This window comes from Actinoplanes cyaneus (assembly GCF_016862095.1).
GTDB lineage: Bacteria > Actinomycetota > Actinomycetes > Mycobacteriales > Micromonosporaceae > Actinoplanes > Actinoplanes cyaneus.
The window spans coordinates 1-56,854 of the sequence record NZ_BOMH01000044.1 but is presented as its reverse complement, the minus strand read 5'-3'; the positions used below and the strand labels follow the sequence as shown (position 1 = coordinate 56,854).

Annotated in this window: 47 protein-coding genes (1 of these 47 cut by a window edge); 19 read left to right on the top strand and 28 right to left on the bottom strand. The window is 71.7% G+C overall.

Translation table 11 applies throughout. From position 1 onward, the window contains the following. Both cimA and Acy02nite_RS29765 read right to left on the bottom strand, forming a co-directional pair. Nucleotides 1-1,050: the 5' portion of a citramalate synthase gene (gene cimA, locus Acy02nite_RS29770; RefSeq protein ID WP_203746838.1), read on the bottom strand. Its footprint begins 525 nt before the window's first position; 1,050 of the gene's 1,575 nt are visible here — the first part of the coding sequence; it begins with the start codon at nucleotides 1,048-1,050; the stop codon falls past the left edge of the window. A 228-nt stretch (nucleotides 1,051-1,278) separates the two neighbouring features. Then, nucleotides 1,279-1,773: a hypothetical protein gene (locus tag Acy02nite_RS29765; RefSeq protein WP_203746836.1), complete on the bottom strand. Its 495-nt coding sequence runs from the start codon at nucleotides 1,771-1,773 to the stop codon at nucleotides 1,279-1,281. On the opposite strand from Acy02nite_RS29765, the gene Acy02nite_RS29760 reads away from it, so the two are divergent. Further along, nucleotides 1,759-1,899, top strand: a complete 141-nt coding sequence (locus Acy02nite_RS29760; protein WP_203746834.1) for a hypothetical protein — start codon at nucleotides 1,759-1,761, stop codon at nucleotides 1,897-1,899. The genes Acy02nite_RS29765 and Acy02nite_RS29760 overlap by 15 nt on opposite strands. Before the next feature lie 52 nt (nucleotides 1,900-1,951). Beyond that, complete coding sequence (locus Acy02nite_RS29755) at nucleotides 1,952-2,695, top strand: tyrosine-protein phosphatase (RefSeq protein WP_203746832.1); 744 nt, start codon at nucleotides 1,952-1,954, stop codon at nucleotides 2,693-2,695. Nucleotides 2,696-2,786: 91 nt separating this feature from the next. Here Acy02nite_RS29755 and Acy02nite_RS29750 read toward each other — a convergent pair whose 3' ends face one another. From Acy02nite_RS29750 to Acy02nite_RS29740, 3 genes are all read right to left on the bottom strand, one after another. Next, nucleotides 2,787-3,671, bottom strand: coding sequence for a hypothetical protein (locus Acy02nite_RS29750; RefSeq protein ID WP_203746830.1), 885 nt, complete (start codon nucleotides 3,669-3,671; stop codon nucleotides 2,787-2,789). A 188-nt stretch (nucleotides 3,672-3,859) separates the two neighbouring features. Beyond that, nucleotides 3,860-4,957, bottom strand: coding sequence for a branched-chain amino acid aminotransferase (locus Acy02nite_RS29745; RefSeq protein WP_203746828.1), 1,098 nt, complete (start codon nucleotides 4,955-4,957; stop codon nucleotides 3,860-3,862). A 177-nt stretch (nucleotides 4,958-5,134) separates the two neighbouring features. Then, entirely contained in the window at nucleotides 5,135-6,166 is a 1,032-nt protein-coding gene (locus Acy02nite_RS29740) for a 3-isopropylmalate dehydrogenase (protein ID WP_203746826.1), read from the bottom strand. A 370-nt stretch (nucleotides 6,167-6,536) separates the two neighbouring features. Here Acy02nite_RS29740 and Acy02nite_RS29735 point away from each other — a divergent pair, with 370 nt between their 5' ends. Next, on the top strand, nucleotides 6,537-6,875 hold the full coding sequence (locus Acy02nite_RS29735) for a hypothetical protein (protein WP_425548259.1): 339 nt from the start codon (nucleotides 6,537-6,539) through the stop codon (nucleotides 6,873-6,875). A 156-nt stretch (nucleotides 6,876-7,031) separates the two neighbouring features. Here the strand turns inward: Acy02nite_RS29735 and serA are convergent, their stop codons facing one another. The 5 genes from serA to Acy02nite_RS29710 form a co-directional block, all read right to left on the bottom strand. Beyond that, nucleotides 7,032-8,606 carry a phosphoglycerate dehydrogenase gene (gene serA / locus Acy02nite_RS29730; protein WP_203746811.1) on the bottom strand — a complete coding sequence of 525 codons (1,575 nt, stop codon included), beginning with the start codon at nucleotides 8,604-8,606 and terminating at the stop codon, nucleotides 7,032-7,034. 271 nt (nucleotides 8,607-8,877) lie between these two features. Further along, nucleotides 8,878-9,891, bottom strand: a complete 1,014-nt coding sequence (ilvC, locus tag Acy02nite_RS29725; protein WP_203746809.1) for a ketol-acid reductoisomerase — start codon at nucleotides 9,889-9,891, stop codon at nucleotides 8,878-8,880. Between the two features lie 30 nt (nucleotides 9,892-9,921). Beyond that, on the bottom strand, nucleotides 9,922-10,440 hold the full coding sequence (ilvN, locus tag Acy02nite_RS29720) for an acetolactate synthase small subunit (protein ID WP_122980997.1): 519 nt from the start codon (nucleotides 10,438-10,440) through the stop codon (nucleotides 9,922-9,924). Then, nucleotides 10,437-12,266, bottom strand: a complete 1,830-nt coding sequence (locus tag Acy02nite_RS29715) for an acetolactate synthase large subunit (RefSeq protein WP_203746808.1) — start codon at nucleotides 12,264-12,266, stop codon at nucleotides 10,437-10,439. Before Acy02nite_RS29715 ends, ilvN begins: the two co-directional genes overlap by 4 nt. Before the next feature lie 141 nt (nucleotides 12,267-12,407). Next, nucleotides 12,408-14,798 (bottom strand): putative bifunctional diguanylate cyclase/phosphodiesterase, encoded by a 2,391-nt coding sequence (locus tag Acy02nite_RS29710; protein ID WP_425548257.1) that lies wholly within the window; start codon nucleotides 14,796-14,798, stop codon nucleotides 12,408-12,410. Between the two features lie 89 nt (nucleotides 14,799-14,887). On the opposite strand from Acy02nite_RS29710, the gene ilvD reads away from it, so the two are divergent. Beyond that, nucleotides 14,888-16,735 (top strand): dihydroxy-acid dehydratase, encoded by a 1,848-nt coding sequence (gene ilvD / locus Acy02nite_RS29705; RefSeq protein ID WP_203746807.1) that lies wholly within the window; start codon nucleotides 14,888-14,890, stop codon nucleotides 16,733-16,735. 85 nt (nucleotides 16,736-16,820) lie between these two features. Here the strand turns inward: ilvD and Acy02nite_RS29700 are convergent, their stop codons facing one another. Beyond that, complete coding sequence (locus Acy02nite_RS29700) at nucleotides 16,821-17,432, bottom strand: HIT family protein (RefSeq protein WP_203746806.1); 612 nt, start codon at nucleotides 17,430-17,432, stop codon at nucleotides 16,821-16,823. A 193-nt stretch (nucleotides 17,433-17,625) separates the two neighbouring features. On the opposite strand from Acy02nite_RS29700, the gene Acy02nite_RS29695 reads away from it, so the two are divergent. Beyond that, the gene (locus Acy02nite_RS29695) at nucleotides 17,626-18,642 is read left to right on the top strand and encodes a LacI family DNA-binding transcriptional regulator (protein WP_203746805.1); all 1,017 of its coding nucleotides are present in this window, start codon (nucleotides 17,626-17,628) and stop codon (nucleotides 18,640-18,642) included. A gap of 293 nt (nucleotides 18,643-18,935) precedes the next feature. On the opposite strand, the gene Acy02nite_RS29690 is transcribed toward Acy02nite_RS29695, so the two are convergent. Continuing rightward, nucleotides 18,936-21,560 (bottom strand): putative bifunctional diguanylate cyclase/phosphodiesterase, encoded by a 2,625-nt coding sequence (locus tag Acy02nite_RS29690; protein WP_203746803.1) that lies wholly within the window; start codon nucleotides 21,558-21,560, stop codon nucleotides 18,936-18,938. A gap of 186 nt (nucleotides 21,561-21,746) precedes the next feature. On the opposite strand from Acy02nite_RS29690, the gene Acy02nite_RS29685 reads away from it, so the two are divergent. The 3 genes from Acy02nite_RS29685 to Acy02nite_RS29675 all read left to right on the top strand — a co-directional run bounded on the left by Acy02nite_RS29685 (nucleotide 21,747) and on the right by Acy02nite_RS29675 (nucleotide 25,082). Beyond that, nucleotides 21,747-22,133: a PH domain-containing protein gene (locus Acy02nite_RS29685; protein WP_203746801.1), complete on the top strand. Its 387-nt coding sequence runs from the start codon at nucleotides 21,747-21,749 to the stop codon at nucleotides 22,131-22,133. A gap of 100 nt (nucleotides 22,134-22,233) precedes the next feature. Further along, entirely contained in the window at nucleotides 22,234-23,397 is a 1,164-nt protein-coding gene (locus tag Acy02nite_RS29680) for a PQQ-dependent sugar dehydrogenase (RefSeq protein WP_203746799.1), read from the top strand. A gap of 53 nt (nucleotides 23,398-23,450) precedes the next feature. Further along, on the top strand, nucleotides 23,451-25,082 hold the full coding sequence (locus Acy02nite_RS29675) for a metallophosphoesterase family protein (RefSeq protein WP_203746791.1): 1,632 nt from the start codon (nucleotides 23,451-23,453) through the stop codon (nucleotides 25,080-25,082). Nucleotides 25,083-25,098: 16 nt separating this feature from the next. On the opposite strand, the gene Acy02nite_RS29670 is transcribed toward Acy02nite_RS29675, so the two are convergent. Next, nucleotides 25,099-26,178, bottom strand: coding sequence for a tetratricopeptide repeat protein (locus tag Acy02nite_RS29670; RefSeq protein WP_203746789.1), 1,080 nt, complete (start codon nucleotides 26,176-26,178; stop codon nucleotides 25,099-25,101). A gap of 128 nt (nucleotides 26,179-26,306) precedes the next feature. Beyond that, complete coding sequence (gene gatB, locus Acy02nite_RS29665; protein ID WP_203746787.1) at nucleotides 26,307-27,806, bottom strand: Asp-tRNA(Asn)/Glu-tRNA(Gln) amidotransferase subunit GatB; 1,500 nt, start codon at nucleotides 27,804-27,806, stop codon at nucleotides 26,307-26,309. 143 nt (nucleotides 27,807-27,949) lie between these two features. Between gatB and Acy02nite_RS29660 the strand changes: the two genes are divergently transcribed. Further along, a complete protein-coding gene (locus tag Acy02nite_RS29660; protein WP_203746784.1) occupies nucleotides 27,950-29,404 on the top strand; it encodes a M1 family metallopeptidase in 1,455 nt (484 codons plus the stop codon). Between the two features lie 29 nt (nucleotides 29,405-29,433). Then, complete coding sequence (locus Acy02nite_RS29655; RefSeq protein WP_203746782.1) at nucleotides 29,434-30,804, top strand: M1 family metallopeptidase; 1,371 nt, start codon at nucleotides 29,434-29,436, stop codon at nucleotides 30,802-30,804. 105 nt (nucleotides 30,805-30,909) lie between these two features. Here the strand turns inward: Acy02nite_RS29655 and gatA are convergent, their stop codons facing one another. From gatA to Acy02nite_RS29610, 9 genes are all read right to left on the bottom strand, one after another. Continuing rightward, nucleotides 30,910-32,373, bottom strand: coding sequence for an Asp-tRNA(Asn)/Glu-tRNA(Gln) amidotransferase subunit GatA (gene gatA / locus Acy02nite_RS29650; protein WP_203746781.1), 1,464 nt, complete (start codon nucleotides 32,371-32,373; stop codon nucleotides 30,910-30,912). 2 nt (nucleotides 32,374-32,375) lie between these two features. Further along, a complete protein-coding gene (gatC, locus tag Acy02nite_RS29645; RefSeq protein WP_203746779.1) occupies nucleotides 32,376-32,675 on the bottom strand; it encodes an Asp-tRNA(Asn)/Glu-tRNA(Gln) amidotransferase subunit GatC in 300 nt (99 codons plus the stop codon). Nucleotides 32,676-32,721: 46 nt separating this feature from the next. After that, nucleotides 32,722-34,746: a putative bifunctional diguanylate cyclase/phosphodiesterase gene (locus Acy02nite_RS29640; RefSeq protein ID WP_203746777.1), complete on the bottom strand. Its 2,025-nt coding sequence runs from the start codon at nucleotides 34,744-34,746 to the stop codon at nucleotides 32,722-32,724. A 712-nt stretch (nucleotides 34,747-35,458) separates the two neighbouring features. Continuing rightward, nucleotides 35,459-37,921 (bottom strand): NAD-dependent DNA ligase LigA, encoded by a 2,463-nt coding sequence (gene ligA / locus Acy02nite_RS29635; RefSeq protein WP_203746775.1) that lies wholly within the window; start codon nucleotides 37,919-37,921, stop codon nucleotides 35,459-35,461. After that, a complete protein-coding gene (locus Acy02nite_RS29630; RefSeq protein WP_203746773.1) occupies nucleotides 37,863-38,858 on the bottom strand; it encodes a methionine synthase in 996 nt (331 codons plus the stop codon). Before Acy02nite_RS29630 ends, ligA begins: the two co-directional genes overlap by 59 nt. Further along, complete coding sequence (gene mnmA / locus Acy02nite_RS29625; protein WP_203746771.1) at nucleotides 38,851-39,939, bottom strand: tRNA 2-thiouridine(34) synthase MnmA; 1,089 nt, start codon at nucleotides 39,937-39,939, stop codon at nucleotides 38,851-38,853. The genes Acy02nite_RS29630 and mnmA overlap by 8 nt, the downstream gene beginning before the upstream one ends. Before the next feature lie 42 nt (nucleotides 39,940-39,981). After that, entirely contained in the window at nucleotides 39,982-41,157 is a 1,176-nt protein-coding gene (locus Acy02nite_RS29620; RefSeq protein WP_203746769.1) for a cysteine desulfurase family protein, read from the bottom strand. Between the two features lie 746 nt (nucleotides 41,158-41,903). Beyond that, complete coding sequence (locus Acy02nite_RS29615) at nucleotides 41,904-42,836, bottom strand: electron transfer flavoprotein subunit alpha/FixB family protein (RefSeq protein ID WP_203746767.1); 933 nt, start codon at nucleotides 42,834-42,836, stop codon at nucleotides 41,904-41,906. Between the two features lie 14 nt (nucleotides 42,837-42,850). Continuing rightward, entirely contained in the window at nucleotides 42,851-43,630 is a 780-nt protein-coding gene (locus Acy02nite_RS29610; protein ID WP_203746765.1) for an electron transfer flavoprotein subunit beta/FixA family protein, read from the bottom strand. A gap of 400 nt (nucleotides 43,631-44,030) precedes the next feature. Here Acy02nite_RS29610 and Acy02nite_RS29605 point away from each other — a divergent pair, with 400 nt between their 5' ends. The 3 genes from Acy02nite_RS29605 to Acy02nite_RS29595 are packed head-to-tail and all read left to right on the top strand — an operon-like array spanning nucleotide 44,031 to nucleotide 45,336. Further along, the gene (locus Acy02nite_RS29605; protein ID WP_203746763.1) at nucleotides 44,031-44,417 is read left to right on the top strand and encodes a YidH family protein; all 387 of its coding nucleotides are present in this window, start codon (nucleotides 44,031-44,033) and stop codon (nucleotides 44,415-44,417) included. Next, a complete protein-coding gene (locus Acy02nite_RS29600; RefSeq protein WP_203746761.1) occupies nucleotides 44,414-44,806 on the top strand; it encodes a DUF202 domain-containing protein in 393 nt (130 codons plus the stop codon). Before Acy02nite_RS29605 ends, Acy02nite_RS29600 begins: the two co-directional genes overlap by 4 nt. A gap of 38 nt (nucleotides 44,807-44,844) precedes the next feature. After that, nucleotides 44,845-45,336: a PLDc N-terminal domain-containing protein gene (locus Acy02nite_RS29595; RefSeq protein ID WP_203746759.1), complete on the top strand. Its 492-nt coding sequence runs from the start codon at nucleotides 44,845-44,847 to the stop codon at nucleotides 45,334-45,336. A gap of 112 nt (nucleotides 45,337-45,448) precedes the next feature. Here the strand turns inward: Acy02nite_RS29595 and Acy02nite_RS29590 are convergent, their stop codons facing one another. Together Acy02nite_RS29590 and Acy02nite_RS29585 are read right to left on the bottom strand one after the other, a co-directional pair. Next, nucleotides 45,449-47,374 carry an Hsp70 family protein gene (locus tag Acy02nite_RS29590; RefSeq protein WP_203746757.1) on the bottom strand — a complete coding sequence of 642 codons (1,926 nt, stop codon included), beginning with the start codon at nucleotides 47,372-47,374 and terminating at the stop codon, nucleotides 45,449-45,451. Between the two features lie 42 nt (nucleotides 47,375-47,416). Continuing rightward, nucleotides 47,417-48,190, bottom strand: coding sequence for an enoyl-CoA hydratase/isomerase family protein (locus Acy02nite_RS29585; protein ID WP_203746756.1), 774 nt, complete (start codon nucleotides 48,188-48,190; stop codon nucleotides 47,417-47,419). Nucleotides 48,191-48,266: 76 nt separating this feature from the next. On the opposite strand from Acy02nite_RS29585, the gene Acy02nite_RS29580 reads away from it, so the two are divergent. From Acy02nite_RS29580 to Acy02nite_RS29565, 4 genes are read left to right on the top strand one after another with little or no spacing between them, the layout of a single operon-like run. Beyond that, complete coding sequence (locus Acy02nite_RS29580) at nucleotides 48,267-48,728, top strand: DUF6232 family protein (RefSeq protein WP_203746754.1); 462 nt, start codon at nucleotides 48,267-48,269, stop codon at nucleotides 48,726-48,728. A gap of 26 nt (nucleotides 48,729-48,754) precedes the next feature. Then, nucleotides 48,755-49,108: a DoxX family protein gene (locus Acy02nite_RS29575; protein WP_203746752.1), complete on the top strand. Its 354-nt coding sequence runs from the start codon at nucleotides 48,755-48,757 to the stop codon at nucleotides 49,106-49,108. A gap of 43 nt (nucleotides 49,109-49,151) precedes the next feature. After that, nucleotides 49,152-49,694, top strand: a complete 543-nt coding sequence (locus Acy02nite_RS29570) for a PAS domain-containing protein (protein WP_203746750.1) — start codon at nucleotides 49,152-49,154, stop codon at nucleotides 49,692-49,694. Beyond that, entirely contained in the window at nucleotides 49,691-50,596 is a 906-nt protein-coding gene (locus tag Acy02nite_RS29565; RefSeq protein WP_203746741.1) for a methyl-accepting chemotaxis protein, read from the top strand. The genes Acy02nite_RS29570 and Acy02nite_RS29565 overlap by 4 nt, the downstream gene beginning before the upstream one ends. Before the next feature lie 67 nt (nucleotides 50,597-50,663). Here the strand turns inward: Acy02nite_RS29565 and Acy02nite_RS29560 are convergent, their stop codons facing one another. From Acy02nite_RS29560 to Acy02nite_RS29550, 3 genes are all read right to left on the bottom strand, one after another. Continuing rightward, nucleotides 50,664-51,554 (bottom strand): ribokinase, encoded by an 891-nt coding sequence (locus Acy02nite_RS29560; protein ID WP_203746739.1) that lies wholly within the window; start codon nucleotides 51,552-51,554, stop codon nucleotides 50,664-50,666. 1 nt (nucleotide 51,555) lies between these two features. Next, the gene (locus Acy02nite_RS29555; protein ID WP_203746737.1) at nucleotides 51,556-52,380 is read right to left on the bottom strand and encodes an ABC transporter ATP-binding protein; all 825 of its coding nucleotides are present in this window, start codon (nucleotides 52,378-52,380) and stop codon (nucleotides 51,556-51,558) included. A 186-nt stretch (nucleotides 52,381-52,566) separates the two neighbouring features. After that, nucleotides 52,567-53,745, bottom strand: coding sequence for an ROK family transcriptional regulator (locus Acy02nite_RS29550; RefSeq protein ID WP_203746735.1), 1,179 nt, complete (start codon nucleotides 53,743-53,745; stop codon nucleotides 52,567-52,569). Nucleotides 53,746-53,917: 172 nt separating this feature from the next. On the opposite strand from Acy02nite_RS29550, the gene Acy02nite_RS29545 reads away from it, so the two are divergent. Further along, nucleotides 53,918-55,399, top strand: a complete 1,482-nt coding sequence (locus Acy02nite_RS29545; RefSeq protein WP_203746733.1) for a glycoside hydrolase family 3 protein — start codon at nucleotides 53,918-53,920, stop codon at nucleotides 55,397-55,399. A 597-nt stretch (nucleotides 55,400-55,996) separates the two neighbouring features. Continuing rightward, nucleotides 55,997-56,605 carry a type IV toxin-antitoxin system AbiEi family antitoxin domain-containing protein gene (locus tag Acy02nite_RS29540; protein WP_203746731.1) on the top strand — a complete coding sequence of 203 codons (609 nt, stop codon included), beginning with the start codon at nucleotides 55,997-55,999 and terminating at the stop codon, nucleotides 56,603-56,605. The last annotated feature ends 249 nt before the right edge of the window (nucleotides 56,606-56,854 follow it).

Here is a 56,854-nt window from a genome sequence, read left to right as displayed (position 1 = left end):
GATGCCGAGCTCACGGCTCTTGAGCTCGATGCTGGCCCGGCCGGCCATCTCGGTCACCAGGATCCGCATGTCGTTGCCGACAACCGACGGGTCGACGTGGTTGTAGAGCAGCGGATCCACCTTGATCGCGCTCGCGTGCAGGCCCGCCTTGTGGGCGAACGCCGCGGCCCCGACATAGGCCTGGTGGGTGTCGGGGGCGATGTTGGCGATCTCGGCGAGCGCGGTCGAGACCCGCGTCGCCTTCTCCAGGCATCCGTCCGGTAGGACCTTCAGCCCGAGCTTGAGTTGCAGGTTGCTGACCACGGCGAACAGGTCGGCGTTGCCGGGGCGCTCGCCGTATCCGTTCGCGGTGCACTGGAAGTGCTTCACCCCGGCCTCGACCGCGGCGATCGTGTTCGCGACCGCGCAGGCGGTGTCGTTCTGACAGTGGATGCCGAGCCGGTCGGCGCTCACCCCGGCCCGCTCGACGACCTCGGTGACCGCCTTCGTGATCATCGAGGGGAGCATGCCGCCGTTGGTGTCGCACATGACCACGCGCTCGGCGCCGGCGTCGATCGCGGTGCGCACCACGGACGCGGTGTACTCCGGGTCGAAGCGGAAGCCGTCGAAGAAGTGCTCACAGTCCACGAACGCGCGGCGCCCGTTGGCGACCAGGTGCTCGACGGTGTCCCGGACCATCGCCAGGTTCTCCTCCGGCGTGGTGCGCAGCGCCCGCTCCACATGCCGGACATCCGACTTGGCCACCACGCAGACCACCGGCGTCCCGGCGTCCAGCAGCGCTTTGACCTGCGCGTCGGCGGTCACGTCGACACCGGCCTTGCGGGTCGCGCCGAACGCCACCAGGACCGCGTTCTTCAATTCCAGCTCGGTCTTCGCCCGTTCGAAGAACTCGGTGTCCTTGGGCATGGCGCCCGGCCAGCCACCCTCGATGAAGCCGACGCCGAACTCGTCGAGCAGCCGCGCGACGGCGAGTTTGTCGGCGACCGTGTAGCTGATTCCCTCGCGCTGCCCGCCGTCGCGCAGCGTCGTGTCGAACACCTGGTAGTTCATCGGGGAGGTCCTTTCAGTCGGTCACCCACACCACAACAAAAAGACCCCCCGCGGATGCGGGAGGTCTGCGCGTCGGCGAAGTCGTCAGCCGGCGCGCTAGGTGCGAATAATCAGCACGAGGTGGGTCACGGTTCGTAGCATGCCACGCACACACACCGTGAGACGGAAAAACCCACAACCTGGGACGGCGCGGCGGCCGGGCCGGCGGTCAGCCGGCCCGGCCGTTCCTCATCGCGCGTCGCCCAGGGGCGGTCCCGGAACGCTGCTCACCAGCGCCGCCAGCAAAGCCTTCGTGAAATCCCCGTCGGGCTCCGGCGCCACCAGGGTGAGCAACGACATGCCCGGCCCGGCCAGCACCATCGGGTAGGGATCGAACCGGAAACCAGTGCGCTCGTACGGATCCTGGTGCGCCATCACCTCGGTGGTGAGCCGGGTGAGCGGCCGGTAATACAGGGCGAACGGCCCCTCGCCCCGACGGTCCGGCGCGTATCCCCGGTCGTCCCACCCCGACTCCATCGCGGTGTCGCGGGCGACCAGCACCTCACCGGTGCCCGCCGGCACCTGAGCCGCCCGCTCGGGCCAGGAGCCGAAACCGTTCACGGCCTCCGCTCCGGCAGCGACCCGCATCTGCGGCCATCGGGCAGCCCAGCCGTCGAGGAAACCCCGCACCACCGGGCCGGCGTCGCCCGCGACGACCAGGACCAGGTCATGTCCGCTGATCATGACGGGCTCCATCCTGAGGTAGGACCGAAGTACGACGAGTTGGATCGCGGGATCGAGATGCCACCGGGCACCGACGTGGTCGCCCCGCGCGGCGTGGTCTGGTCCCCCGACGGCGACCGCCTCTGAGACAGCCGACCTCCGGGGTCGAGCAATCGACCCCGGAAGATAGGTTGGGCGGGTGGTTGCTGAACAGTACTCGCGAAACCTCGGCTTCTCCGCGACCTACAACTTCCGCGACGTCGGTGGTTACACCGGCCTCGACGGGCGGACGGTGCGATGGCGGCGGCTCTTCCGGGCCGACTCGCTGCACCGGATCGACGAGGCCGACACCGCCGCCTTCACGGCCCTGGGCGTCCGGACGGTCATCGACCTGCGACGCCCGTTCGAGATCGAGAAGTTCGGCCGCGTCCCCGAGCGCTACGGGCTCGACTACCGCAACCTGGTCATCAAGCACGTCGACTGGGACGAGATCGCGCACCCCGAGGGGACGGTCCACGAGCGCTGGCTCGCCGACAGGTACCTGAACTTCGCCGAGGACGGGCGCGAGGGCATCCTGGAGTCGCTGCGCCTGATCGCCGACCCGGACGCCGCGCCGGTGGTCGTGCACTGCATGGCCGGCAAGGACCGGACCGGCACGATCTGCGCGCTGACGTTGTCACTGCTCGGGGTCTCGGACGAGAACATCGCCGCGGATTACGCGCTCACCACCGGCGCGATGGCACGCCTCACGGATTACCTGCTGAAGACCGACCCCGATGCGGTACGGGGTAACGAGCACATGTTCGACTCACCGCCCGCCGCGATGCTGCTGTTCCTCGACGACCTGCGTGCCCTGCACGGCTCGGTCGAGGACTACGTCCGCGAGCTCGGCCTCACCGACGCCGAGCTCACCGCGATGCGCCGCCACCTGCTGGAGGACTGACCGGCCACCGACCGTCCGGCTCGGCGCCTCGCCGGGCGGGACCCGGTCTCATGGGTGGCGGCACCGTCCATGAGACCGGTCGTCCGGGGTGTTACCAGATCTCCATGTCGTCCAGCGTCTGAGCCGTCAGGGCCTGCTGGATCCAGCCGGTCAACCGGTCCGAATCGGTGCAGGCGATGATCTCCGCCCGGGCCGCCTCCGACAGGTCGATTCCCCGGGTTTCCAGGATGGTGAGGACCGCCTCGGCTTTGCCCTTCGCCTCGCCTTTGGCCTCGCCCTTGGCCTCCCCTGCGGAGAAGTAACGACGGGCGAATTCGCTCTGGTAGGTGCGACTTGCGGTAGCCATGAACTCCTCCAGGGACTTCCGGGCCGCCATCGGCAGCGCCACAAGCATGAGGTCAGTGTATAGAGCGGCACGGTCGGGATTGAGGGCGTCGAGCCCGGCGAACAGAGCCTCGAACAGTGCGTTCTGATCCGGATGGTTCGGGTGGGCGAGGGTGGACAACACTGCCAGCTCGGGCTGGCGGCGAGCCTGGCCGGCATCGGTGATGACCGGCACCTGTTCGGGACCGAGCGCCATCGGGATCGCGATCGATCCGGGTGGGCCGATGGCGATCGGTGCCGCCGCCCACTTGGCGACGACCCGGAGCGGGCAGACCACCAGCAACGCGACCGGACAGGCCAGCCGGGCATACAGAGTGGCTATGTAGGCCGGCCAGGAAAGGCGTTTACGGCGGTCGACGCCGAGCTGGACCTCGATGATGACCGCGAGCACGGCAGCGCCCGCCTGGGTGAGGGTGACGACCGCGTCGGCTCGGTACTCGGTGGGCGCGACATCGTTCAGATCGGCGGAGGACAGGCGCGCCTCGTCGAAGTCCGGCACCGGTATTCGCAATGTCTGATCGAGTAGGTCCGCAGCGAATGCCGGCCGATCCCGGAACATCTCGATGAGAGTTTCGTGCAGCTGCGTGGGCATGTCATTGACGCTAGCCAACTTGTCGCCCGAAAACTAGTCGCGCGACACGATGTCATGCGCGCCACAGGCGCGATCGGGGCGTTCGACGGCCGTACCGGGAGATGGGACGGAGCGGGAGTGGAGGTGGCAGAAAGCGAAAAGCCCACCGCAACCGCTGATCGGCGGTTGCGGTGGGCGGTGCAGCGGCGTCAGAAGACCCGGTGGACCCAGCCGAACGTGTCCTCGGCGCGGCCGCGCTGGATGTCGACGAGCTCCTTGCGGAGGCCCATCGTGACCTCGCCGGGGCCGCCGTCGGCGACGGTGAAGTCGCCGTCGAGGCTCTTGATCGTGCCGATCGGGGTGATCACCGCGGCGGTGCCGCAGGCGAACGCCTCGCGGACGCGACCGGAGGCGGCACCGTCGCGCCACTCCTGCAGGCTGATCGCGCGTTCCTCGACGCGGCGACCGGCCCGCTCGGCCAGCTTGATCACCGAGTCGCGGGTGATGCCGGGCAGGATCGTGCCGGTCAGCGGCGGGGTGACCAGGGAGCCGTCGTCGAGGACGAGGAAGACGTTCATGCCGCCGAGCTCGTCGATGTACTTGCGCTCCACCGCGTCGAGGTAGACGACCTGGTCACAGCCGTGCTCGATGGCCTCGGCCTGGGCGGAGAGGCCGGCCGCGTAGTTGCCGCCGCACTTGGCCGCGCCGGTGCCACCGGGGGCCGCGCGGGTGTAGTCCGGAGTGACCCAGACCGAGACCGGCTTGACGCCGCCGGAGAAGTACGGCCCGACCGGGGACGCGATGACCAGGTAGAGGTATTCCAGGGACGGGCGCACGCCGAGGAAGACCTCGCTGGCGTAGGCGAACGGCCGCAGGTAGAGGCTGCCGTCCTCGCCCCCGGGGATCCATTGCCGGTCGATCGAGATGATCTCGTGCAGCGACTTGAGGAAGATCTCCTCGGGCAGCGCCGGCATCGCCATCCGCTGGGCGGACTGGGCGAACCGGGCGGCGTTCGCCTCCGGGCGGAACATCGCGACGCCGCCGTCGGGCAGCGTGTACGCCTTCAGGCCCTCGAAGATCTCCTGCGCGTAGTGCAGCACGGCGCTGGCCGGATCCATCGGGATCGGTGCGCGGGCCTCGACGCGGGGCTCATACCACCCCTTACCGTCGGCGTAGCGCACGGTGACCATGTGGTCCGTGAAGACCCTGCCGAACCCGGGGTTGGCCAGCAGCGCGGCACGCTCGGCGTCCGTTACGGGAGCCGGATTCGGGCGGATCTCGAAGTCGAGGCTGTCACCACCGCTCATGGCAAAGGGACCTGCTTTCTGCGGAGAATAAGCATGCGAGGGGCACCCGTGGTGCGCCCATGAATCTACCCCGAACGGTCGTTAAAACAACGACCGCGAGGCTTCGCGAGACGAACCGATGCTCCGCTCAGGGGGCTACCGGACGGTAGCCGATCACACCGGTGACGTGGCCGTGGGTCAGACGGCTGCGGCGACCCGGTCGCCGACCTCGGCGGTACGCAGCGGCGCGCCCGGCGTGCGGGACGCGACCTCGGCCGCGACCGCCTCGGTTACTCGCGCGGCCTCGGCGTGCCGGCCCAGGTGCTCCAGCAGCAGCGCCGCGGAGAGGATGGCCGCGGCCGGGTCGGCGATGCCCTGGCCGGCGATGTCCGGCGCGGAGCCGTGCACCGGCTCGAACGTCGACGGGAACTTGCGCTCCGGGTTGACCGAGCCGCTGGCGGCCATGCCGATGCCACCGGTGACGGCGGCGGCGATGTCGGTGAGGATGTCGCCGAACAGGTTGTCGGTGACGACCACGTCGAAGCGCTGCGGGTTGCTGACCATGAACATGCTGGCCGCGTCGATGTGCTGGTATTCCGTGGTGACGCCGGGGAACTCGGCGGCGACCGCGGCGAACGTGCGGGACCACAGGTTGCCGGCGTGGGTGAGCACGTTGGTCTTGTGGACCAGGGTCACGTGCTTGCGGTCGCGGCGCTGGGCGCGGTCGAACGCGTCCCGGATGACCCGCTCGACGCCGTGCCGGGTGTTCAGGCTCTCCTCGGTGGCGATCTCGGCGGGGGTGTCCTTGTGCAGGACGCCGCCGGCGCCGACGTAGAGGCCCTCGGTGCCCTCCCGGACCACGACCATGTCGATCTCACCGGGCTTCACCCCGGCGAGCGGGCTGGTGGTGCCGGGCCAGAGCTTGGAGGGGCGCAGGTTCACATACTGATCGAAGTCGAACCGGAGCTTCAGCAGCAGGCCGCGCTCCAGGACGCCCGGCGGGACACTCGGGTCGCCGATCGCGCCCAGCAGGATCGCGTCGTGGCCGGCCAGCTCGGTCTGGACCGACGCGGGCAGGACCTCGCCGGTGCGGTTGTAGAGGCGGGCGCCCAGGTCGTACTCGTTGTAGTCGGCACCGGGCAGAACCGCGTCGATCACCTTGCGCGCCTGCGCGGTCACCTCGGTTCCGATGCCGTCGCCGGCCACCACCGCGATCCGCGCCACGCTCACGATTCGACTCCCCTGCCCCGTCCGGATGAACACCACACACCGTAACGCGGCTTCCCGAAAGCCGGAACGGCGGTCTCAGAATCTGAACCACTCGGGAAACGAACAGCCCCCGGATCGCGGCAAACGATCACGGGGGCTGCTGCGACGAGTACGCGTGGCTCGGTCCCGCCGAATTCTTGACCGCGCGACCCGCGACAGACTCCGTCACCCGAAGACGAGTCCACCCAAGGACGTGCGGCCGGGACCAACGCTAGCGATGCGGACTAAAGACGCGCAAGACGCATCCCCGCGTGTCGGCCCACGGGTTCGGCGACCGGAGCCCCTCTGATGGCACCATGCGCCGGTGAGTTTCGACCTAGTGGTGTGGGCGATGGACCCCGCGGCGGCCCCGGACCAGGTGCGCGCCGCCAATGCTCGGTGCGCCGAGGGCGTACACCCGCAACGCCCGGCCGACCCGCGCGTTGTCGCCTTCTATGATGCCCTGACCAGCAGTTATCCGGATCGTGGGCCGCGCGCGACGGCCCCCGGATCGCCCTGGGCCAGCTCGCCGCTGCACGCCGCGGCGGACCACATCCAGATGCGGCTGGACGAGAACTGCCCGGATGCGGTGCTGGAGACGATCGAGCGGCTGGCCGCCGAGCTGAACCTGGACCTTCTGGATCTTCAGGACGGCACGGTGTACCCGCCGCCGGTCCGGAGCGGCCGCTGACCCGATCCGGGGAAAACCGCCAAGAAGAAAATCCCCAGGATGATTACGGTACGGCGGTGGAGCTCCGCCGGCCCGGCTGAGCCGGACCGGCGGCAGGCGAACAGAACGGGTCCCGTGGTGAGCGCGGGTCCACCGCGGACGAGCGGATCGGCGCACTCAGTCGGCGCGCAGGTCCACGGCGGACGACAGGGACGAGCCGATGTCGCGGGCGACGCCGGCCAGCAGCTCGGGGTCGACCGAACCGTCCACGGTCAGCGTCATCAGCGCCTCCCCGCCGGCCGCGCGCCGGGCCACCTGCATGGCCGCGATGTTCACCCCGGCCAGGCCCAGCATCGTGCCGATCCGCCCGACCACGCCCGGCCGGTCCCGGTAGCGGAAGAACAGCAGCACCCCGTCGGCAGGCAGGTCCAGCTCGAACCCGTCGACCTCGACGAGTTTCCCCCCGGCCCCGGCCACCGCGAACGTGCGCCCGTCGGCGAGCGCGCCCCGGACCACGATGAGGCTCGCGTGCTCGCCGGCGTCCTCCGACGTCGCCAGCTCCACCGCGACGCCCCGCCCGGCGGCCAGCGCCGGCGCGTTCACGTAGGTGACCCGCTCCTCCACGACGGAGGTGAAGAGGCCTTTCGTGGTGGCCAGGCCGAGCACGCCGACGTCGTGGGTGGCGACCTCGCCGCGCACCTCGACGGTGATCCGGGCGGCGACCCCACCGGCGACCGCGGTGAACACCCGCCCGAGCTTCTCCGCCAACGGCAGCAGTGGCCGTACGTCCTCGTCCACCGCCCCGCCGGCGCGCACGTTCACCGCCTCGGGCACGAACTCGCCGCGCAGCGCCAGCCGCACGCTGCGCGCCACGGCGAGGCCGGCCTTGTCCTGCGCCTCGACCGTCGACGCGCCCAGGTGCGGGGTGACCGTCACGGTGTCGAAGGCGAACAGCGGTGACGAGGTCAGCGGCTCGGTCTCGAACACGTCCAGTCCGGCGCCCGCGACCCGGCCGTCGGCGATCGCCTCGGCCAGCGCGCGTTCGTCGACCAGGCCGCCGCGAGCCGCGTTCACGATCCGTACCCCCGGCTTGACGGTTGCCAGCTCCTTCTCGCCGATCAGGCCGATCGTCTCCGGCGTGCGGGGCAGGTGCACCGAGATGAAGTCACTCTCCCGGACGAGGTCGTCCAGGGTGACCAGCCGGACGCCGAGTTGCGCGGCGCGGGCCGGCTGCACGTACGGGTCGTACGCGATCACCTCGGTCCCGAAGGCGGCCATCCGCTGGGCCACCAGCACCCCGATCCGGCCCAGACCGACCACACCGACGGTCTTGCCGTGCACTTCGACACCGGTGTACGCCGAGCGCCGCCACTTCCCGGCCTTGAGTGCCGCGCTGGCGCTGGCGGTGTGCCGTGCCGTGGTCAGCAGCAGCGCCACCGCCTGCTCCGCGGCCGAGATGATGTTGCTGGTGGGCGCGTTGACCACTAGCACCCCGCGGGCGGTGGCGGCGGGGATGTCGACGTTGTCGAGCCCCACCCCGGCCCGCGCCACGACGCGCAGGTGTGGTGCGGACTCCAGGGCCTCGGCGTCGATCCGGGTGGCGCTCCGGACGATCACCGCCTCGGCCTCGTTCAGGGCGTTCAGCAGCGCGGGCCGGTCCGTGCCGTCCACCGTACGGACGTCGAAGTCCGTGGTGAGCACCTCGATCGCGGCGGGCGCCAACTCCTCGGTTACCAGGACGACAGAAGTCATGGACCCTCCATCCAGGTTCGTCACATTGACGGACACAAATGGTACGGAGCGTCGGCGACGGCGGTTCAGTTCACTCACGGAATCGAGGGTTTCCGGAACCAACAGCGGACAGTGAAGGGGCCGGTGATCGCTTTGGACGCGCCAGCGGCCAGATCACCGGCCCCGGCCCGCGCGGGAGCATGCGGCCTGGGCCCCGCTGGGCCGGCGTATATAAGAATCTGGGTATGCAAAAGCGCCCGGCCACGATCGGCCGGGCGCTTTCTTCGCGAGATCAGGCGGTTTCGGTGATGGGGCGGTCGACCCAGCTCATCATGCCGCGCAGCTTCTTGCCGGTGACCTCGATCGGGTGCTCGGCGCCCTGCTCACGGTACTTCTTGAGCTCGGGGCCGCCGGCCTCGTCGTCGGCGATCAGGCGGCGGGTGAACTCGCCGGTCTGGATGTCGGAGAGGATGCGCTTCATCTCCTGCTTGGTCTCCGCGTTGATCACGCGCGGGCCGGAGACGTAGTCGCCGAACTCGGCGGTGTCCGAGACGCTGTACCGCATCCGGGAGATGCCGCCCTCGTACATCAGGTCGACGATCAGCTTCAGCTCGTGCAGGCACTCGAAGTAGGCGATCTCCGGGGCGTAACCCGCCTCGGTGAGCACCTCGAAACCGGTCTGGACCAGGGCCGCGGTGCCGCCGCAGAGCACGGCCTGCTCGCCGAACAGGTCGGTCTCGGTCTCCTCCTTGAACGTCGTCTTGATGACGCCGGCGCGGGTGCCACCGATCGCCTTCGCGTACGACAGGGCGAGCGCCTGGCCGTTGCCGTCCGGGTCCTGCTCGACGGCGATCAGCGCGGGCACGCCCTTGCCGTCCACGTACTGCCGGCGCACCAGGTGGCCCGGGCCCTTCGGGGCGACCATCGCGACGGTCACGTCGGCCGGCGGCTTGATCAGCTCGAAGCGGATGTTCAGGCCGTGGCCGAAGAACAGCGCCTTGCCCGCGGACAGGCTCGGGGCGATCGACTCGGCGTAGATCTTGCGCTGCGCGGTGTCCGGCGCGAGCACCATGATCACGTCGGCCCAGGCGGACGCCTCGGCCGGGGTCTTCACGGTCAGGCCCTGCTCCTCGGCCTTCGGACGGCTCTTGGAACCCTCCTGCAGACCGACCACGACCTCGACGCCCGAGTCACGCAGCGACAGCGAGTGGGCGTGGCCCTGGCTGCCGTAGCCGATGACGGCGACCTTCTTGCCCTGGATGATCGACAGGTCAGCGTCGTCGTCGTAAAACACTTCGGCGGTCATGAAATCCTTCTTCTCTGTGTTCGGGGAAATCTAGGCGGCACGGAGCGCGGGGCCCGTGGTGATGGAGCGGGAGCCGCGGCCGATCGCCACGAGACCCGACTGGACCATCTCCTTGATGCCGTACGGCTCGAGGTCGCGCAGCAACGCATCCAGTTTGTCGGGATTACCGGTGGCCTCGATCGTCAGGGTGTCCGGAGCGACGTCGATCACCCGCGCCCGGAACAGCTCGACGGTCTCCAGCACCTGGCCACGCTGCGCCCGGTCAGCACGCACCTTGACCAGCAGGAGCTCACGCTGGACCGACTGCGCCGGGTCCAGCTCCACGATCTTCAGCACGTTCACCAGCTTGTTGAGCTGCTTGGTGACCTGCTCCAGCGGGGACGACTCGGCGTCCACCACGATCGTGATGCGGCTGACGTCCGGGTTCTCCGTCTCGCCGACCGCCAGGGAGTCGATGTTGAAGCTGCGCCGGGAGAACAGGCCGCTCACCCGGGCGAGCACGCCGGGCTTGTTCTCGACCAGCACGGACAGCGTGTGTTTGGTGGTCACAGGTCGTCCTCTTCGAAGGTCGGGCGCACGTCCCGGGCGAACATGATCTCGTCGTTGCTGGTGCCGGCCGCGACCATCGGCCACACCATGGCGTCCTTGCCGACCGTGAAGTCGATGACCACCGGCGCGTCGTTGATCTCCATGGCCTGCTTGATGACCTTGTCGACGTCGTCCTTCGACTCGCAGCGCAGGCCGATGCAGCCCAGCGCCTCGGCCAGCTTCACGAAGTCCGGGATCCGGTGCTTGTGCGTGCCCAGCTCGGTGTTGGAGTAGCGCCCGTCGTAGAACAGGGTCTGCCACTGGCGGACCATGCCCAGGTTGCCGTTGTTGATCACGGCGATCTTGACCGGGATGCCCTCCAGCGCGCAGGTGGCCAGCTCCTGGTTGGTCATCTGGAAGCAGCCGTCGCCGTCGATCGCCCAGACCTGGGTGTCCGGCCGGCCGACCTTGGCGCCCATCGCGGCCGGAACCGCGTAGCCCATGGTCCCGGCGCCGCCGGAGTTGAGCCAGGTGCCCGGCTTCTCGTACTTGATGAACTGCGAGGCCCACATCTGGTGCTGCCCGACCCCGGCGCAGTAGATCGCGTCCGGGCCGACCAGCTCACCGATCCGCTCGATCACGTACTGCGGGGCGAGGGTGCCGTCGGTCGGCTCCTCGTAGCCCAGCGGGTACCGCTCGCGCAGGTCGTTGAGCGTGGTCCACCAGGCCGGGTACTGCTCGACCCCGCCGGAGGTGGCCGAGACCGCGGCGATCAGCTCGTCGATCACGTGCCGGGCGTCGCCGACGATCGGGACGTCCGCGTGCCGGTTCTTGCCGATCTCGGCCGGGTCGATGTCGGCGTGCACGATCTTCGCGTCCGGCGCGAACGAGTCCAGCTGGCCGGTGACCCGGTCGTCGAACCGCGCGCCGAGCGTCACCAGCAGGTCCGCCTTCTGCAGCGCGTAGACCGCCGGGACGGTGCCGTGCATACCGGGCATGCCCAGGTGCTGCGGGTGCGAGTCGGGGAACGCGCCGAGCGCCATCAGCGTGGTGACCACCGGCATGCCGGTCAGCTCGGCCAGCTTGCGCAGCCCGTCGGTGGCGCCGGCCTTCAGCACGCCGCCGCCCACGTACAGCACCGGGCGCTTGGCCGCGGCGATCAGCCGGGCCGCCTCGCGGATCTGCTTGCCGTGCGGGTGCAGGGTCGGGCGGTAACCCGGCAGGTCCAGGGTCGGCGGCCAGGCGAACGTGGTCTGCGCCTGCTGCACGTCCTTGGGGATGTCGACCAGGACCGGGCCGGGCCGCCCGGTGGCCGCCAGGTGGAACGCCTCCGCCATGATCCGCGGCAGCTCCTCGGGCGTCTGCACGAGGAAGTTGTGCTTGGTGATCGGCAGGGTGATGCCCTGGATGTCCGCCTCCTGGAAGGCGTCCGTGCCGATCGCCGCCCGCGACACCTGGCCGGTGATCGCGACGATCGGGACCGAGTCCATGTACGCGTCGGCGATCGCGGTGACCAGGTTCGTCGCACCCGGGCCACTGGTCGCCATGCACACCCCGACCTTGCCGGTGGCCTGGGCATACCCGGTCGCGGCGTGCCCCGCGCCCTGCTCGTGGCGGACCAGGATGTGCCGGACCGTGGAGTCGAACAGCGGGTCGTACGCCGGCAGGATCGTCCCGCCCGGAATGCCGAACACGACCTCCACGCCGAGCGCCTCAAGCGACCGGACGAGCGCGCCGGCGCCCGTGGTGGCTACCGGGGCGGTCGAGACCGGAGCGGTGTTCACGGCCGCCGCGACGGTGGCCGGAGTGGCTCGATGAGCTAGCGATTCAGGCGTGGGTCTAGTCATGACAGTTCAGACCTTTTCGGTTTGGCGTCCGACACTCGAGCAACAAAAAAGGCCCACGTGCGAATGCACGGGACCTAGCGCACCCTCCTCGGTGAGGAGTGGTGCGCTCAGATAAGTACTCGGGACGCGAAGCACATGCGGCTAACCTTGCCCCATCTCACGGCCTGAGTCAACTGATCCCACATTTTGATCAACGGCCGGCGGCGTGAACTCCGGATCGGTCGGCAGCAACGCTCTGAGCTGCCGCATTCCGGGACCGAGTCGCACCACCTGACTGCGGGCCGGCGCGTTCGCCGGCGGGCCCGTGCGTGCGGCCGGGAGTGGTCGCGGGCCCACCGGGCGCAACGATTCGAGGCGTGATTGGAAGTGCTCCGCGGGCACGCCCCAGCCGAAGAGCGAGCCCTGGCCGAGCCGGCAACCGGCCTCCTCGACCACCTCGCGCTGGGCCGGCGTGCCGATCCCCTCGGCGAGCACCTCCAGCCCGAGCCGGTGACCCAGCCGGACCACCACGTCGACCAGCGGCGCGGCGGTGCCGGTGCGGGACTCCGGCTCGGCCACCAGCGCGTGATCGATCTTGAGAATGTCCACCGGAAGAGTGCGCAGCTGGGTCAGCGACGAATAGCCGGCGCCGAAGTCGTCCAGCGCGATCCGCACCCCGGTCTCGCGCAACTCGGCGAGCCGCCGCACCAGCTCCTCCATGTCGGTGGCGACCGCGTGCTCGGTCACCTCCAGCACCAGCCGCTGCGGCGGGACCCCCAGCTCGGCCAGGATGTCGGCGACCTGCGCGGCGTAGTCGGCGTTGTGCAGCTCCTTGGGCGACAGGTTCACCGACATCCAGATGTCGTGACCGGCGGCCAGCCAGTCGGCGAGCTGGCGGCACGCGTTCTCCAGCACCCAGGCGCCGATGCGGTTGATCAGGCCGGACTCCTCGGCGACCGGGATGAACTCGTCCGGCCGGACCGGCCCCAGGTCCGGGTGGGTCCAGCGGAGCAGCGCCTCGGCGCCCACCGGCCGCATCGACGGCAGGGCCACCACCGGCTGGAACACCAGGCGCAGCTGGTCGCGGTCGATCGCGTGGCGCAGCTCGCCGGTCAGCGTGCCCCGGCGGCGCAGCAACTCGTCGTAACCGGCCTGGTACCGCTCGACCCGGTTCTTGCCGCGCTGCTTGGCGTACCGCAGCGCCAGGTCCGCGTCGTGCAGCAGCTCGCCGGTGGAGGCCACGCCGACGCTGGCGGAGAGGTAGATCTGGCCGCCGTCCACCTCGTAGGGCTCGCCCAGCACGGCGAGCAGCCGGTGCGCCGCGAGCACCGCCTCGTCCGCGTCACCGTGCATCAGGACCGCGAACTCGTCACCGCCCAGCCGGGCCGCCACGTCGCCGTCCAGCAGGTTGCGTGCCAGGCGGGCGCCGACCTCGGCCAGCACCGCGTCGCCCACGTCGTGCCCGCGCAGGTCGTTGACGGTCTTGAAGCCGTCCATGTCGATGCCGATCAGGGCGGTCGGCGGATCCTTCTCCTTCAGCGCCAGTTGCAGGCCACGGCGGTTGGCCAGGCCGGTCAGCGGGTCGGTGTGCGCCAGGTCACGGAAGTGCTTCTCCCGTTGCCGCAGCTGCACCGTGTAGCGCCGGACGTCGTCCAGGGCCAGGAACTGCCGGGCGACCAGGGCGAGGCCCTCCACGCTGATCCCGAAATACCCGTACGCGTCGAGGGTGCCGCCGCGGGCCAGGTGATAGCCGAGCGCGGCGACGACGAAGAGCATCGGGACCACCGCGTACGCCCCGCCGCGCTCCAGCACGTCGCCGGTCGCGCGGACCGGGCGGTCGGCGGCCCGCACCGCCCACGCCACCAGGATCAGCCCGGCACTGAGCAGCAGCACCGAGGTCAGCACCAGCTCGTCGGCCCGCCGGCAGATGCCGCTGGTCACCCCGGCCGAGGCGATCGCGGTGAGGCTCACCCCCAGGCCGATCCGCACGGTGTGCCGCCGCGGCCGGTGCGCGTGCAGTGCCAGCACGCCGGTCAGGCCCAGCGCGACCACGGCCAGCACGGCCGGGAGGATCACGGCGGCGCACTGGTACGGCGTGGCCTCGCCGAGCAGCCGGGTGGGGCGCGCCACCAGCACCCAGCCGACGAACCACACCGACGCCGCGATGACCAGCCCGTCCAGCACGTTGCGCAGCGCGGCGGCCGGCCCGCGGGCGGCGCCGGGCAGCGCGATCGTGCCGGCCAGCAGGGTGAGAGTGCCGGACGCCATCCCGATCGCCATCAGCGTGGCGAGCGTCCGGCTGCCGGACACGGCGTCGTGGTCCTGGTGGTGGTGCTCGGTGAGCAACACGGTGGCCAGGCCGGCCAGGGCGGCCGCGGTGACCAGCGCCCCACCGGCGGCGAGCAGCAGATGTGCCCGGCGGGCCGCGCCGGTGTGCCGGCGACCCGAGCGCCCCAGCAGCGCGACCGCCGGGACCGCGGCGAGCAGGCCGGCCAGCCCCGCCAGCTCCATACCGGACGGTGAGTGCACGCACACACTCTGCCGGATCTTCATCGATACCGGAAGGCTCCCCGCCCAGGAAGGCGTCCCGCGCTGTGGACGTCACTGGCGATCGACGCCCTGGCCGGTGGCACTATGGGGAAATGCCTGAGCTGCGCTCCCGGACTTCGACCCACGGTCGCACCATGGCCGGCGCGCGCGCCCTGTGGCGCGCCACCGGCATGACCGACAACGACTTCGGCAAGCCGATCGTCGCCATCGCCAACAGCTACACCCAGTTCGTACCGGGGCATGTGCACCTCAAGGACATGGGCGGTCTGGTCGCCGACGCGATCTTCGAGGCCGGCGGGATCGGGCGCGAGTTCAACACGATCGCGGTCGACGACGGCATCGCGATGGGCCACGGCGGCATGCTCTACTCGCTGCCCAGCCGCGAGCTGATCGCCGACGCCGTCGAATACATGGTGAACGCGCACTGTGCCGACGCCCTGGTCTGCATCTCCAACTGCGACAAGATCACCCCGGGCATGCTGATCGCCGCACTGCGGCTGAACATCCCGACGGTCTTCGTCTCCGGCGGCCCGATGGAGGCCGGCAAGACGGTCGCCATCGAGGGCATCGTCCACGAGAAGCTGGACCTGGTCGACGCCATGAGCGCGGCGGCCAACGACAACGTCACCGACGAGCAGCTCGACACGATCGAGCGGTCGGCCTGCCCGACCTGCGGCTCGTGCTCCGGCATGTTCACCGCCAACTCGATGAACTGCCTCACCGAGGCGATCGGGCTGTCGCTGCCGGGCAACGGCTCGACGCTGGCCACGCACGCGTCCCGCAAGGCGCTCTTCGAGGAGGCCGGGCGGCTGATCGTCGAGATCGCCAAGGACTACTACGAGAAGAACGACGAGTCGGTGCTGCCGCGCTCGATCGCGAACCTGAGCGCGTTCGAGAACGCTGTCGCCCTGGACGTCGCGATGGGCGGCTCCACCAACACGGTGCTGCACCTGCTGGCCGCGGCCCGCGAGGCCGGGCTCGACTTCAGCGTGTCGGACATCGACGCGATCTCGCGCCGGGTGCCGTGCCTGAGCAAGGTCGCGCCGAACAGCCCGAAGTACCACATGGAGGACGTGCACCGCGCCGGTGGCATCCCGGCCCTGCTGGGTGAGCTGCACCGCGGCGGCGCGCTTCGCACGGACGTCCGCTCGGTGCACTCGCCGTCCTTGGAGTCCTGGCTGGACAAGTGGGACATTCGGGGTGATTCGCCTAGCGAGCAGGCGCTGGAGCTGTTCCACGCGGCGCCCGGCGGCGTGCGGACGACCCAGGCGTTCTCCACCCAGAACCGCTGGGCCAAGCTCGACACCGACAGCGAGAGCGGCTGCATCCGGTCGTTCGAGCACGCGTACACGGTCGACGGCGGCCTCGCGATCCTCTTCGGCAACCTCGCGCCCGACGGCTGCGTCGTCAAGACCGCCGGCGTCGACGAGTCGATCTGGAAGTTCACCGGTCCCGCGCGGGTCTACGAGTCGCAGGACGACGCGGTCACCGGCATCCTCGGCAAGGAGGTCGTCGAGGGCGACGTCGTGGTCATCCGCTACGAGGGGCCGAAGGGTGGGCCGGGCATGCAGGAGATGCTCTACCCCACCTCGTTCCTGAAGGGCCGCGGCCTCGGCAAGGCGTGCGCGCTGATCACCGACGGGCGGTTCTCCGGCGGCACCAGCGGCCTGTCGATCGGCCACGTCTCCCCCGAGGCGGCCGGCGGCGGCCTGATCGCCCTGGTTGAGACCGGTGACGAGATCACCATCGACATCCCGGGCCGCAGCATCACGCTCAACGTCCACGACGACGTGCTGGCCCAGCGCCGGCACGAGCAGGAGCGGCGGCCGAAGCCGTACACGCCGGCCGACCGCCAGCGTCCGGTCTCCGCCGCTCTGCGCGCCTACGCCTCGATGGCCACCAGCGCCAGCGACGGCGCCTACCGCCGCGTCCCGGAGTAGGAGCCACCGCGACGATGCCGGCCAGGACTTCATGCCCTGGCCGGCATTCTCTTTCCCGCGTACGGCCGTGAGCCGCCCCGGCGCGTCAGGCGGGTGCGTTGCGACGGCCACCGTAGGAGGCGACCAGCGCTTCGGCGACCGTCGCCGCGTCCGCCGCGGCCACGTCCTCCGGGTAGACCGGGAGCAGATCGTCCCAGACCGGCAGCCACGAGCCCCAGAACTGACCCTGGCCCTCGGGACGCGCGAAGAACCACAGGTGCAGGTGCGCGCCCCCGTCGCCGAACCGGTAGACGTGCGCCCGCGCGACGTGCGGCAGCGCCTGCACGTGCCCGGTGAGGTGCTTGGTGAGCACGCCCAGCTCGGCGGCGAGCGCGTCGGGCAGGTCGGCCAGATCGTGGTGGTCACGCGGGAGCAGCATCAGGACCAGCGGCACCCCGCGCTCGGCGATCCGGATCAGCCGCCAGTGGTCGTCGAGCCAGATGCCCTCGTCACGCATGCCACAGGCGTCGCAGTCCGCACCGTTCTCGCCGTGGCGCGGCGGCTCCGGCAGGACCGGCGGGCGCAGCGGGGTGACCCGGAGCCCGTCCGGCTCGAACGGGCTGATGTCCCACATCGTCATCCGTGCCAGCGGCAGCCGCCGGTCGTCGTCGGTCGCAGCGAGCGCGTGCTCGTGGAATTCGTCGGGTCGCAGTGCCATGGCCGCAGGCTAGTCGCCGTGATCGATGAACCGCGTGACCCGGTCCGCCCCCGGCGTCCGTATCGAGCGCTTCTCCGGTGCACGTTTGATCTCCCGGTGACTTAACCGGTCAAGTACACTGCGGGTGCCGCTGGGGTTACGCCGGACCCACGCCCGATATGCTCACCGGCAAAGTCGCGACAGAGGGGACTGCGTGAAACGGCCCACGATCGCCGACATCGCCCGCCGTGCCGGTGTGTCCAAGGGCGCCGTCTCCTACGCGCTGAACGGTCAGCCCGGAGTCTCCGAGGCGACCCGCAAACGGATCCTCGCCATCGCGCAGGAGATCGGCTTCAACGCGAACAGCGCCGCCCGCGCCCTCTCCGGCGCTCGCGCCCGCGCCGTCGGCCTCACCCTCTGCCGCCCCGCCCGCATCCTCGGCATCGAGCCCTGGTTCATGGGCCTGATCAGCGGTTTCGAGGCCGAGCTCGGCGCGCAGTCGTACGCACTGACCCTGCAGGTGGTGGCCAGCCCCGAGCAGGAGGTCGAGGTCTACCGCCGCTGGTGGGGCGAGCGCCGCATCGACGGCGTGATCGTCACCGACCTGCGGCAGAACGACATCCGCATCCCCGTCCTGCAGCAGCTCCAACTGCCGGCCGTGGTGATCGGCGGCTCCGGCGAGCCCAGCCCGGTCACCCAGATCTGGTCCGACGACGGCGGCGCGATCACCGAGGCGGTGCGCTACCTCGTGGCGCTCGGCCACTCGAGGATCGCCCGGGTCAGCGGTGTTCCCGACCTGCTGCACACCCAGGTCCGGACGAAAGCGTTCAACGAGGTGTGCACGTCGCTCGGCCTGCACGACGCGGTCACCGTGCCCGCCGACTACACCGGCGAGGAGGGCAGCCGGGCCACCCGGCGCCTGCTGATCGGCGGTGACCGGCCGACCGCGATCATCTACGACAACGACGTGATGGCGGTCGCCGGGCTCGCCGTCGCGCAGGAGATGGGCCTGTCCGTGCCGGGCGACCTGTCGATCGTGGCCTGGGACGACTCGCCGCTGTGCAGCCTGGTGCACCCGCCACTGACCGCGCTGAGCCGCGACGTCTCCGGCTATGGCGCGCAGGCCGCGCGGGAGTTGCTCAACGCGGTCGACGGCAAGAAGGTCGGCAACGTCAAAGCCCAGACCGCGCACCTCACGCCCCGGGGAAGCACCGCGCCGCCGCGCAATTGAAGCGCGACGCACGCCACGGGAGCACGCCGCGAAACCGCGACGCACACCGCGAGAGCGCACTGCGGGAGCGCGCCCCATGCCGCGAAAGTGCGACGCTCGCTGCGGGCTGGGCCGGCGGCCGGGCGCGGGGTTCCGGCTGGTTCTCATGGGCGTTATCCGTCCCGGATAACGCCCATGAGAACCAGCCGGGTGGGTGAGGCGCGGCTGGGGAGGGACCAGCGGCGGCGTCGCGAGGGCATCCACGGGGCTTGGTCGTGTCGCCTGAGAACGAGCGCCGACAGCTTCGTACTGAATCAGGGGTTTCGGTCTGCTCTGTGGCTTTCGAGGTAGGCCTCGATGCGCTCGGCGGGGGCCGGGTGGGCGACGGCGATGCCCTGGCCGTAACGGCATCCGGCGGCCAGCGCGCGCTCGATGCTCTCCGGCGTCTCCAGGCCCTTCGCGACCAGGTCGAGGCCGATCCGGCGGGACAGGCCGACGACGACCTCCATCGTCGCCGCCTCGGACTCCTGCTGGGCCAGCGCCGCGGTGAGTTTGAGCATGTCGACCGGGAGGCGGCGCAGGTTCGCCAGTGAGCTCTGGCTGGAGCCGAAGTCGTCGAGGGCCGCGCGGACACCGAGTTTGCGCAGGCCGGAGAGGGCGGCGACGATCGCCGGCAGGTCCTCGGCGATCCACGTCTCGGCGACCTCGACGACCAGTCTGTCCGGGGCGACGCCGTAGCGCCGCAGGGTGCCGGCGACCTGTTCCGGGAAGCGGGCGGTGAGCAGCTCGCGCGGGCCGACGTTCACCGACACCCAGAACTCGCCGTCGTCGCCGGCCCAGTTCCGCAGGTGGCGGCAGGCCTCGTCGAGGGCCCAGTCGTTGAGCTCGGCGATGATGCTCTGCGCCGCGGCGATCGGCAGGAACTCCTCCGGCAGGATCGTGCCGAGGCCGGGGTGCCGCCAGCGCAGCAGCGCCTCGACGCCGGCCGGGCGGCCGTCGCGCAGGGCGGCCACCGGCTGGAAGACCAGATCCAGCTCACCGCGGCCGGCCGCGCCGGGCAGCTGACGTTCCAGCTCCATCCGGCGCTGGAGCAGCAGCTCGACATCCGGGTCGTACCACTCGACGGCGTCCCGGCCCAGCTGATGGGCGCGCTGGCGGGCCAGGTCGGCGTGGCGCAGCACCTCGTCCGGCCTGGTGGCGCCGGCCAGCTCGGCCAGGCCGACGCTGGTGTGCAGGCGGACCTGCGCCCCGGGCAGCTGGAACGGCTCGGCGAGGGCCGCCACGATGCGGGTGGCCAGCGCGTACGCCGGAACGGCCGACTGCGGCGTGAGCACCGCGAACTCGTCGCCGCCCAGGCGGGCCGGCACGTCGTCGGGGCCGGTCAGCGACCGCAGCCGGCGCGCCATCTCGGTCAGCACCGCGTCGCCCACCTCACGGCCGTGCGCGTCGTTGGCCTCGGCCAGCCCGTGCAGGTCGATCACGAGCAGGGTGCCGGGCGGCCCGGGGCGGCGGCGGAAGGCGAGCAGGTCACGCATGAGCGCCTGCCGGTTGGCCAGGCCGGTGAGCTGGTCGAGGTACGCCAGGCGGTGCAGGGTGCGCTCCAGGTGACGGCGCTCGCCGACGTCCCGCACGTGCACCACGAGCGCCGCCACCTCGGGCACCGCGCGCTGGTCGGAGATCGTCGACTCGGTGTCGCGCCAGAGCCTCGCGCCGTCCCGCAGCCTGGCACTGACCAGCACCGGCGGGCCGCCCTCGTGCTCACCGGCGAGCACCGAGCGGATCACCGCGAGCGCGTCGCCGGCGTCCTCGGGGTGGATCATCTCGCCGAACGCCCGGCCCAGCACCTGATCGTCACGCAGGCCGAACAGGCGGGCCGCGGCCGGGGACTGCCAGCGGACGGTGAGCCGCTCGTCGAGCACCAGAGTGAGGTCGGTGGCCCCGGCGACCAGCGAGCGGAAGTGCGCCTCGGTGACGCGCAGCCGCCCCGCGTACAGCCGGATGTCGCGGACCACCAGCAGCTCCCGCATGACCAGGACACTGATCATGATCACCGCGAAGACGACGCCCTCGGTGTCGAAGCCGGGCGAGGTCAGCAGGTGCCACACGGCGGCGACCACGCCGACCGCGGCCGGGACCGCCAGCAGCGGATAGCTCGCCAGGTAACGGTCCGGGTTGACCGGCGCGGCGGGCGGGACCGGCAGGCCCCGGCGGGAGCCGCCACCGGCCGCCGCGGCCAGGCCGGCCACCATCGGCAGCCCGAGCAGCGGCACGGCCGGGCCGCTCACGCCGAGCGCCAGCACCTCGGCCAGCGCCGCGAGCGAGGCGAGCACGAGCCCGGCCCCGTCCGCGCACCAGACCGCCGGCACCGGCCGCGGCCGCGCTCGCAGCACCACCACGGCGACGATCGAGACGCCGCCCGCGGCGATCAGCACCGCCGGCAGCGCGGCTCGGTGCGGCTGCCCGTCCGGCGGGATCAGATAGGCCGCGAAGCCCACACTGATGCCGAGGCACAGCCCGTCGAAGCCGCGCCGCAACCGGATCGGCCAGTTGCGCGCCGCGCCGGGCAGCAGCGAGGCGCCGAGCACGTAACACCCTGCCGCCGTGCCCAGGCCGGCGGTCAGCCAGAGCACCTCGCCGGGCGGGGACCACCACGGCACCAGCGCGGTGACGGCGGTGGCCAGCGCGCCCATCCCGACGAAGCCGGCGCCGCGGCAGGCCACGAAGGTGCCGTCGGTGTGGTGGATGTCGAGGGCGGAACGCACCAGGTACGCCGAGGCGCAGAGCGCGGCGGCGCCGGCGCCCAGTGCGAGCGCGACCGCGCCCGGCAGCAGGCCGGCGGCGCCGGCGAGCAGCATCAGGGCGGCCGTCGCGGAGACGGCGAGCAGGACGGCCCGGCCGGTGTTGCTGGGCCGGGCCGGCGCGAGGGGCGGCACGGCCACGACAGGTCCTCTGCGTTGGCGCCGGGGGGTCGGCCCCCGACGGACGGGGTGGAGCAGGAGGTCGTTGCACCCGGACAACGAGGAATCCCCGGTTCCGGTTACGGGCGGCCCCTGCGACGGATCGTCGACCATGGACGCCTCGAGGGTCAACCGGGGCTGTGGACAACCGGGTGGGAAGATGGGGACGTGAGCAGACGCCGCCCCCTTCTCCGCGTACGCAAGTCCGGCACCGCCCTGGTGGCCTCCGGGATCGCGTTCGTCGGCGCGATGCCGCTGGCCGGTGTCTCCCGGGCATGGCTGCCGGTGCTGTTGATCCCGCTCGTCGCGTTCATCTGGTCCTGGCGGGCCGGCACCGACGTGTTCTCCGACGAGGTGCGGGTGCGTGCCCTGATCGGCGGCACCCAAGTGCCGTGGAGCCGGATCACCGAGCTGGCGCCCGACGAGCGGGGCCGGGTCTCCGCGCTGCTGGACAACGGGAACGTGATCCGGCTGACCGGCGTCACCCGGGACAACCTGCCGCTGGTGCTGGCCGCGGTGGACAACTACCCGGCCGACGCCGCCGTGGAGCAGTGACCGCTTCCAAAAGGCTGTCTTCCAAGGGGCTGTCTTCCAAGGGGACTGTCAGACGCCGTGGTTACCCTGATCGGCGACGAAGCTAGGGGGTGGTTCAGCCGTGCGTTACCGCCGGAGCCGTGCCGCGGTCGCGACTCTCACCGTCGTGCTGGGGCTGACCGCGGGCTGCAGCTTCGGGCCGCCGGGGCCTGATCAGGCCGGCAGCGCGCCCAACCTGCCCGGCCCGTCGATCGCCGCCACCGCGAGCGCCGGGGCCGGCGACGAGCAGGAGATCGCGGTCACCGTGCTGGCCAAGGGCCTCGAGGTGCCGTGGGGCATCGCCTTCCTGCCGGACGGGTCGGCCCTGGTCACCGAGCGCGACACCGCGCGGATCCTGAAGGTCGGGCCGGAATCCGACGCGGACGGGTTGAAGGTCGCCGAGGCGGCCCGCCTCGCCGAGGTGCGCCCCTCCGGTGACGGCGGCCTGCTCGGCATCGCGGTCTCCCCGAAGTATGCGTCGGACAAGACGGTCTTCGTCTACTACTCGACCGCCTCCGACAACCGGATCGGCAAGCTGGTCCTCGGCGAGACCCTGGAGCCGATCCTCACCGGCATCCCGCGTTCCGCCCAGGAGAACGGCGGCGCGCTCGCCTTCGGCCCGGATGGCTTCCTTTACGCCGGCACCGGTGACGGCACCGCCACCGGCACGCAGGCGCAGGATCCGAAAAGTCTGGGCGGCAAGATCCTCCGGATGACCACGGACGGCAAGCCGGCCCCGGGCAACCCGGTGAAGACCTCGCTGGTCTGGTCCTCCGGTCATCGCAACGTACAGGGGCTGACCTGGGACAAGACGAAGCGCATGTTCGCCACGGAGAATTCTCAGCCCAAGTTCTCCGAGCTGAACGTGGTGCTCAAGGGCAAGGATTACGGCTGGCCCAAGGCCGACGGCAAGGCGGGCGACGCCGGGCTCGCCGACCCGCTCGTGGCCTGGCCGGCCGCCGAGTCGTCGTGTGGCGGGGTCGCCTCGTTCGAGACGACGGTCGCCACCGCCTGCCTGCTCGGCAAGCGGCTCTACCTGCTCAACGTGACCGGCAACGGCACCGTGCTGGGCACCCCGCAGGAGTTGCTCACCGACAAGTTCGGTCGGTTGCGTGCCCTGGTCGCCGCGCCGGACGGTTCACTCTGGGTCAGCACGTCGAACCAGGAGGACGCCGGCGAGCCGGACCCGGAGGACGACCGCCTGATCCGGCTCGTCTTCTCCGACGGCGGCGCGGGCCGCAGTTGATGAGACGCCCATGACTGTTTCACGGCGAGCCCGGCCGGGCAGGTTTGGCCCCGATGAGTGAGCCCATGGCAGCCTGGCGCCGGCGTGTGAGATCAACTGCCGACTTCTCCGTACGGGTGTGGAAGCACCGCTGGTTCCGCAACACCCGCGTCGCCGCGGCTGTCGGCCTGGTCAGCATCACGGCCGCGGTGATCGGCGTGATGCTGTTCGCGCACACCGAGATCAACGTGGGCCCGTTCAAGGCGGAGATGTCGCTGCGCCCCACCGTGGTCGGCGGCACCGAGGTGGACATCCCGCCGCTCGGCTCACTGCACCTGGACAGTCACCGCGGCACGCTGCACCTGAAGGTGGCGCTCGGCTCGCTCGACCAGAACCGGACTGAGGAGCTGATCGACAACCCGGCCGCGATCAGCTCGGCCGGCGACCGGGCGGTCGACGAGGTCGTCACCGGGGTGAGCCGGCTGGCCCTGCGCACTGTCGGGCTGGCGGTCCTCAGCGCGGTCCTGGCAGCCGCGCTGATCTTCCGCAACGTGCGGCGCACCGCGGCGGCCGGGCTGACCGCGCTGATCGCCGCGGCGGGCAGTATCGGGCTGGCCGCCGCCACCGTCCGGCCGACCGCGATCAGCGAGCCGCGCTACGAGGGTCTGCTGGTCAACGCCCCGGCCGTGGTCGGTGACGCGCGGCGGATCGCGGACAACTACGGGCGGTACTCCGAGCAGCTCCAGCAGATCGTCAGCAACGTCAGCCGGATCTACACCACCGTGTCGGCGCTGCCGGTCTACGAGCCGGCCGGCAACACCACGCGCCTGTTGCACGTCTCCGACCTGCATCTGAACCCGTCGTCGTGGGGCCTGATCCGGACCGTCGTGCAGACGTTCGACATCGACGCGGTGATCGACACCGGGGACATGGTCGACTGGGGCAGCAGCGCGGAGACGTCGTACGTGTCGTCGATCCCGTCGCTGGACGTGCCCTACATCTACGTTCGTGGCAACCACGACTCGGTGGCGATCCAGACCGCGGTCTCCAAGCAGCGCAACGCGATCGTCCTCGACGACAAGATCATCCTGCAGAACGGCCTGACCATCGCCGGCATCGGCGACCCGCAGTTCACCCCGGACAAGAGCGAGACGAACAAGGCCGGGGACACCTCCGGCGACGAGATCCTCACCGCCTCCGGGGAACGCCTGGCCACGACGATCCGCAACTCCGGTCAGAAGGTGGACATCGCGCTGGTCCACGACCCGGCGATGGCGCAGCCGCTCTCCGGGGTGGTGCCGCTGGTGCTGTCCGGGCACCGGCACCAGCGCTCGGTGCAGATGCTGCCGGCCCCCGTGCCGCCGGCTCCCGACCCGTCCGCCTCGGCGTCGCCCTCACCGGCACCGTCCGCGTCCGCCGCGGCGCAGGCGCCGATGCCGACCCGCCTGATGATCGAGGGCTCGACCGGCGGCGCCGGCCTGCGCGGGCTGGAGAACGAGGAGCCGACGCCGCTGTCGTTGTCGGTGCTCTACTTCGACGAGAACCACGACCTGAAGGCGTACGACGACATCGAGCTCGGCGGCACCGGCCAGTCCAACGTCGAGATGCAGCGCAACGTGGTCGGCCTCGACGACAAGAACCCGCCGGTGGCCCCGACACCCGCGCCGGTCCTGTCAGGCAGCCCGGCCGTCCAGCCGAGTCGCTGACGCCCAGCAGCGCCCGTCAGGAGTCCGTCGGGGATGAGCCGGCGGGTGGGGTGACCGGTGGCGCGAACGAGGGCGCATCCGCGGCGGCTGGGCGGCCGGCGGGGAACGTCGCCCGGTAGACGGCCGCGGCGGCGAAGGTGCTGAGGAGTGCGGCCACCAGCAGGGTGAAGAGCACGCCGGCCGGCCGGGTTCCGGCGAGCACGACGGCGATCGCCACGTAGGCCGTGGACAGGATCGGCGTCACCACGAAAGCCGGCCGCGGCAGCGGCTGGGCCGGTGTCCGGAGGCGGCCGCCGACGGCGTACCGGATGATCGCCGCGAACGCCGGGAGCAGCGCAACCACGGCGAACCCGCCGTAGGTCCTGGCGCCGGGCGCACCCGTCAGCGTCAGCGCCAGAACGCCCAGCAGCAGCCCGGCCGGAAGCGTGCCCGCGGTGACGAGCGGCATCCATCGAGCCGCCGACGACGAGCTCCGGGAGATGACGTCCAGAGCGCCCGCGTGACCCGGAGCTAGGACCAGCGCGGCCCGGGCCGCGGCCAGGGCCGGCTCGGTCCGGCCCAGGCTAGCCAGCGACTGGGCGAGCAGCGCATGCCCGTCGGCGATACCGGGATCCAGCTCGATCGACCGGGCCGCGGACCGCTGGGCCTCGGCCGTCCGCCCCAGGTAGAACAGGGCGAGGCCGTGGATGTAGTGCGCCGCCGAGGACTCCGGCTTCAGCGCGACGGCCCGCTCGGCATAGGTCAGCCCCAGGTGGTACTGCCGGAGCCCGACCTGCGCGCCGGCCAGCCGGTGCCAGGCCCGGGAGTCGTCCGGGTGCTCCCCGAGGAACTCCTCCAGCAGCCGGATCGCGTCGGCGAACCGCAGCTCGTGGACGGCCACGTGGGCCGCTGCGACCAGTGGCGGCTCCCCCTCGGCCTCCCAGTGCGTCTGGTCCGGGCCACCGGCCGGGGACGGCGCACCGTAAGGCACCGGCAGCGTCGCCGCCTCGCCGACCGCGGGTGCCGGGAGCAGCGCCGGCGCCCCGGAGGGCAACGGCCAGGCCGCGGCCGGTGTGGGGTCGGGTTCGCCGCTGCTGGGCGGCGTGGCGTCGGTCATCTCGAATTCCCCGTGATCGATGCGATCGGGCAGGCGCCGCCCGACTCTAATCGATCCTCACCGCCGCCCGGAACGACGCCGCCCGGCTCGCCGTGCGGCGGGCCGGGCGGGACGACGTACCGCGGAAGTCAGGAAGCGCCGAGCCGGGACAGGATCAGGTCGCGGACGGTCTTGGCGTCCGCCTGGCCTCGCGTGGTCTTCATGACCGCGCCGACCAGCGCGCCCGCCGCCGCCACCTTGCCGTCCCGGATCTTCGCGGCGATGTCCGGGTTCGCGGCGATGGCCTCGTCGACAGCGGTCTGCAGTGCGCCGGTGTCCGACACCACCCCGAGGCCGCGGGCGGCCATCACCTCCGACGGCGAGCCCTCGCCGGACACCACGCCCTCGAGGACCTGGCGGGCCAGCTTGTCGTTGAGCTTGCCGTCGTCGACCAGTTTCTGCAGCTCGGCGACCTGGGCCGGGGTCGCGCCGACCTCGGAGAGCTCGACGCCCAACTCGTTGGAGCGGCGGGCCAGCTCGCCCAGCCACCACTTGCGGGCACCGGCCGCGGGGGCGCCCGCGGCGATGGTCTCCTCGATCAGCTCGATCGCGCCGGCGTTGACCGCCGACTGCATCTCGACCTCGGAGATGCCCCAGTCCTCGCGCAGGCGGGCCCGCTTGACGCTGGGCTTCTCCGGCTGGGAGGCGCGCAGCTCCTCGACCCAGGCCGGGTCCGGAGCGATCGGGACCAGGTCGGGCTCGGGGAAGTAGCGGTAGTCGGTCGCGGTCTCCTTGGAGCGGCCCGGCCGGGTGTCGCCGGTCGTCTCCTGGAAGTGGCGGGTCTCCTGGAAGATCCGGACGCCCTCGTCGAGCAGGCCGGCCTGCCGGATGATCTCGGAACGGACCGCGCGCTCGACCGAGCGCAGCGAGTTCACGTTCTTCGTCTCGGTGCGCGTGCCCCACTCCTCGCCCGGCTTGTTCAGCGAGGTGTTGACGTCGCAGCGCATCGAGCCCTGCTCCATCCGCACGTCGGAGACGCCCAGCGAGCGGATGATGTCGCGCAGCTCGGCGACGTAGGCCTTGGCGATCTCGGGAGCCTGCCCGCCGAGACCGGGAACCGGCTTGGTGACGATCTCGACGAGCGGGATGCCGGCCCGGTTGTAGTCGACGAGCGACTCGGTGGCGCCGTGGATGCGACCGGTGGCCCCGCCGACGTGCAGGGTCTTGCCGGTGTCCTCCTCGATGTGCACGCGCTCGATCTCGACCCGGTACTCCTTGCCGTCGACCGTGACGTCGACATACCCGTCCACGCAGAGCGGCTCGTCGTACTGCGAGGTCTGGAAGTTCTTCGGCATGTCCGGGTAGAAGTAGTTCTTCCGGGCCATCCGGCACCAGGCGGCGATGTCACAGTTCAGCGCCAGACCGATCCGGATCGTCGCCTCGATGGCGGCCCGGTTCATCACCGGCAGGGCGCCGGGCAGGGCGAGACAGACCGGGCAGACCTGGGTGTTCGGCTCGGCGCCGAACTCGGTCTTGCAGCCGCAGAACATCTTGGTCTGCGTGCCCAGCTCGACGTGCGTCTCCAGGCCGATGACCGGCTCGTAACGGCTGAGGGCGTCGTCGTAGGACGGCAGCGCGATGGTCGTCATGTGCTTCGGCTCCGGCTCACTGCGGCATCGGGTAACGGACAGACGTCCAGCCTAGTCGTCCGGTATGACGCCACGTCGCCGGGTTTCCCGGCGACGGGAAACTGACCCCCACAGAAAACGATCCTCACGATAACCTCCCGCCCATGCGTCGATCTCTCACCGGCGTGGCCCTGGCCGCGACGGTCCTGTGTGCGAGCTGCACAGACAGTCCCTCGGTAACACCTACGGCGGCACCGTCGAGCGCCGCCCCGGCCGCCCCCGCCGTCGACTACACGGCCTGGCAGGCCGGCAAGTCCACGCTGGTGGCCGACAAGCTCTACCCCGAGCACGGCAATGCCGGGCTCGACGTCCTGCAGTACGACTTGAAGCTCGACTGGGATCCCGCCAAGAAGATCCTCACCGGCACGGCCACGCTGCGCATCCGCCCGACCGCCGCGGCCTCCGAGATCAAGCTGGACTTCGCGACCCTGTCCGTCGACAAGGTGACCGTCGACGACAAGGCGACCACCGGCACCCTGGCCAAGGAGAAGCTCACCGTGCCCGCCGAGCTGGTCGCCGACCGGCCGGTCACGCTGGTGGTCGACTACCACGGCACGCCTAAGCAGGTCGCGTTCCCGTCGCACCGCGGCGACGCCAAGGAGGGCAACGGCCTGCGCCCGGCCAAGAACGGCGGCGCGTGGACCATGCAGGAGCCGTGGGGCGCGATGACCTGGTACCCGGCCAACGAGCTGGTCTCCGACAAGGCCCTGTACGACATCGCGGTCACCGTGCCGGAGGGCTGGATGGCCGCGGCCAACGGCACCCCGGGCCCGGTGGAGGGCAACACCTACCGGTACACCTCGGCCGTACCCACGGCGGCTTATCTGACGACGCTCGCCGTGGACAAGTACAAGAAGGTCGAGCAGGCCGGACCGCACGGGGTGAAGCTCACCTACTTCGTCGTGCCGAAGACCGACGACAAGCTCCTGCCCGTGCTGAAGAAGTCACCGCAGCTGCTGAGCTGGCTGGAGGAGCGGCTCGGGCCCTACCCGTTCGAGACCGGCGGCGCCCTGGTCAACGGCTCGATCTCGGCCATGGAGACCCAGCAGATGATCAGCATGGGCCGCCCGACCGGGAAGTGGGACAAGGAGGCCCAGGACTACTTCGAGGAGACCCTGGTCCACGAGTACGCCCACCAGTGGTTCGGCGACACGGTCACCCCGAGCACCTGGACCGACCTGTGGCTCAACGAGGGCTTCGCGCAGTACCTGCAGTTCCTCTACGAGCAGAAGGTCCACAAGTTCAGCGACGCCGCGCTGGAGACGTTCCTCCGCAAGCGCGACGCCGAGCTGCGTAAGAAGGTCGGCCCGCCCGGCAAGCCGGATGCCGCCGAGTTCGCCGAGAGCAACGTCTACATCTGCGGCGCGACAATGCTCAAGGAACTGAACGACGCGCTCGGCGACACCAAGTTCTTCGCGCTGCTGAAGGCGTGGGTCGCCGAGCACAAGAACACCAGCCAGGACCGGGCGGCGTTCATCGCGTTCGTGAAGCAGAACACCGGCAAGGACTACAGCAAGCTGATCAACACCTGGCTCGACTCCCCGACCACCCCGAAGTAGGGCTTGTCCACGCGGGCTAGCGTGCGCATATGCGTCGATGGCCCGCACTGGTCGTCCTGTTGCTGTGCGCCGGCTGCACCTCGCAGCCGGCGCCACCTCCACCGGCCCCCTCTCCCGCGGCGCCGGACCCCGGCCGGTCCGGCCCGGTCGCCGACATGCTCTATCCCGAGCACGGCAATCCGGGCCTCGACGTCCTCCACCACACCCTGCGGCTCGACTGGAAACCCGATCAGAAGCTGCTTTCCGGTACGGCCGTGGCCCGCATCCGCCCGGTCGTCCCGGCCACCGAGATCAGCCTGGACTTCACCGGCCTGACCGTCGACACCGTGACCGTCGACGGCAGGCCGGCCACCGGAACCGTGCGGAACGGGAAGCTCACCGTGCCCGCCACGCTCGTCCCCGATCAGCCGGTCACGCTCGCGGTCGGCTATCACGGCGTACCGGAGCAGATCTCTCGTCCCTCGCGACGCGGTGACGCGAAGGAGGGCGTCGGCCTGCGCCCGGCCGCGAACGGTGGCGCGTGGACGATGCAGGAGCCGTGGGGCGCGATGACGTGGTACCCGGCGAACGAGCTGATCTCGGACAAGGCGCTCTACGACATCACGGTCACCGTGCCACCGGGCTGGACGGCGGTCACCAACGACTCCGCCGCGCCGATGCCGGCCTACCTGGTCACGCTCGCGATCGACCACTACACACCGGTGCGGGACACCGGGCCGCACGGGCTGCCGCTCACCTACTGGGTCGTGCCGGGCGCCGACGACAAGCTGCTGCCGGTGCTGCGCAAGTCCCCGGAGCTGCTGACCTGGCTGGAATCGCTGCTCGGGCCGTACCCGTTCGAGACCGCCGGCGCCGTGGTCAACGGCTCGGTCTCGGCCATGGAGACGCAGCAGCTGGTGAGCATGGGCCGGCCGTTGTCCTGGTCCGTCCTGGAACAGAAGCGGTACGAGGACACGCTGCTGCACGAGTACGCCCACCAGTGGTTCGGCGACGCAGTCACCCCGACGACCTGGGCCGATCTGTGGCTCAACGAGGGGTTCGCGCAGTACCTGGAGTACAAGTACCAGCAGAAGAAGCGCGGCTACGACGACGCCACGCTGGAGCAGGTGCTCCGCTCCTATGACGCCCGCCTGCGCCGGGAGCTGGGGCCGCCCGGCAAGCCGTCACCGGCCGACTTCGCCGGGAGCAACGTCTACCAGTGCGGCGCGGCCATGCTCAAGGAGCTGAACGACGCTCTCGGCGATGACCGTTTCTGGTCCCTGATGCGCGCCTGGGTCGCCGGCCACCGGTACACCAATCAGGACCGGGCGGCTTTCATCGCCTTCGTCACCGCCCACACCGGCGAGGACCACAGCAAGCTGATCAACGCCTGGCTCGACTCCCCGACCACCCCGGAGTGAACCCAGATCAAAGCCGTTTGCGGTACGGCCGTAGCCCGGCCCGCATTCCCCTCCGGCCGCCGGCGAGTCAACCGACGGCGGCCGGAGAGGATCAGCGTTCAGTTGTCAGAGGGCCGGCGGGGTGAAGGTGCCCACGGCGGACTCCAGCGCGCCGGCGACCCGGTACATCCGGTCGTCGGCCATGGTCGGGGCCATGATCTGGAAGCCGACCGGCAGCCCCTCGGAGAGACCGCACGGCACCGAGATGGCCGGTCCGCCGTACAGGTTCGTCGGGATCGTGAAGAGGTCCGCCAGGTACATCTGGTACGGATCCGACGTGCGCGACCCGAACGGGAACGCCACGAACGGCGTGGTCGGCGAGACGAGCACGTCCACCTTCTCGAACGCGGCCTGGAAGTCGCGCGTGATCAGGGTCCGGACCTTCTGCGCCTGGCCGTAGTACGCGTCGTAGTAACCGCTCGACAACGCGTACGTACCGAGGATGATCCGTCGTTTGACCTCGGGGCCGAAGCCTTCGTCGCGGGTCAGTGACATGACCTCCTCGAGCGAGCGCGAGCCGTCGTCGCCGGAGCGCAGTCCGTAGCGCACGCCGTCGAAGCGGGCCAGGTTCGACGAGCACTCGCTCGGGGCGATCAGGTAGTAGGCCGGCAGCGCGTACTGGAAGTGCGGGCAGGAGACCTCGACGATCTCGGCGCCGAGCTTGACCAGCGCGTCCAGCGACTCCCGGAACGCGGCCTGCACGCCCGGCTCGGAGCCGTCGCCGGCGAACTCCTTGACCAGGCCGAGCTTGACCCCGGTCAGGTCGCCCTGCAGGCCCAGGCGGGCGGCGGCGACCACGTCCGGCACCGGCTGCGCGATCGAGGTCGAGTCGCGCGGGTCGTGGCCGGCGATGACCGCGTGCAGCAGCGCCGTGTCCTCGACCGTCCGGGCGCAGGGGCCGGGCGTGTCGAGCGAGGACGAGAACGCGATCAGGCCGTAGCGGGACGTCCCGCCGTAGGTCGGCTTCGCCCCGACCGTGCCGGTGACGGCGCCCGGCTGCCGGATCGAGCCGCCGGTGTCGGTGCCGATCGCGAGCGGCGCCTCGTACGCCGCGAGCGCCGCCGCCGAGCCGCCGCCGGAGCCGCCCGGGATCCGGCCGAGGTCCCACGGGTTGTTCGTCGGCCCGTACGCCGAATACTCCGTCGACGAGCCCATCGCGAACTCGTCCATGTTGGTCTTGCCCAGGATCGGCATGCCCGCGGCCTTGAGACGCTCGACGATCGTCGCGTCGTACGGCGGCTTCCAGCCCTCGAGGATCTTGGAGGCGGCCGTGGTCGGCACCCCCTTGGTGGTCACCACGTCCTTGACGGCGATCGGCACCCCGGCGAGCGGGCCGGTGATCTCGCCCGCGTCCACCCGGCGGGCGGCGTCGAGCGCACCCTCGCGGTCGACGTGCAGGAACGCGTGGACGCGCTCGTCCACCGCGGAGATCCGGTCCAGGTGGGCGGTCGCCACCTCGACGGCGGAGACCTCCTTGGTGGTGATCAGCTCACTGAGAGCAGCCGCGCTGAGACGGGTCAGGTCGCTCACGGTCATTCCTCCTCGTCCAGGATGCGCGGCACCCGGAACCGGCCCTCGTACGCGTCGGGCGCGCCGGAGAGGGCGGCGTCCTGCGTCAGGCTCGGCGTGGGAACGTCCTCGCGGTACACGTTGGTCAGCGGGACCGAGTGCGAGGTCGGCGGGATGTCCTCCGCGGCCACCTCACCGACCCGGGCGACCGACTGCAGGATCACGTCGAGCTGACCCGCGAATCGATCCAGTTCCTCTTCGGTCACGGCGAGCCGCGACAGGCGCGCCAGGTGCGCTACCTCTTCGCGGGAGATGGCGGCCATCCTGCCCCCTCAATCACTTGACGTAATGCATGCCTTTTCGAGGAGTCTATTTCGCCGGGATCCACGGCCCGCGACGAACCCCGGGCCGGATCGGCCGGTAGCGCGAAAGCCACTCCGCCAGCTCGGCCGCGGGCATCGGCCGGGCGTGGAACCAGCCCTGCGCGGCATGGCAGCCGGCCGCCGCGAGCAGCCGCCAGGTCACCTCGTCCTCGACGCCCTCGGCGACCGCGCGCAGCCCGAGCGAGTCGGCCAGCCCGATCACCGAGCGCACGATCGCCGCGTCCCCGCTGTCGTTCGCCATCCCCAGCACGAACGAGCGGTCGATCTTCACCTCGGTCAGCGGGAGCCGGCGCAGGTGCTGCAGCGAGGAGAACCCGGTGCCGAAGTCGTCCAGGGAGATCGCCACGCCCATCCGGTCGAGCCGGGTGATGGTGTCCAGCACCCGGTGCGGGTCGGTCATCAGCGCGCTCTCGGTGATCTCCAGTTGCAGCAGGTCGGCCGGGACCTCGTGGTCGCACAGCAGCACACCGACCCGGTCGGCGATGTCCCCGGCGTGCAGGTCACGGGCGCTGACGTTGACCGCGGCGCGCAGCGGCATCCCGGCGAAGCGCCACCGGGCGAGCTGCGCGACGACCTCCTCCAGCACGTACGCGGTGAGCAGCCGCATCACCGGCGTCGGCTCGGCCACCCGGAGCAGTTCCTCCGGGCCGACCAGGCCGCGCTCCGGGTGCCGCCAGCGCAGCAGCGCCTCGACGCCGACCACCTCGCCGGTCGCGATCGCGATCTGCGGCTGGTAGAAGAGCACTATCCCGTCGCCGGGCGGGTCCCGGCGCAGCGCGGCACGCAGGTCCGCGAGCAGGGCCAGCCGGTCCGGCGAGGCGTGCGGCGCGTCCGGGCCGTGCACCGCGACCTGGTCACCGTGCTGCTTCGCCTCGTACATCGCGGTCTCCGCCTCGCGCAGCAGCGTCGCGCCGTCGCGCCGGCCGGACTGCAGCGCGATCCCGATCGACGCGGTCAGCTCGACCGGGGTGCCGTCCATCGGGAACGGCCGGCTCAGCGCCTCGGTCAGGTGCTCGGCGATCCGGCGGGCCGACGCGGCGCCCTCGACCCGGGTCGCGAGGACCGCGAACTCATCGCCGCCGAGACGTACCACCAGGTCGTGTCGGGGAACGGCGGCGGTGAGCCGGTCGGCGACCCGTGCCAGCAGCCGATCCCCCGCGCCGTGCCCGAGCGCGTCGTTGACGATCCGGAACCGGTCCAGGTCGAGCAGGATCAGCGCGCGCTGCCGGTCCGGGCCGCGTTCGGACATCGTGGACTGCAGCGCGCGCCGGTTCGGCAAGCCGGTCAGCGGGTCGACGCGGGCGGCGCGCTCGGACTCCCCGGCCCAGCGGACCATCCGGTGCACGGCGTGCAGCGCGAGCAGCGTCAGCGGCAGCAGTGCGGGGCCGACCTGCGCGGCGAGCAGCAGCATCGGGGCGAGCAGCAGGAGCGCGGCGGTGGCCAGCAGGTCCGCGGGGGCGCGGCGGCGATGGCGGGTACGCCGTTCCGCGGTGCACCGCCGCACCACGGCCGCCACCGCATACCGCGCGGCGATCCACGCGGCCGCCGCGGCGCAGGTCAGCGCGGCGTCGCCGAGGTCCGGCCGCGGCCCGATCCGCCACGACACGAGCCCGGCCACGGTGGAGGCCGCGGCGAGCCCGGCGGCGTGCTGGAGCGCGAGGTGGATCGTCCGCGGCACGGCGTGGCGCATCCGGATCCCGGCGACCGTCACGGCGACGAGTTGCACCGCGAGCGCCGGCACGAACCCCCAGGCCAGCGCGATGGCGAAGGTGAAGCAGCTGGACGGCAGGACGACCCGGCTCACCCGCCGCCCGGGCAGCGGATGCGGTCGCGCGTCGGCCACCACCGCCAGCGCCGCCATGATCCAGTAGGCGGCGGGCAGCGCCCGGAACGTGCCCGCGGCGGTCGCCCAGAGCGCCAGGTCGGTAGCGGCGGTCAGACCCGTGGTGACGACGAGGGCGCGACGCAGCCGCGGGCCGGAGGCAGCCGAACGGGGACGAACGGCATCCATGCGACCTCCACGACGGGACCTCGATCACTTACACGATAGATCCACATGTGGCATTTGCCGCTTATGCACTTAGCTGTTATTCAGTTTGCACACGCCGCCAAAGCCGCATTTCACCCGTAAGCCTTACCCCACGACGATCAAAATCTTCATGTCCGATCTCCGCTGTGGTCATTCTGCGCAGCTCCCGCGGGGACCCTTGCGGGCTGTGCAAGGCCGTGGCCGGCCAGAACGCAAAGCCCTCCAGGGCGGCCTCCGTGGCGGGGCACGCTCACCCCGAACCCCAACCACCGCGCGGGGCGGAACCCCGCCCGGAAACCTCACGTCACGGCGACATCGCGGCCGCCTCGCGGGACGGAACCCCGCCGGGAAGCTCCGCGTCACGGCGACATCATGGCCGCCGACCGGCCACGGACGGCTCCCGCCGTGACCGTCCCGCGAGCTCGCCGACGGGTCGAGCCAGCGGCGCGACTCGCCCTCCCGGCTGGTTCTCATGGGCGTTATTCGTCCCGAATAACGCCCATGAGAACCAGCCGAACCCGCAACGCGCGCCGAGGCCCCTGCCGAAGCGCAACCTCGCGTCCCGCACGCCACGCGCAGCACGCCCACCGCACCGCACGCCACGCGCAGCACGCCCACCGCATCGCACGCCACGCGCAGCACGCCGACCCGCAGCCCGCGCCACGCGCCGACCCGCATCCCGCGCGGGTCTCCGTCAGCCTGCCGGCGTGATCTCGGCGATCGCGCGGGCGGCGTCGGGGCCGTCGGCGAGCAGCACACCGAAACCCGCCTCGTCCAGCACCGGCACCTTCAGGCCGAGCGCCTTGTCGTACTTGCTGCCGGGATTCTCCCCGACCACCACGAAGCCGGTCTTCTTCGACACCGAACCGCTCACCTTGCCGCCCCGCGACGTGATCGCCTCGGCCGCCTGGTCCCTCGTGAATCCGGAGAGGGTCCCGGTCACCACCACGGTCAGCCCGTCCAGCGGCCGCGGCCCGGTCACCACCTGCTCGTCGGCCATCCGGACGCCGGCCGCCTGCCACTTGCGCACGATCTCCCGGTGCCACGGCACGGTGAACCACTCGCGAAGGCTGTCCGCGATGATCGGCCCCACCCCGTCGACGGCCGCGATCGGATCGACCGCCTTCGCCTTCCGCCTGGCCGTCTCGACGGCCACGGCCGCGGCGCCCGAGTCGACGGCAGCATCCGCGTCGATCGCGCCATCCGGGCCACCGGAGTCAGCCACAGCATCGGGGTCGGCAGCGGCCCCGCCATCAGAAGCCTCCGAACCCGCCGGGACCTCCGAGCCCTCCGGAAGCTGCTCCGGGGCTCCCCCGGCCGCTTCCGCCAGCGCGGCGGCCTCCGCACTGGCCGCCACCGCCTCCGGATCAGCGGCCGTGCGCGTAAGCTCGGCCTCCAGCGCCTCCATCGACCCGTACTCCCGGGCCAGCGCCTCGGCCGCCGTCGGCCCCACGTGCCGGATCGAGAGTGCCACCAGCACCCGCGCGAACGGTCGTGACTTCGTCTCCTCCAGCGAGGCCAGCATCTTCCCGGCGTTGGTGCTGAGCTTCCCGCTCTTGTTGACGAAGAACGGGACCCGCAGCAGGTCCTCCTCGGTCAGCGTGAACAGGTCACCCTCGTTGTGCAGCACCCCGGAGTCGAGCAGCGCCTTGGCCGATTTCTCCCCCAGCACCTCGATGTCGAGCACGTCCCGGCTGGCCAGCGTCGCGAGCCGCTGCAGCAGCTGGGCCGGGCAGGCCTCACTGTTGGGGCAGCGGATGTCGACGTCGCCCTCCTTGGCCGGCGCCAGCGGCGTCCCGCACGACGGGCACTCGACCGGCATCACGAACGCCCGCGCGTCGGCCGGGCGCAGATCGATCACCGGGCCGAGGATCTCCGGGATCACGTCACCGGCCTTGCGCAGCACCACGGTGTCGCCGATCAGCACGCCCTTGCGGGCCACCTCCTGCGCGTTGTGCAGAGTCGCCTGGGACACCTCGGAGCCGGCGACCTTCACCTTCTCCACGATCGCGTACGGCGTGACGCGCCCTGTCCGGCCCACGTTCACCGCGATGTCGAGGAGCTTGGTGGTCACCTCCTCCGGCGGGTACTTGAAGGCGATCGCCCAGCGCGGCGCCCGGCTCGTCGAACCGAGCCGCCCCTGGATGCCGACCGAGTCCACCTTGACCACGACACCGTCGATCTCGTGCTCGACGTCGTGCCGGTGCTCGCCGTAGAACTCGATGAACTCACGGACAGCGGCCATGTCGTCGACCAGCTTCCACCGCGTGCTGGTGGGCAGCCCCCACGCCTTCAGAGCGTCATACGCATGCGACTGCGACGCGGGGCTGAACCCCTCGCGGGCGCCGATGCCGTGCACCACCATCCGCAGGCCGCGCGACGCCGTGACCCGCGGATCCTTCTGCCGGAGGCTGCCGGCCGCGGCGTTGCGCGGATTGGCGAACGGGGCCTTGCCCTGCTCCACCAGCGACGCGTTCAGATCGGCGAACGCGTCGCCCGGGAAGTAGATCTCGCCGCGCACCTCGATCAGGGCGGGCACGTCGTCGCCGGTCAGCCGTTCCGGGATCTCGCGGATCGTGCGCACGTTGGGCGTCACGTCCTCACCGCTGCGCCCGTCGCCCCGGGTCAGGCCGCGGACCAGCTTGCCCTTCTCGTAGAGCAGGTTGATGGCCAGACCGTCGACCTTCAGCTCGCACAGGAACTGGACCGGGCCGCCGGCGTCACGGACCGTCTTCTCGGCCCAGGCGTCGAGCTCGTCGAGGCTGAAGACGTTGTCCAGCGACATCATCCGCTCGAGGTGCGGCACCGTGGTGAAGTCCGTCGAGAACGTGCCGCCCACGTTCTGCGTCGGCGAATCGGGCGTCCGCAGCTCGGGGAACTCGGTCTCCAGCGCCTCCAGCTCGCGCAGCAGCAGGTCGAACTCGCCGTCGGAGATGGTCGGCGCGTCGAGCACGTAATAGTGGTATTGATGGCCGCGGATCTCCTCGGCGAGCTCAGCGTGACGGGCGCTGGCCTCGGAACTCGGTGACGTCACCACTACCTCCGTGTCTCGGCGATCTACGAGGCACGGTAGTCGCCACCACCGACAATTTCCGGGCTCACACCTCGGAGATCCGCCGACCGGCCTCGCGACACGCCTCGAGCAGCGCCCGCACATACGGCGCGGAGGCCCCGGCCAGCCCGCAGGCGGGCGTGACGACCACCTGCCGCGGCAGCCCCGCGGCCGGGAAACCGAGCCGGCTCCACAGTTTGCGCACCCGCTCGGCGATCAGCTTCGACTCCGGTTTCGCCCCGGCCACCGGCCGCGTCGGAGCCGCGCCCACGAACAGCCCGAGCCCGGCCTCGATCGCCTCGCCGACCGGATCGAGATCCTTGAGCAGCGACAGGTCGAAGGCGGCCGCGGCGACCCGGGAGTCCCGGATCACCTGCCAGGGCAGGTCCGGCGCGCAGCAGTGCACGACGACGGGCGCGTCGAGGGCCTCGACCACGGTCCGCAGCCGGGTCGCGGCATCCGGCCCGTCCACGGCCCGGTAAGCGCTGAGCCCGCTCTCGGTCGGCACGTGCCCGGCCAGCACGGCCGGCAGCGACGGCTCGTCCAGCTGCAGCAGCACTGTCGCGCCGGGCACCCGTTTGCGCACGTCGGCGACGTGTCGCCGGAGCCCCTCGGCGAGCGAGTCGGTCAGGTCGCGGACCGCCCCGGGGTCACGCAGCATCCGCCCGCCGATCGGCAGGTCGAGCGAGGCCGCCAGGGTCCACGGCCCGGCCGCCTGGATCTTCACGGTCCCGGTGAACCCGTCGGCCTGCTCGGTGAGCTGATCCAGGTCCCGTTCCAGCAGGTCGGCGGTGCGCCGCAGGTCTTTCCCGGGGTGGCCGGTGATCTGCCAGCGCCCGGCGTAGAGCTGCACCGGCAGGTCGACCAGGAACCCGGCGCCACGGCCGATGAGGTCTGCTCCCGGGCCCCGCTCGGGCAGCTCGGGAAGGTGCGGCAGATCCGGCAGCTCGCCGAGGACGATGCGTTGCGCCTCGGCGGCGTCGGTGCCGGGCAGCGAGCCGATCCCGGTGGCCGACCCGGCCGGCCAGGGGAAGTCAGGCATGGGCCGACTCCCGGGTGCCTGCGGTGATCGTCGCCGAGCCGAGCACGATGTCGCCCCCGGGGTCGGGCCGGTAGGCGACGATGGCCTGACCGGCGGCGATGCCGCGCGCGGGAGTCTCCAGCCGCGCGGTCAGATTGCCCTCGGAGACGGTCACCGACGCCGGGACCACGTCACCGTGCGCCCGCAGCTGGACCTCGCACCGGACGTCGCCGGACGCCTCGTGCCAGATCGGCCGGGTCGCCGTCACGGTGTCGACCTCGAGATCCTCCCGCGGCCCCACGGTCACCGTGTTGGTCACCGGGGTGATCGACAGCACGTACCTCGGGCGGCCGTCGGCGGCGGGAACCCGCAGGTTGAGCCCCTTGCGCTGGCCGATCGTGTACCCGTAGGCGCCGTTGTGGGTGCCCAGCTTCTCCCCGCTGCGCCCGTCGACGATGTCACCGGGCGCGGACCCGAGCCGCCCCTCCAGGAACCCGCGGGTGTCACCGTCCGCGATGAAGCAGATGTCGTGCGAGTCGGGCTTGTCCGCGACCGCCAGCCCCCGCGCGGCGGCCTCCGCCCGCACCCGGTCCTTCGTCCAGTCGCCCAGCGGGAACATCGCCCGGTCGAGCTGCTCGCGGGTCAGCACGGCCAGCACGTAGGACTGGTCCTTCGCCAGGTCGACGCTGCGCCGCAGCAGGCCGTCGGCCCCGAGCCGCGCGTGGTGCCCGGTGACGACCGCGTCGAAGCCGAGGGCCACCGCCCGGTCGAGCACCGCCTCGAACTTGATCTTCTCGTTGCAGCGCAGGCACGGGTTCGGCGTGCGGCCGGCCGCATACTCCTCGACGAAGTCGTCGACGACGCTCGCGTGGAACTCATCGGCCATGTCCCACACGTAGAACGGGATGCCGATCACGTCGGCGGCGCGCCGGGCGTCCCGCGAGTCCTCCAGCGTGCAGCAGCCGCGCGCGCCGGTCCGGTACGTCTGTGGATTGCGCGCCAGCGCCAGGTGCACCCCGGTCACGTCGTGGCCGGCCTCCTTGGCGCGGGCCGCGGCGACCGCGGAGTCGACACCGCCGGACATTGCCGCAAGAACTCGCATGCCCCAAAGCCTATCCGGGTCTCCGGCGAGCGGTCGCCGGGCTTATCGGGGCGTCTTCCACGCCCCGGCGCGGCGGGCCCGCTCCACCGCTCCGGGCAGCGCCGCCAGCAGCGCGTCCAGGTCCGCCTCGGTGCTGTCGTGCCCCAGCGAGAACCGCAGCGACGACCGCGCCCGCGCATCGTCGGCGCCCATCGCCAGCAGCACGTGGCTGGGCTGCGCGACCCCGGCCGAGCAGGCCGACCCGGTCGAGCAGTAGATCCCCTGCGCGTCCAGGAGCAGCAGCAACGCGTCTCCCTCGCAGCCGGGGAAGGAGAAGTGCGCGTTGCCGGGCAGCCGTCGCTCCGGGTCACCGTTGTAGATCGCGTCCGGGACCGTGGCGAGCACCCGCCGGACCAGCTCGTCACGCAGGGCGGTGACGCGGTCCGCATACTCCAGCCGCGCGCGCACCGACGTCTCGACCGCCACCGCGAACGCCACCACCCCGGGGGTGTCCAGCGTCCCGGACCGCACGTCGCGCTCCTGGCCGCCACCGTGCAGCAGCGGCGTGCAGCTCACGTCACGCCCCAGCACCAGCGCGCCGACGCCGACCGGCCCGCCCAGCTTGTGCCCGGTCAGGGTGAGGGCCGCCACGCCGCTCTCCGCGAAGTCCACCGGCACCTGCCCGACCGCCTGCACCGCGTCGGTGTGGAACGGGATGCCCGCCGCGCTCGCCAGCGCGGCCAGCTCCGGGATCGGCTGCACCGTGCCGACCTCGTTGTTCGCCCACTGCACGCTGACCACCGCGATCTGTTCCCCGTGCGCGCGCACCAGGCCGGCGAACTCCTCCGGGTCGACCCGCCCGGCGTCGTCCACCGGCAGGTGGGTCACCTCCGCGCCCTCGTGCCGGCCCAGCCAGTCGACCGCGTCCAGCACCGCGTGGTGCTCGACCGACGACGCCACGACCCGCAGCCGCGTGGGATCCTCGTCACGTCGCGCCCAGAAGATCCCCTTGGTGGCCAGATTGTCGGCCTCGGTCCCGCCGCCCGTGAAGATCACCTCGGACGGTCGCGCGCCGATCACCGCGGCGATCCGCTCCCGCGACTCCTCGACCAGCCTTCGAGCGCCGCGCCCGGCCGCGTGCAGGGACGACGGATTGCCGATCTCCCGCGCGGCGGCCGCGTAGGCGTCCAGCGCTTCGGGGAGCATCGGCGTGGTAGCCGCATGATCGAGGTAGGCCATTTTTCCCACTCTAGAACCTGTTTCTCGAAGCAACCTTCGCCGTCCTGCCCCGCATTCCCGATCACCCGGCCGAGCTCGAACGCCCCTTCCGCCGCGACCGCGTCGAAGCCTGAATCCCAACCTCGAGATCCAAGCCAGAAGATCAACATCAAGATCTTCATTGCCTGCCTCAGCTGTGGTCCAGATCGTCGCTCCCGCGGGGACCCTTCCGGGCCGAGCAGGGCGCGGGGCGCCCAGAACGCTCAGCCCTCCAGGGCGACGTCCGTGGCTGGTCCCGGTCAGGGCAGCAGACCCGTCGACGACCCGAGCCCGCCGAAAGGCCCCGCCCGCCGGAGCCCGCGACCGATCCGGTGGGCACGGCAGCGACGGCGCGCCCCCTCCCGGCTGGTTCTCATGGGTGTTATTCGTCCCGAATAACACCCATGAGAACCAGCCGGACAAGCGCGACCCGCGTCGCTGCCGTGGCCCGATGCCGTGCTCGCGGACGTCCGGGGCAGGCGGCACTCACGGTCGCGGCGCCGGTCACGGTTCTCGCTGGTTCTCACGGTGGTTGTTCGTCCCGAACAACCACCGTGAGAACCAGCCCGGCAAGCGCGACGCGCGCGGCTGCCCGGGCTCGGGCGGAGGTCGCGCGGACACGGACGGGGCTTGGTCGTGTCGCCTGGGGACGGGCGCCGGGAATGTCGTACCGACGCAGAACGAAACGGCCCGGCGGAGAACCGCCGGGCCGTGACCAGAAGCGAGTGTTACTTCCGCTTGCGGATCTCGTCGGCCGCCTGCGGGACGACCTTGAACAGGTCGCCGACCACACCGAAGTCGGCGAGCTCGAAGATCGGCGCCTCGGCGTCCTTGTTGACCGCCACGATCGTCTTCGACGTCTGCATGCCGGCCCGGTGCTGGATCGCGCCGGAGATGCCCAGAGCCACGTAGAGCTGCGGGGACACCGTCTTGCCGGTCTGGCCGACCTGGAACTGGTGCGGGTAGTAACCCGAGTCGACGGCCGCACGCGACGCGCCGACGGCGCCGCCGAGCAGGTCGGCCAGCTCCTCGACCAGCTTGAAGTTGTCGGCGTTGCCCACGCCGCGACCGCCGGAGACGACGATGCCGGCCTCGGTGAGCTCGGGGCGGGAGCCCTTCTGCTCGGCAACGCGCTCGACGACCGTGGTCAGCTTGTCGGAGTCGCTGACGGCGACCGTCAGCTCCTCGACCGCCGGGGTGGCCGCGGACGCGACCGGAGTGGTCGAGTTCGGACGGATGGTCACGATCGGCAGGCCCTTCGTGACCTTCGACTTGACGATCGTGGAGCCGGCGAAGACCACCTGGGTGGCCGTGCCGTCCGCCGCGACGTCGACCGCGTCGGTCAGCAGGCCGTTGTCCAGCTTGACCGCGAGCCGGCCGGCGATCTCCTTGCCCTCCTGGGTGGAGGCCAGCAGCACGGCGGCCGGGGACACCCGCTTCACCAGCTCGGCCACGGCGGTCGCCTTGGGAGCGGCGCCGTGGTCCAGCACGTCCGCACCGGACGCGGTGTAGATCTTCGCGGCGCCGAACTCGGCGAGCTTGGCCTGGTCGGCCTCGCCGAACACGACAGCGGACACCTCGCCGAGCCCACGAGCGATCGTGAGCATCTCGAGCGTGACCTTCTTGACGCCGGCCTCGACGACAACGAGTACTTCAGCCATGACGAGACCCCTTCTCAGACGAACTTCTCGGTGGCGAGGTACGCGACGAGCTGCTCGCCGCCGGTGCCCTCGTCGATGACCTTCGCGCCGCCGGAGCGGGCCGGACGCTTCGACCACTCCAGCACCTGGCTGGTCGCGCCGGCGAAGCCGACCTCGTCGCCCGCCACACCCAGGTCACCCAGGGACAGGCTCTGCAGCGGCTTCTTCTTGGCGGCCATGATGCCCTTGAAGGACGGGTACCGAGGCTCGTTGATGGTGTCCCAGACGCTGACGATGGCCGGCGTCGAGGCGGTGACCACCTCGTAGCCCTCGTCGGTCTGCCGCTCGATGGTCAGCTGCGAACCGTCCACCGTGAGCTTGCGCGCGCCGGTCAGCGCCGCCACGCCCAGGCGCTCGGCCAGCATGTGCGGGACGACCTGCACGCGGCCGTCGGTGGACTCGGCGCCACAGAGGATCAGGTCGGCGTTCAGCTGCCCCAGGGCGGCGGCGAGCACCTTGGAGGTGGCCACCGCGCACGAGCCGTGCAGGGCGTCGTCCGCGACGTGGACGGCCTTGTCGGGGCCCATGGAGAGCGCCTTGCGGATCGAGTCGGTCGCGCCGGACGGGCCGACCGTCAGCACGGTCACCTCGCCGCCGTGCGCCTCCTTGATCTTCAACGCCTCCTCGATGGCGTACTCGTCCATCTCGTTGATGACGTTGCTCGCCGAGCCACGCTCGACGGTGTTGTCGCTCGCGCTCAGGGTGCGCTCGGCACCGGAGTCGGGCACCTGCTTCACCAATACGACGATATTCATCGCGCTATTGACCCTCCTGTATTGAACGCACCGTTGCGGTCGAGCCGGTCCGCCGGTCGGCATCGCCTGGCCGCGCCATGCCTGACCCAAACCATGTCGGCAAGGTTACCCGCCAGTAGCTTTGCTGTTGCCAACCACCCAGAGTGACCCACCTCACTAGCATCGCCAGGAGGAGGTGTCATGACATGAGCGGTCTAAACGCAACACTTCTGGACGCGGTGAACCTGCCCGGCTCTCATCTTCCCGCACACGCGAACAAGGCGGAGCCGCAGTCCCATGGCCGGTCCGGTCCCGACTCTCCCTGGTGCAGCTGCGGACGTCCACGGGAAGCGTGTGTGAGTGACGAAGTACGCAATCTGTGGCACCCGCCTTCTTGACCGAACAGGTCGATAATCGGCGGGTGTTCGGTGGCCTGATCCAGTGGTTCGACCCGGAGAGCGCCCATTCCGAGGGCACGACTCCGGACTATCGGTTCTCCCTGGCCAACGAGCGGACGTTCCTGGCCTGGATCCGCACCGGCCTGGCGCTGATCGCCGGTGGACTGGCCTGCGCACAGTTCCTGCCGCCGCTGCCGATCGCCCGGCTGCGCGAGATCATCGCGATCGCCCTGCTGGTCCTCGGCGGGGTCGTCGCGCTGCGTGCTGTCGATCACTGGGCACGGTCCGAGCGGGCGATGCGGCTCGGGCGTGACCTTCCCCGCTCACGCTTCCCGGCGTTCTTGGCGATCGTCGTCGCGCTCGGCGCCCTGGTCCTCGTCGTCACGGTGGTCCACCGGATCGTCACGTGACCCGCGACCCGGGCTCCGTCCCGGAAGGCACGCGTGACCCCGGCGCCGTCCCGGAGCGCACGCGCGACGCCGGCGCCTTTCCGGACCGTACGCGTGACCCCGGCGCCTCCCCGGAACGCACCCGGCTGGCCTGGCGCCGCACCGGGATGTCCGCGGCCGCCGTGGCGCTGCTCGCCGCCCGGCCCGCCTTCCACCCCGGCGCCGGCCCCGCGCAGTGGCTGGTCGCCGCCGCCGCGATGGGCGGCTGGGCGGCGCTGGCCGGGCTCGCCCTCCGCCGCGCGCCGGGCCTGCGGATCCGCCCGCCGCGGCCGGCGGCCGGCACGATCCGCGCCTACGCGCTGATCACCGCGGGCTTCGCCGTCATCGGCGGACTGGTTGTCATGCTCTGATCGTCGCCGGGCGGCCGGAGGAGGGGCATCATTGCCCCATGGTCCGGTTGTTCATCGTCTTGGCCGCGGTCGCGCTCGTGCTGCTGATCCTGGCGCTCATCGGGTCCCTGTCCGCGGAGCGGGTGCGTGCTCTGCCGCGGGCACTGTGGGTCCTGGTCGTGGTGCTCGTCCCGCTGGCCGGGCCGATCGCGTATTTCCTGTGGGGCCGTCCCGCCGACGGCAGCGCCCGGCGACCGGCCCCGCGACCGTCGTCGCCCGACGACGACCCGGACTTCCTGCGCTCGATGGACACCGAGCAGTCCCGCCGCGACCGTGAGCTGCTGGCCCAGCTGGAGCATGAGCTGCGCCGGCACGACGAGCCACCGGCCCCGCCACGCCCGCGCCCCGACGACAAACCGCCGGCCCCGCCACGCCTGCGACCCGACGACAAACCGCCGGTTCTGCGCCCGGCCGACGAGGTCCGCCCGGCTGACGACAAGCCGCAGGCCCGCGACGACAAGCCTCAGGCCAGGGACGAGGATCGGGGATAGGGGCCGGCCCGGCCCGCCGCCGCCGACGAGCGGTCGAGGTCGTCGCCGCTCCGGCCCGAGATGTCGTTTCTCACACCGTCCTGGCAGTGATCATGGGCACATCCCGGGCGTTTCACCCCTGCAGGTTCAGCAACTTCGCGATGTCGGTGAAAACGTCGACAGCGTCCTGTTGCCAGGGCTCGCCGTTGCCGTAGCCGTACGCCAGGATCAGCGCGGCCAGCGGAACGCAGATCATCGTCAGCAGGCTGAGCAGCACCTGCAGGAAGCGCAGGAACGGGTTCCGGCGCCGGGGAGCCGGCCGCTGCTTGGCCGGCTTGCGCTTCTTCTCCGCCTGCGGCGCCGGGCGCGGCGGCGCGACCACGGCCCGCCCCGAGGCGGGCGCGGACTGCGTGACCGGCCGGGACTGCGCCACCACCGGGCGGGTCGGCCGCGGCGGGGCCGGCTTCGCCTTCTTCGGCATGGTGCTCTGCTGCGACGGCGACGGCGTCCGGCCCTCGTGCGGGGGCGGGCTGGTCGGCATCGTCGCGTCCGGGTCCGGCCGCCAGTGCGGCGGGTCCGCGTCGGGCCACGGGTCGACCGGCGGCCGCATGTGCGGCGGGACGACCAGCTCGGGCCGGATCTCGGTCTCCCGGTTGTCCACCGACGCCGCCGGCTTGGCCGGGACCCGCTTCACCTGGACCTGGGACGGGGCGACGGCCGCCCCCGGTTTGCGGGTCGGCAGCGGGACGACGGGAACCGGGGGCTCCCCGGTCGGCTCGGAGAACGAGTCGACCGGCTCTGGGAAGGAGTCACCCAGCGGCGCGTCCTCGGTCGCCCCGGCCGCTTCCGGGATCGACCGTTGCGCGACCGGCTCCGTCGCGACGGGCGGGTCGTCGGGAACCGGCTCCTGGTAGGGCGCGTCCTCCGGCATGCTCTGCGAGGGCAGCCGCATCTGCCCGGTCGGCCCGGGCGCGGCCGGCTCGGAGGTCAGCAGCGCCGCCTCGGCCAGGACGCTGCCCTCGGCCACGACCAGCTCGGGCTGCTCGATCACGACCGGCGGCTCGCCCAGTTCGCGGTGCAGCAGGGTCGCCATCAGCGGGATCCGGCTGGCGCCACCGACCAGGAACACCCCGGCCAGCCGGCCGTCGGGCAGGTCGGCGAACTTCAGCAGGTTCCGCGTGATCCGGACGGTCTGCTCCAGCACCGGGCGGGCGACCTCCTCCAACTCGTCGCGGGTGAGGTGCACCTCGGCGTCGAGCAGCGGCACCACGAAGTCCGCCGACTGGGCGCGGGACAGCCGCTCCTTGGCGATCCGCACGTCGTCCCAGAGCTGGCGGCGGGCCCGGCGCTCCTCGACCGTGGTCGGCTCCAGCAGGCGTTCCCACCCGTCGGTGCGCAGGTGCTCGACGAGTGCCGCATCCACGTCCAGGCCGCCCAGGTCGTCGCGCCCGTCGACGGCGAGCACCTCGAAGCCGGTGGCGGTCCGCGCGACGAGGCTGGCGTCGAACGTGCCGGCCCCGAAGTCGTGCACCATCAGCACCGAGCCGATCGGCACGTCCCGGCCGAGCACCTCGGCGAAATACGTCGCGGCGGCGACCGGCTCGGCGACCAGCCGGGGACCGGACAGCCCGGCGCGGGCGGCCGCTTCAGCGAGCAGGGTCCGCCGGGTGGAGCCCCAGGTCGCGGGGCAGGTGAGCGTGGTCTCCGGCCGGTACGGCCCGACCGCGCGATGCCATTCCTCGACCACCCTGGCGAGCACCCCGGCGATCAGGTCGACGACGTCGAACTCCTGCTCGCCGAGCAACACCAGGCCGTCGTCGACGCGGCGCTTCGGGTTCGGCTCGAAACGGGCCGGCTCGAGCCGGGCGCTGTGCACGGCGTCCCGGCCGACCAGCAGGTTGCCCCCGGCGTCGGCGTAGACCGCGGACGGCAGCAACGGTGAGCCGTCGACCAGGATCGGCCGGGCCCGCCCGTCCGGCCACCGCGCGACGGCGACGGTGTTCGAGGTGCCGAAGTCGATGCCGAGGGCGTACTTCGGACCACCCTGGTCGATGGACATGTGCGCAGTCTAGGCGGTGCCTGTGACGGGTAGAGGGTGCGACTACTGTCCGGTGAACTTCGGCTTGCGCTTCTCGACGAAAGCGGTGGTTCCCTCCACCCGATCGTCGGTGGCGAACAGCCCCGCGAACAGGTGCGACTCCAGCGCGAGGCCGGCCGCGAGGTCCATGCTCAGGCCCGCGTCGACGGCCTGTTTGGCGGCACGCAGCGCGAGGGCCGGACCGGTCACGTAGGGGCGGACCATCTCGACCGCCGTGGCGTGCACCCGGTCGGCCGGGACCACCCGGTCGGCCAGCCCGATCCGCAGCGCCTCGTCGGCCTCGACCATCCGGCCGGAGAAGATCAGCTCCTTGGCACGGGCCGGGCCGATCAGCCGGGCGAGCCGCTGCGTGCCACCGGCGCCCGGGATGATGCCGAGCTTGATCTCCGGCTGGCCGAGCTTCGCGTCCTCGGCCACGACCCGCCAGTCGCAGGCCAGCGCCAGCTCGCAGCCGCCGCCCAGGGCGAACCCGGTGACCGCGGCGACCACCGGCTTGGGGATCCGCGCGACCGCGTCGAAGGCCCCGGAGAGCGCCGTGGCCCGGGCGACCATGTGCTGATAGCTGACTGTCGTGAACTCGGTGATGTCGGCGCCGGCGGCAAACACCTTCTCCCCGCCCCAGACCACGACGGCGCGCACCTCGGGGTCGCCGGCCGCGGCCGTGGCGGCCGCCCGCAACTCCTCCTGGACCTGCGTGTTCAGCGCGTTCATCGGCGGCCGTTCGAGCCGGATCGTGCCGATCCCGTCCGCGATCTCCAGCCGTACGAACTCACTCACGCCGACCTCCGCTGGTAGCCGTTTGGCCGCCAGCCTACGACGGGTAACGGTTAGATTGGGTCCCCTGGGAGGAGAGATGACCACGTACTACCGGGATCCGGACGTGCTGATCACCTCGTCCGGCATCCGCATGAACGGGCGTGAGTTCCGCCTGCCCGAGCTGCTCCAGGTGTGGCACACCAGGGGCAGCCGCTCCTGGTCGGTGATCGTCAAGCGCGGCGCGCTGGGCGTGGCCATCCTGATGCCGCTGGTGATCGGCGCGCTGGCGATCGGCATCGCGCTGCTGACGCACATGACGGTCACGCACACGATCGCCATGGTGATCGGTGGCGTGCTGGTCGGGCTGGCCGTGGTGCCGGTCGCCGATCTGCTGCTGGAGCGGGTGGACCGTTCCTACGACGCCGGCAGCCGCACGATCGAGATCTGGGGCCGGGTCCGTGGCGGCGACGTGCTGCTGCTGCGCACGACGAACGCGCAGCGCTTCGGCCGGATCTACCGCGCCCTGCAACGAGCGATGGAACCCGCGATGCGCCGATGAGGGACGCGCCGGGGGAAGATACGCCGATGGAAAAGGATGCGGCGGGGCTGGCGGCGCTGCTCGCCACGACGGGGGTGCTGCATTTCGTGGCACCGAAACCGTTCGACGCGATCGTCCCGGGCGGGTTGCCGGGGACGGCTCGGCAATGGACGTACCTCAGCGGGCTCTGCGAATTGGCGGTGGCCGCGAGCATCGCGCATCCCCGGACCAGAAAGGCCGGCGGCCTGGCCGCCGCGGCCCTGTTCGCGGCGGTCTTCCCGGCCAACGTGAAGATGGCGTGGGATTGGCGGCACGCGTCCCCGGCGAAACGCGCGATCGCTCTCGGGCGGCTGCCGTTGCAGATTCCGCTGATCGCCTGGGGCTTGCGGATTTCTCGCTGATTCCTCTCACAAGCCGGAGCGGAACCGGCACCATCGAGACATCATGAGAGCGACGCGGACACGGCCGACCGGGATCGAACGGACCTTCGGCGATCACGAGATGATCGTGACGAAGACCGATCCGCGTGGCGTGATCACCTACGCGAACGACGTGTTCCTGCGGATCTCCGCGATCCCGGAGCGGGAGGCGGTCGGGCAGCCGCACAGTGTCATCCGGCATCCGGACATGCCCCGCGCCGTGTTCAAGCTGCTCTGGGACACCCTCGAGGAGCAGAAGGAGATCTTCGCGTACGTCCTGAATCTCGCCGCCGACGGAGCGCACTACTGGGTCCTCGCCCACGTGACGCCCTCGTACGACGCCGCCGGTCGAGTCGTCGGCTATCACTCGAACCGCCGCCGCCCCACGCCCGCCGCGATCGCCGCGGTGAGCGACCTCTACGCGAGCATCCGCGCCGCCGAGGCCCGGCAGAGCCACACCCCGGACGCGGTGGCCGCCGGTCACCAGGCGCTGCGGGACACCCTGGCCGAACGCGGCATGGACTACGACGAGCTGGTCTGGTCGCTGACGAACGACTCGCGCCGATGAGGAAGGTGGAGCCGGCGCGGGACGAGTCCGCCCTGGCCGCCATCGCCGACACCTGCCACCGGATGACCGCCGGCGACTTCGAGGCGCGACTGGGACCGATCGGTGACTCGGAGACCGCGCTGACCGCCCGCAGCGCGGTGAACGGGCTGCTGGACCGGATCGACGCGTTCGCCAGGGAGGCCGGCGCCGCCTCCGCCGCGGCCGCCGAGGGACGCTTCCACCGCCGGTTCTTGACGACCGGGCTGCAGGGCACGTTCAAGCTCTCGGCCGAGCAGATCAACGCGTCGGTGACCGCGATGTCCCGCAACGCCGACCGGATCGCGGCCGCCGACCGGGCCCGGTTGCAGCTCGCCGACGAGCTGGAGTCGGCGGTGCTGACCGTCTCCGAGCAGGTGGCGACCGCAGCGACCCAGATGGGCGCGTCCGCGAACGACCTGGCCCGGTTCGCCCGCGGCGCGGTCACCGACGCCGAGCGCGGCATGGGCACTGTCACCTCGCTGCGCAGCGCGTCCGAGGAGATCCGGCACGCGGTCGACCTGATCAACCAGGTGGCCTCGCAGACCCGCCTGCTGGCGCTGAACGCGACGATCGAGGCGGCCCGGGCCGGCGAGGCGGGGCGCGGCTTCGCCGTGGTCGCGAACGAGGTGAAGGAGCTCGCGAACGAGACCAGCTCATCCAGCGAGGAGATCATGGGCCAGGTCAACACGGTCCAGCACGCGGCGGCGGACGCGGTCGGCGTCCTGGAGGCCGTGAGCGCCAGCTTCCGCGAGATCAACCACCTGATCGACGGGATCGCGGTCGCGGTCGACGGCGGCGCGGCCGGCACGACGGGGTTGTCCCAGCTGGCAGAGGTGCTGCGGGCCGAGGTCACCCGGTTCCTGAGCACCGCCCGGCAGACCTGAGCCGACTCGGCTGCCCCTCCACCAGGCCCGGCAGACCCTCGACCCGCCCGGCCCGGCAGACCGGGGCTCAGCCCGCGAAGATCGCCTCGATCTCGGCGCGCTCCGGCAGGGCATTGCTGGCGCCGATCTTGCGGACCGAGGCCGCGCCGGCCGCGTTCGCCCAGCGCACGGCATCGACCATCGGACGGCCCTCGGCCCAGGCCACGGCGAGCGCGCCGCAGAACGCGTCGCCCGCGGCCGTGGTGTCGGCCACCTCGACCCGGAACGCCGGCACGTGCACGTCCTGCCCGTCCCGGTCGGCATATCGCGAGCCGTTGCCGCTGAGCGTCAGCACCACCCGTGGCACCAGCGCGAGAAGCGGTGCCAGGTCGGGCGCCGAGCCACCGGTGATCGCCCGCGCCTCGGTCTCGTTCACGACCAGCAGGTCGACCTGGTCGAGCAGGCCGGGCGGCAGCTCACGGGCGGGCGCCGCGTTCAGGATCGTGCGGGTCCCGGCGGCACGGCCGGCGGCGAGCGCCTCGGCGACGGTGGCCAGCGGGATCTCCTGCTGGCAGAGCAGCACGTCGGCCTCGGCCACGCAGGCGCGCTCGTCGTCGGTCAGGCCCAGGAACGTCCGGTTGGCGCCCGGGCTGACCAGGATCGAGTTCTCCCCCGCGCGGTCCACCATGATCACCGCGACGCCGGACGAGCCGTAGCTGGTCCGCACATGGGTCGTGTCCACCCCGGTCGCCGCGAGGCGCGAGCCCAGCGTGACCCCGAACGAGTCCGACCCGATCGCCCCCAGGAACGTGGTCGTCCCGCCGGCCCGGGCGGCCGCGATCGCCTGGTTCGCGCCCTTGCCGCCCGGCGTCATCACGAAGTCGTCGCCGAGCACGGTCTCACCCGGCCGGGGCAGGTGCTCGGCGAGCCCGACCAGGTCCATGTTGGCGCTGCCGACGACCGCGACCCGCTTGGTCATCTCAGGCTGCCCGCGCGGTGTACCGATCGCCGAACCGGTCGACGACCAGCGGCAGGCCGAACGTCTTCGTCAGGTTCTCCGCGGTCATCACCTCGCCGAGCAGGCCGGCCGCGACGACGCTGCCCTCGCGCAGCAGCAGCGCGTGGGTGAAGCCCGGCGGGATCTCCTCGACGTGGTGCGTGACCAGCACCATGGCCGGGGCGTCCGGGTCCAGCGCCAGCTCGGTCAGGTGCCCGATCAGCGTTTCCCGGCCGCCCAGGTCGAGGCCGGCGGTCGGCTCGTCGAGCAGCATCAGCTCGGGGTCGGTCATCAGCGCGCGGGCGATCTGGGTGCGCTTGCGCTCGCCCTCGGAGAGGGTGCCGAACTCACGGTCCGCGAACGCGCTCATGCCCAGCTGGGTGAGCAGCTGCTTGGCACGCTCGACGTCCTGCGGGTCATACTCCTCCCGCCAGCGGCCGACGACCGACCAGGCGGCGGTGACCACGACGTCGAGCACCTTCTCTTCCGGCGGGATCCGGTCGGCGAGCCGGCCGGTGGTGATCCCGACCCGGGTGCGCAGCTCGTTGACGTCGACCCGGCCCAGCCGATCACCCAGCACCCACGCCTCGCCGCGGGTCGGGTGCAGACGGCCGGACGCGATGTTGAGCAGGGTGGTCTTGCCGGCGCCGTTCGGCCCCAGCACCACCCATCGCTCGTCCAGCTCGACCTGCCAGGACAGACTGTTGATCAGGTGATTTCCGCTGCGGACCACGGTGACGCGGTCGAACGCGATGACGGTGTCCTCGTCGGGCGGAACGGTTACGGCAGCTTCCGGCACGCCGTCCATCCAACCATGTGCACGAGCCGCCGATTCGGCGGCGTGCCGGTGTCCGGCCGGTTCCCGGGTCGCCGTTCGTGCAGTTCGTGACCGGGCCGGTGGTCCCGGCAGCGCCGCGGTCCCTCTTCCGGCTGGTTCCCACGGTGGTTGTCCGTCTCGGACAACCACCGTGGGAACCAGCCGGAGCCGCGGGCGTCAGCCGGTGGTGGAGCCGAAGACCTCGTCGCGGACGGCGTCCAGCGCGGTGTGCAGGGCGCCGTGCAGCACCGGATCGGAGGCCACCCCGGTCACCACGACCTTCGGCGAGACCAGCGTTATCGCTGCCACCTCGCGCTCCACCCGGTCGGCCAGCGCCGGCCCGCCGGCCCGGCCCACCTCACCGGCCAGCACCACCAGCGGCGGATCCAGCACCAGACAGGTCGCTGCGACACCGAGCGCCAGGCGGCGGGCCAGCTCGTCGAGCACCGGCTCGCCGGACTCCCCGGCGGCGACCGCGGCGCTGACCACGTCCGCGGCCTCGGCGCCCTTGAACCCGTGCTGCTTGCCGATCGCCTTGACCGCCTCGGCCGCGGCCAGGGTCTGGAACGCGCCCTTCACGCCGCGCTTCGACGCGTTGTGCGGCACCTCCGCGCCGCCGACCGGCAGGTAGCCGATCTCGCCCGCGGCGCCGGTCGCGCCCTGGTGCAACCGGCCGGCGATGACGCTGGCCAGACCGACGCCACGACCGATCCAGACCAGCGCGAAGTCGGACACGCCGGTGGCCGCGCCGCTGCTCGACTCGGCCACGGCGGCGAGGTTCACGTCGTTGCCGAAGACGACCGGGGTGCTCAGGTCACGCCGCAGGTCGGCCAGCAGGCCCCGGTGCCAGCGCGGCAGGTCCCAGGCGAAGGAGATCTCGCCGGACTGCGGGTCGACCAGGCCGGGGGTGCCGAGCACGACCCGGCGTACCGAGGTGATGTCGGTCCCGGCGTCGCTCGCGGCCTGGACCACCGCCTGGTGCACGACCCCGACCGGGTCGTCGGTGTCCTTGGTGCTCAGCTCGGAGCGGCCGATCACGGCGCCGGTGATGTCGGCGCAGGCGGCGATCACCGAGTCCGGCCCGACGTCGACGCCGATCACGTGCGCGCTGGTCGGGGTGACCGCGTAGAGCTGCGCGTTGGGCCCGCGGCCACCGGCCTGCTCGCCGACCCGCCGGACCAGGCCGCGCTCCTCCAGCCGCTCGACCAGCTGCGAGGCGGTGACCTTGCTGAGACCGGTCATCTCGCCGAGCTGGGCCCGGGTCAGCGGCCCTCGGGAGAGGAGCAGATCGAGCGCCGCGCGGTCGTTGAGGGCGCGCAGCAACCGGGGGGTGCCCGGAAGGCGGGTGGCGGCCATGGTCGTACCCCTAATGATAAAGATTGTTTCCTGTTACAGTGGCGGGCGCTCGGAGTGCAGCCGCAGCGTAACGGTCGGCAATCGTGCCCGTCCGTACGGTGGCTATCGACTCCGAGCGATCATGGCAGCTCGCGGCCTCCGGTGGCCAGAGCAACGTCACCGGAAGGACACCATGACCGTCGACCCCGGACTCCGCCGGCTCGCCCTGCGCACCCTGCTCGCCGCCTTCCCCGGACCGTCCGCGCCGGACTGGGCGCTGGACCTGCTCGCCGACGGGCTGGCCGGCTTCACCCTGTTCGGAACGAACGTCGCCTCCACCGAGTCACTGGCGCAGCTCACCGCCCGGCTGCGATCCGTGCGGTCGGACGTGCTCGTCGCCATCGACGAGGAGGGCGGCGACGTCACCCGGCTGGGTCATCGCGCCGGCAGCCCGTACCCCGGCAATGCCGCCCTCGGAGCGGTCGACGACGTCGAGCTCACCCGCCAGGTGTACGCCGCCATGGGCCGCGACCTGGCCGCGGCCGGCGTCAATGTGGACCTGGCGCCCACCGTCGACGTGAACACCGCCGCCGAGAACCCGATCATCGGAACCCGCTCGTTCGGCGCGGACCCGGCGCTGGTGGCGCGGCACAGCGCGGCCGCGATCGAGGGCCTCCAGTCGGCCGGCGTGGCCGCGTGCGCCAAGCACTTCCCCGGCCACGGCGCCACCGTCACCGACTCCCACCTGGAACTTCCCACCATCGACGAGCCGCTCGCGGTGCTCCGGGAACGCGACCTGCCCCCGTTCGCGGCGGCCGTCTCCGCCGGAGCGCTGGCGGTGATGAGCGCGCACATCCGCGTACCGGCCCTGACCGGTGACGGGCCGGCGACCTTCAGCCGGGCCGCGCTCGAGGATCTCCTGCGGTCGGAGTACGGCTTCAAGGGCGTGATCGTCACCGACGCGCTGGAGATGCGCGGGGCGGCGGGCGCGGCCGGCGGCATCCCGCAGGCGGCGGTGGCGGCCCTGGCCGCGGGCGCGGACCTGCTCTGCATCGGCGCCCTGGTGGATCAGGAGCTGGTGCTCGCGGTCGCTGACGAGGTCGCCCTCGCGGTGACCGAGGGACGACTTGCCCGCGTACGTCTCGAGCAGGCGGCCAGGCGCACCACGGAGCTCGCGGGGTGGGCGGCCCGCGAGCGCGTCACCCGCGGCCCCGCCACCACCCCCGGCGACCCTCGTCCCGCCGCCGAACTCGGCATCCTCGCGGCGCGACGGGCGCTCACCGTCGAGGGAGACCCGGCGGCGCTGAGTGATCCGCTGGTGGTGCAACTCGTGACCGGGCACTCGATCGCGGAGGGCAAGATCCCGTGGGGTCTGCGTCCGTTCCTCGGCAGAATCGAGCAAATCGACGTCGTCGCCGCGGAAGTCACCGCTGACGAGTTGATCGGACGCGCGGCGGAACGGCCGATCGTGCTGGTCGGGCGCCGGGTCCACCAGGCAGCCGTGAGCCGGGCCCTCGCCGAGAAGCTGGCCGCGGCATGGCCGACCGTCGTCGTCGAGATGGGGTGGCCGTCGGCCTGGAGGCCGGACGGGGTGCGGGCGTTCCTGGTGACCCACGGCGCGAGCCTGGCCAGCGCTCGGGTGGCCGCTGACGCCCTGGGACTGCCGCGCGCCTGAGTCGGCCGGCACGCCGGGTCTCTCGGCACGCCGGGCGGATCGGCGCTTCACCTGCACTCCCCTGCCGGTCACCGAACGTTATGGCGATCTCTGATCACGCTGCGTGACAGATATCCGAAAAAGCTGACAAGCTACGGATAAATCAGCTCATACGAACGGCCAGAGCATACGTTCAGCACTTCCGCCCGACAGCGGGCCTCACGTAGCGTCATGCCCGCAGGTGGATCTGGGGAGCCGTCGCGGGATACGCCATCGGGAAATGTGCGCCCGCGACGCATCAGGTGAGCCGGGCACGGCGGGGCTTCGGGAGCAGTCCCCCGCCGAGCCCGGCTCACCAGCATTCGAGCCACGGCTCTTCGCAAGTCACGGCTCTCTTCTTGCGTTCCGCGATCGGGTCCCGCACCACGCCCGCATTCACTCTTGCGGCTGACCGCCGCGAACCCACCGGTATCCCCTCACTTCTTGCGGACGGCCGTCACGGCGCCGCGTGGCCCATGGTGTCGTGACCCGCGGATTCCGGTCCCGGAGTTGTCCACACTGTTCGTCTGTCCACAGGCTTCGGCGCACGGGCTCCCCGCGGACGGCACAGTGCGTGCCATGACTGAACTGGACGCGATCAGCCGGCGCCAGCGCGGAGTGGTGACCCGCCCGCAGGCGCTTCAGAACGGGATGTCCCCCACCGACCTGCACGAGCTCATCCGGTCAGGTCACTGGCAGCGGCTGATGCCCGGGATCTACGCGACGTTCGCCGGGCTCCCGCCACCGGCCGCGATGCGCTGGGCGGCGGTCCTCTACTCGGGCCGCGGCGCCATGCTCTGTCATCGGTCCGCGGCCGAGGAGACCGGCCTGGCCGAGCCCGTCCCCGGCGCCGTCCACGTGTTGATCCCGGAGAACCGCAGGGTCCGCCCGCATCCCGCCATCGTCATCCACCGTTCCCGGCACGCCCCGGCCCGCCGGGATCCCCGCCGGCGGCCACCACAGACCCGGGTCGAGGACACCGTCCTGGACCTGGCCTCCACCTCGGCCGGCGCGCGTGAGGCGCAGCGCTGGATCACCTCGGCCTGCATCCGGAGGCTCACCACCGCGGAGCGCCTGGCGGACGCCCTCTCCCACCGTCCCCGCCTGATCCGCGGCCGGGAGATCGCGGCCCTGGTGGCGGGCGCCGTCAGGGGAACCTCAGAGCTGCCCGCCTGGCCCGCCGACTGACGGTGGCGATGCTGAGCCGAGCGTGCCCGGCCATTCCGGGGCCCGGGTCCCGCCTGGGCACGGCCGGCCGCCGCGTCAGCGAGCGTGGGCCCACCTCGGCGCGGGGTCAGCCCGTGGGCAGGCGTCGGCCCGCCGAGCGCGCCGCGCCGCCGAGCGCGTGGCGGGCGCGGGGTGAGCGCGTGGCAAGGCGCGGAACGGGCGCGGCGATGCGCGTGACGGGCGGGAGGGGTGCACACGACACGGGGGGGG

Excerpts from the sequence above, each read along its gene's own strand:
- Acy02nite_RS29760 (WP_203746834.1), top strand. The coding sequence starts at position 1,759 with ATGTCCGCTGATCATGACGGGCTCCATCCTGAGGTAGGACCGAAGTAC.
- Acy02nite_RS29765 (WP_203746836.1), bottom strand. The coding sequence starts at position 1,773 with ATGATCAGCGGACATGACCTGGTCCTGGTCGTCGCGGGCGACGCCGGC.
- Acy02nite_RS29750 (WP_203746830.1), bottom strand. The coding sequence starts at position 3,671 with ATGCCCACGCAGCTGCACGAAACTCTCATCGAGATGTTCCGGGATCGG.
- Acy02nite_RS29745 (WP_203746828.1), bottom strand. The coding sequence starts at position 4,957 with ATGAGCGGTGGTGACAGCCTCGACTTCGAGATCCGCCCGAATCCGGCT.
- Acy02nite_RS29735 (WP_425548259.1), top strand. The coding sequence starts at position 6,537 with ATGGACCCCGCGGCGGCCCCGGACCAGGTGCGCGCCGCCAATGCTCGG.
- serA (WP_203746811.1), bottom strand. The coding sequence starts at position 8,606 with ATGACTTCTGTCGTCCTGGTAACCGAGGAGTTGGCGCCCGCCGCGATC.
- ilvC (WP_203746809.1), bottom strand. The coding sequence starts at position 9,891 with ATGACCGCCGAAGTGTTTTACGACGACGACGCTGACCTGTCGATCATC.
- Acy02nite_RS29715 (WP_203746808.1), bottom strand. The coding sequence starts at position 12,266 with ATGACTAGACCCACGCCTGAATCGCTAGCTCATCGAGCCACTCCGGCC.
- Acy02nite_RS29710 (WP_425548257.1), bottom strand. The coding sequence starts at position 14,798 with ATGAAGATCCGGCAGAGTGTGTGCGTGCACTCACCGTCCGGTATGGAG.
- ilvD (WP_203746807.1), top strand. The coding sequence starts at position 14,888 with ATGCCTGAGCTGCGCTCCCGGACTTCGACCCACGGTCGCACCATGGCC.
- Acy02nite_RS29700 (WP_203746806.1), bottom strand. The coding sequence starts at position 17,432 with ATGGCACTGCGACCCGACGAATTCCACGAGCACGCGCTCGCTGCGACC.
- Acy02nite_RS29675 (WP_203746791.1), top strand. The coding sequence starts at position 23,451 with ATGAGTGAGCCCATGGCAGCCTGGCGCCGGCGTGTGAGATCAACTGCC.
- Acy02nite_RS29670 (WP_203746789.1), bottom strand. The coding sequence starts at position 26,178 with ATGACCGACGCCACGCCGCCCAGCAGCGGCGAACCCGACCCCACACCG.
- gatB (WP_203746787.1), bottom strand. The coding sequence starts at position 27,806 with ATGACGACCATCGCGCTGCCGTCCTACGACGACGCCCTCAGCCGTTAC.
- Acy02nite_RS29660 (WP_203746784.1), top strand. The coding sequence starts at position 27,950 with ATGCGTCGATCTCTCACCGGCGTGGCCCTGGCCGCGACGGTCCTGTGT.
- Acy02nite_RS29655 (WP_203746782.1), top strand. The coding sequence starts at position 29,434 with ATGCGTCGATGGCCCGCACTGGTCGTCCTGTTGCTGTGCGCCGGCTGC.
- gatC (WP_203746779.1), bottom strand. The coding sequence starts at position 32,675 with ATGGCCGCCATCTCCCGCGAAGAGGTAGCGCACCTGGCGCGCCTGTCG.
- Acy02nite_RS29640 (WP_203746777.1), bottom strand. The coding sequence starts at position 34,746 with ATGGATGCCGTTCGTCCCCGTTCGGCTGCCTCCGGCCCGCGGCTGCGT.
- ligA (WP_203746775.1), bottom strand. The coding sequence starts at position 37,921 with ATGTGCGGGCGCTGCTCGAGGCGTGTCGCGAGGCCGGTCGGCGGATCT.
- Acy02nite_RS29630 (WP_203746773.1), bottom strand. The coding sequence starts at position 38,858 with ATGCCTGACTTCCCCTGGCCGGCCGGGTCGGCCACCGGGATCGGCTCG.
- mnmA (WP_203746771.1), bottom strand. The coding sequence starts at position 39,939 with ATGCGAGTTCTTGCGGCAATGTCCGGCGGTGTCGACTCCGCGGTCGCC.
- Acy02nite_RS29620 (WP_203746769.1), bottom strand. The coding sequence starts at position 41,157 with ATGGCCTACCTCGATCATGCGGCTACCACGCCGATGCTCCCCGAAGCG.
- Acy02nite_RS29615 (WP_203746767.1), bottom strand. The coding sequence starts at position 42,836 with ATGGCTGAAGTACTCGTTGTCGTCGAGGCCGGCGTCAAGAAGGTCACG.
- Acy02nite_RS29610 (WP_203746765.1), bottom strand. The coding sequence starts at position 43,630 with ATGAATATCGTCGTATTGGTGAAGCAGGTGCCCGACTCCGGTGCCGAG.
- Acy02nite_RS29595 (WP_203746759.1), top strand. The coding sequence starts at position 44,845 with ATGGTCCGGTTGTTCATCGTCTTGGCCGCGGTCGCGCTCGTGCTGCTG.
- Acy02nite_RS29590 (WP_203746757.1), bottom strand. The coding sequence starts at position 47,374 with ATGTCCATCGACCAGGGTGGTCCGAAGTACGCCCTCGGCATCGACTTC.
- Acy02nite_RS29580 (WP_203746754.1), top strand. The coding sequence starts at position 48,267 with ATGACCACGTACTACCGGGATCCGGACGTGCTGATCACCTCGTCCGGC.
- Acy02nite_RS29575 (WP_203746752.1), top strand. The coding sequence starts at position 48,755 with ATGGAAAAGGATGCGGCGGGGCTGGCGGCGCTGCTCGCCACGACGGGG.
- Acy02nite_RS29570 (WP_203746750.1), top strand. The coding sequence starts at position 49,152 with ATGAGAGCGACGCGGACACGGCCGACCGGGATCGAACGGACCTTCGGC.
- Acy02nite_RS29565 (WP_203746741.1), top strand. The coding sequence starts at position 49,691 with ATGAGGAAGGTGGAGCCGGCGCGGGACGAGTCCGCCCTGGCCGCCATC.
- Acy02nite_RS29560 (WP_203746739.1), bottom strand. The coding sequence starts at position 51,554 with ATGACCAAGCGGGTCGCGGTCGTCGGCAGCGCCAACATGGACCTGGTC.
- Acy02nite_RS29555 (WP_203746737.1), bottom strand. The coding sequence starts at position 52,380 with ATGGACGGCGTGCCGGAAGCTGCCGTAACCGTTCCGCCCGACGAGGAC.
- Acy02nite_RS29550 (WP_203746735.1), bottom strand. The coding sequence starts at position 53,745 with ATGGCCGCCACCCGCCTTCCGGGCACCCCCCGGTTGCTGCGCGCCCTC.
- Acy02nite_RS29545 (WP_203746733.1), top strand. The coding sequence starts at position 53,918 with ATGACCGTCGACCCCGGACTCCGCCGGCTCGCCCTGCGCACCCTGCTC.
- Acy02nite_RS29540 (WP_203746731.1), top strand. The coding sequence starts at position 55,997 with ATGACTGAACTGGACGCGATCAGCCGGCGCCAGCGCGGAGTGGTGACC.